This window comes from Photobacterium sp. S4TG1, assembly GCF_036040035.1.
GTDB lineage: Bacteria > Pseudomonadota > Gammaproteobacteria > Enterobacterales > Vibrionaceae > Photobacterium.
Window position 1 is genome coordinate 57,672 of sequence record NZ_JAYXUH010000003.1, and the last position, 57,671, is coordinate 115,342.

The window sequence follows — 57,671 nt, forward strand, 5'->3', positions numbered from 1 at the left end:
ATGATGTTAAAGAAGGGTAAGGATATGGATGTTAATCAACTCTTAGCGGCAATGACGCCTGATGTTTATCAGCGTATTTTAGCCGCAGTTGAAACAGGAAAATGGTTAGATGGCTCAATATTAACGCCACAATTACGTGATAGTGCAATGCAAGCTGTGATGCTCTATCAATCACGGCATAACATGAAAGCAGATCATATGACGGTTGCTGCGGGTGGTGAAATTAAATTTAAATCAAAAGCTGAATTTAAACGGGACTTTGCGGTTGATACAACAGCGGAGACCCGTGATACCGAAAATACGACCAATGAACATGATATTGCTCGCTTTGATCATGATCAACTGTGATTGTTATGTTGATGAGTGCGGTAAGATCATTGGTTCACAATAGAAATCTTGTAGTTGGTGATCTTCTTCTGCAATAAGATTCGCAATCCATGGTTCCTGTTCTATTCGTTGTAGATAAGCGTGTAACTGTGGATAGTGCGGCTGTAAACGTAATCCACTCATCCACCCGCTTCGAAAAATACTCCATAAACTAATTTCAGCCATTGAAAAATGATCACTGACATAGCCTTGCTGTGGAATTTGTTGATTAAGGTAGTGCAGTACATCAGGAAGGTGATGAGTTAAACATTGCTCAACGGCTTCTTGATCACAGCTTTTGTTTTGCATTTTTTGACGCAATATTTTTTGATAAAACAGTACTCCACCAATCAACGATGTGACACGGGTTGCCGCGTACGATTCAAGCCAACGTATTTGAGCGCGTTGTTGTGCATTGCCTGAATATAATGGCGGAATGGGGTAAACGTCATCTAAATAATGTGCAATTACCGTGGAATCAATAACGGTTAATGATCCATGCTCAAGTACTGGGACTTTGCCCATTGGGTGCCGCTTATGTGCAAGTTCCTTTTCAAGGTAAGGGTTAAGCGGTTGAAGCTCGTAACGTATACCTTTGTAATTGAGTGCTAACATTATTTTTCGTACAAAGGGGGATATCGAGGTGCCATGTAAAATCATAATGGTCACTTATTGCTTGGCTCAATGAGCGATAATATTGCAATAAGTGTAGTTTGCTTTGTTATTCTTAGCGGTAGAAATTATGATCAAAAAAAAGAGCCCGAGAGGCTCTTTTTTGTCAGCTGTAATCAAAAGATTAGTGGGTTAATTCACCACGTAAATCTTGTTGCATCAGACTGCGGATAGCTTCAGTAGTTAGGTCCTGACTTAATAAATAATGTAATTTAGCCAATGCTGCTTCTGGGGTCATGTCATAGCCACTTAATACGCCAGCTTCTGCAAGTGCACATCCTGTTGCGTAACCACCCATATTCACTTTACCTGATAGGCATTGAGTTAAGTTCATTACAATGACGCCACGATCCGTTGCTGCCTTGAGTTGCTCAAGCAATTCTTTATTTTGTGGTGCATTACCGACACCAAATGTCAGTAGTATCATTGCATTGACGGGTTGACGTAATGTGTTACGGATCACTTCAGGAGAAATGCCCGGATACATTGTGATAACCCCAATTGGCTGCGGTGTAATAGTATGGACTTGAAATGCACCGTCAGGTTTTTTATCTATTTGGGCAATATTATTAACAGTAATATTGATTCCCGCTTCTAATAGCGGTGGTAAGTTTGGCGAAATAAACGCACCAAAACCATCAGCATGTGCTTTAGTACTGCGATTACCACGAATCAATTGGTTATTGAAAAATACGGTGACTTCATTGATTGGGTAATTAGCCGCAATATGAAGAGCATTTAGCAAGTTACTTTGGCCATCAGAGCGTAATTCAACCAATGGAATTTGTGAGCCAGTCACAATCACAGGTTTGTCTAAATTTTCAAACATAAATGATAATGCTGATGCGGTGTAAGCCATGGTATCGGTACCATGTAAAATTACAAAACCATCATATTTATCATAATTAGCTTTAATATCATCTGCGATTCGCTGCCAATCCATTGGTGTCATATCAGATGAATCTATCAGTGGTTCATATTCATTGATCGTAAATTCTGGCATTTCTGAACGATGGAATTCAGGCATGCTTGCCAATTGCTGCTGCATAAAACCAGCAACAGGAACATAGCCATGATCCGACTTTTGCATCCCAATAGTACCGCCAGTGTAAGCGATGTAAATGTGTTTTCTTTCCATTTTTAAGCTCAGAATGAACGAATGAGTGCGCGTATTATACGCAAACTGTATGAAGATGCGAGGTTAGTTAGATTTGTAGCGTGATTGTATGAGTTAAAATGTGATCGTAGCGAAGTATGCTGATTTATTACACAGTGTCAGTGTAAATAACTATGAACTAATAACGAGCAGTGGTGTGTGGCGGTATTAAAAAACCCGGCCAATACTGACCGGGTTGAAGACTATTATGATGTTTAATTAACAGTGCTGCAATTTAAGCAGAAAGCATAACGGCCATTAGGATCGTTAAAGTTCGTCAGTGAAGTAAGATCTTTAGCAACTTTTGTTACTGGGGCTAACGAAGATGGCATGTCACCAAATACCATGGTTGCAATTTGCACTTTTACTTCGCCAGATAGCTCTTTAAAGAATTGTTGTACTGGTGATAGTGGTTGTTGCATCCACACTAATTGATAATCTTTTACTTTGGCTAACTCAACAGCTGCTGTAATGGCGGTGTCAAAGTCACCTAATTTATCAACTAAGCCGCGTTGCTGTGCATCTTTACCAGTCCATACTCGGCCTTGAGCAATTTTATCTGCTTGAGCCAATGTCATATGACGGTATTTACTGACTAAGCCAATAAAGCGTTGGTAGCCATTATCAACCCCAAGTTGGAATACTTTTGCTACACCATCGGGTAGTGCGCGAGTAACACCCACACCTGAGAACGGTGTAGTACCGACCCCATCACTGTAAACACCTAGCTTTTCTAAGCCTTTTTCAAAAGTGGTTAAGATTGCAAAGATACCAATAGAGCCGGTGATCGTTGTTGGTTGAGCAATGATCTCGTCGGCACTGGAGGAGATCCAATAACCGCCAGAGGCTGCAACGCTCGACATTGATACTACGACGGGTTTGCCTGCTCTTTTGAGTGCGTCAACGGCATTACGAATAACCTCTGAGGCGAAAGCACTACCTCCTGGGCTATCAACCCTTAGAATCACTGATTTCACTTGTTTATCAAAGCGTGCTTTGTTTAGTAGTGAGGCAATAGTGTCACCACCAGCAGAACCTTGGCTACTTTTACCATCAACAATCGCGCCGTTTACAATAACTACCGCGACTTTATTTGGTGATGGTTGTTGATCATCAACCAGTAATGGCAGGTAATCGTAATAGCTAATTTGTTTAAAGCTATGTTTGTCGTTAGCACCAAAAGTATCAATTAAATATTGGGTCATTTGATCACGAGTAACGAGCGAATCAACTAAACCTAATTTTTTACTCAATTGAGCAAAGTCGCCATTAACTGATTTTAATTGCGTAATAAACTCATCGATATTTGGCGTTAATGTCTGTGGTTTAATATGGCGGTTTTTGGCTACATCGTCGCTGAATGCTCCCCATAGTTGAGTTAACCAAACAGTATTAGCTTCTTTGGCTGCAGCTGACATGCCATCACGAATATAAGGTTCAACAAATGACTTATAGGTACCGACACGGAAAACATGAGTGGTGACATCTAACTTAGCCAGTAAGCTCTTATAGTACAGAGTGTAAGTGCCATAACCGGTTAGCATCACGCCACCATCTGGCGATAAAAAGACTTTATCTGCATAACTGGCTAGGTAGTACTGGCTTTGAGTGTAATTATCACTATAAGCATAAACAGCTTTACCTGATGCTTTAAATTCTTCAATGGCTTTTGCGATGTAACGCATTTTAGTCAGGCTTGTTTCAGACATGCCCTTAAGGTTAAGCACCAAACCTGTGATGTCTTTATCTGTTGCTGCTGCGCGAATGGCTTCAACAATATCAAATAATACATTTTGTTTTACATCGGGCTTACCTAACGCCTCACTCATTACACTATCAAGTGGATTGTCATAATTACTTTGTTCAACAATCGGACCGGAAAGGTTAAGGACTAATGCGGAGGGTTCAATATTATCGGTGGTTTTATCTTCATCGGTTAATGCAAAAATTATCGCGCCAATAATAAGAACGAACAAAAGGTTGAGGATAAATTTGCGAGTAAAGTTAATTAACTTCCCGATAGCGAGGAAGAATTTTCCAATCCTTGAGAATATGGCTTTCATGAAAATTCCTGATAATGGTGATAGCGATATCGTAGCGTAGTCACTGCTGAATTACAGTGTTTTTACGGTGTAATTGTTATTAATAGTAAAATAGACGTACGTGATTGATTATAAATAGTGAGGCGCATCATGTAAATGTTGCTTTTTTGTTAATTCTGGTTGATATTGCGGTCTAAGCTCAAATATACTGGTCTGACCATGGTGATTAGGAGCTGCTTATGAATGATAAACCGTTTCCTCATTTATTGACGTCGCTAGATCTGGGTTTTACTCAATTACGTAATCGAGTATTAATGGGTTCAATGCACACCGGATTAGAAGAAGAGCGGGGAGGCTTTCATAAGCTGGCAACGTTTTATGCCATTAGAGCAAAAGCTGGGGTTGGGCTTATTGTTACGGGTGGTTTTTCTCCTAACTTTCGTGGTCGATTACATCCGTTTAGTGCCGAATTTAGTAAAAATCGCCATGTGCGTAAACACCGCAATATTACCGCTGCAGTGCATCAGCAAGGGGGAAAGATTGCGTTACAATTATTACATGCTGGGCGTTATGCAATGTCACCATTTGCGGTAAGTGCCTCTGCTATTCGCTCTCCTATTTCTAAATTCACCCCAAGCAAAATGAGTCATCGCCAAATTAACAATACCATTAATGATTTTGCACACAGTGCCGAGTTAGCGCGTGAAGCGGGTTATGACGGGGTTGAGTTAATGGGCTCTGAAGGCTATCTCATCAACCAGTTTATTTGTCAGCGTTCAAATCAACGTTACGACGAATGGGGAGGCTGTTATGACAATAGAATCCGTTTTGCTGTTGAAATAGTTCGTGCAGTACGCGCGCGTGTTGGTGATGATTTTATTATTATCTTTCGATTATCAATGCTGGATTTAGTTGAACAAGGAAGCACTTACGATGAGGTGGTGCAGTTAGCGCTGGCATTAGAAGCGGTAGGCGTTACTCTTTTAAATACAGGTATTGGTTGGCACGAAGCCCGTATTCCAACTATAGCCACTCAAGTGCCACGAGCTGCATTTGCTTGGGTTACGGAAAAAATCAAACAGCAAATTTCGATTCCTATTGTGACCTGTAATCGCATTAATACACCACAAGTTGCTGAAAATATTTTAGCTCAAGGGCAAGCTGATATGGTGTCGATGGCGAGACCATTTTTAGCTGATCCTGAATTTGTCTTAAAAGCAGAGCAAAATCGAGCCAATGATATTAATACCTGTATTGGTTGTAATCAGGCATGTTTAGATCATGCTTTTGTTGGTCAACGCGCCAGTTGTTTAGTTAATCCTCAGGCATGTTATGAGACTGAACTGGTATTAACGACGGCCGCTAAGTCGCGAAAAGTCGCGGTTATTGGTGGTGGTCCGGCGGGAATGGCGTGTGCAGTTACTGCTGCAGAGCGTGGATTTAAGGTCGATTTATTTGAAAAAAATACCCATGTTGGTGGCCAATTTAATCTAGCGATGCAGATTCCTGGTAAAGAAGAATTTAAAGAAACCATCCGTTATTTTACTCGACGCTTAGAGCAAACAGGCGTTGTGGTGCGGTTAGGTGTTGAAGCTAAGGTCGAGCAGTTGCTTGATTATGACGAAGTTATTATTGCAACGGGAGTGCAACCTCGAATACCGCCAATTACGGGGATTGATCATTTGAAGGTGATTGATTACCAAACTTTAATTCGTCAGCAGAGAGTGTTGGGGGGAAAAGTAGCCATCATTGGTGCTGGTGGTATTGGGGTTGATGTTGCTACCATGCTAACAGAGCCGAGTGAGCATGATCTTGATAGCTGGTTGAGTGAATGGGATATTGATAAAAGTCTGTGCTATAGCGGCGGTTTATTACCTTCAGATGATTATATTAGCCCGCGCCAAGTATGGTTATTACAACGTCGACCAGGAAAAGTAGGCAAAGGCCCTGGGCGCACAACGGGTTGGATTCATCGCCGTACATTAGAAAAACGTGGCGTTAAATTATGGGCGGGAGTGGACTATCAAGCCATTGACGATCAAGGCTTGCATCTTATTATTGATGGTCAACCACAGACATTAGAGGTTGATCATATTGTTATTTGTACCGGCCAAACATCAGTTGATAATTTATCGCAACAGTTAATACAGCAAGGTGTGTCAGTGCATGTGATTGGTGGAGCGGAAGATGCAGGGGAAGTTGACGCGAAACGTGTTATTCGCCAAGGGGTTGAATTAGCCGCGAAGTTATAATTTTCATGGCTTGTGTTCTGCGCTTTACCTGCCTTATTATACGAGAAACAATAATTATTTTCATTTTGAGGTTGTTATGGACGCGCTATCATTGCTGCTTAATCGTCGCTCATTACCAAAATTAGTTGAGCCAGCACCTGCAGGAGAGGTTCTTGAGAATATCTTTCGTGCAGGATTACGTGCTCCTGATCATGGTGGCTTAACGCCGTGGCGTTTTATTGTTTCTCAAGGTGAAGGGTTAACTAAGTTAGCCGATATTTTAGTTGCTGCTGCGAAAGCGGATGATCTTGATGATTTTGTGATTGAAAAAGCCTCAAAAGCACCTTTTCGTGCACCAATGGTAATCACGGTTGTCAGTAAAGTGACCTCTGATCATAAAGTACCAGTTATAGAACAACACCTTTCTGCTGGCTGTGCCGCACAAGCAATGCAGATGGCAGCTGTGGCGCAAGGGTATTCTGGTTTTTGGCGTACAGGGTCTTGGGCATATCATCCCGTGGTTCGTGAGGCATTAGGTGTCACGGGTGAAGACATGATTGTTGGCTTCTTATACCTTGGTTCAATTGGTTGCCGTGAAGCGAAAGTTCATGAACGTGATCTGGCTCAATACGTTGAATATTTGTAATTACTGATATACAACAGATGTAACAATAACTCGTCTTTAACTCTTTATTGATGTGATTACAGAGTTAAAAAAGGAAGGTGATGGCTATTTTTGGGTGTTAAACCGTGAATAGCATCACCTTTTTTGTTTTTAATTGGTGACTATTACTGCCAATGTCGATTTGTTTTAATAGAAAATGACTGCTTTTGGGTTGGAAAGATGACAGTTGTCGAGGGCAGGAGTAGAATCGCTGGTTCTTTCTATATTTTGGAGCGTGTCATGGAAAATGTTCGCCTAACACAATACAGCCACGGTGCCGGATGTGGTTGTAAAATTTCTCCCCAAGTACTTGATACTATTCTTCGTACTCAATTAGCCCCTTTTGCTGATCCTAATTTACTGGTTGGTAATGAAAGTAAAGATGACGCTGCCGTTTATGATATCGGTAATGGTCAGGCAGTGATCAGTACCACTGACTTCTTTATGCCAATCGTTGATGATCCGTTTGATTTTGGTCGTATTGCAGCGACTAACGCGATCAGTGATATTTACGCTATGGGTGGCAAACCTATCATGGCGATTGCTATTTTAGGTTGGCCAGTAAATGTATTGTCACCTGAAATTGCGCAAAAAGTGATTGATGGTGGTCGTTCAGTGTGCCGTGAGGCTGGTATTTCTCTTGCTGGTGGTCACTCTATTGATGCTCCTGAGCCAATTTTCGGCCTTGCTGTAACAGGATTAGTAAGTACTGATCGTGTTAAACGTAATGACAGTGCAGAAGCAGGTTGTCATTTATACCTAACTAAACCATTAGGTATCGGCGTATTAACAACGGCAGAAAAACAATCTAAGTTGGCTGATGAGCATAAAGGTTTGGCACGCGATTGGATGTGTAAGCTTAATAAACCGGGTGCTGACTTTGCTGATGTTGAAGGCGTAAAAGCGTTAACAGATGTCACTGGTTTTGGTTTAATGGGCCACTTAACTGAGATTTGTGAAGGCAGTAACCTAAAAGCAAAACTTTGGTTTGATAAGATACCAACATTACCTGGTGTGTACGATTATATCGCTCAAGGTTGTGTCCCTGGTGGTACAGAGCGTAACTTTATGAGTTACGGCCACAAAGTGGGTAAAATGACGGATCAACAAAAATCATTATTATGTGATCCTCAAACATCAGGCGGCCTATTATTAGCTGTTGATCCAAGTAGCGATGCTGAAGTTCAAGCGATTGCTAAAAAACATAACATCTTGCTGGAAGCGATTGGTGAACTTGTGCCTATGGATGGCGATACCTTTATTGAGGTTTGCTAATGTCGCGTCCCAATTGCGAAGATTTCCGTCATCTGTTTGTGAACGATACGCCATTAATGGATATGCGTGCACCGATTGAATTTACTCAAGGTGCATTTCCAACCTCTCATAGCCGTCCGTTAATGATGGATGATGAGCGTGCAGCTGTTGGTACGTGTTATAAAAATAAAGGGCAAGATGCCGCGATTGATCTTGGCCATAAATTGGTTAATGGTGATGTTAAAGCAGAACGTGTAGCGCAATGGAAAGCATTTTGTGAAGCAAACCCTGATGGTTACCTTTATTGTTTCCGTGGTGGTTTACGCTCTCAAATTACTCAACAATGGCTTAAAGAAGCGGGTATAGACTATCCGTTCATCACTGGTGGCTATAAAGCATTACGCCGTTATTTAGTTGATACTATTGACGAAGTTGCAGCTAAACCAATGTCTATTGTTGCGGGTAATACGGGCAGCGGTAAGACTATTATGGTTAATGTTCTTGCTAATGGCCTTGATTTAGAAGGTGCAGCACACCACCGTGGTTCATCGTTTGGTCGTTATGTTACGCCACAGCGAACTCAAATTGCGTTTGAAAGTGATCTTGCCGTACAAATGGTTAAAAAATTAGACCGTGGCATTGAGCACTTTGTGTTTGAAGATGAAGGTAAAAACATTGGTTGTGTGACCGTGCCTTTATCGATCAATCGTGCAATGCAAGAAGCTGATATTGCGGTTATTGATGATCCAGTCGATGTCCGCCTAGCGCGCCTATTAGATGATTATGTTGTTAAAATGCAACGTGATTATGTGGCGCATTACGGTGAGGAACAAGGTTGGGTTTTATTTGCTGAGTATTTAGAAAAAGGTATGTTCAACATTCGTAAACGTTTAGGTTTAGAACGTTATGAAGTGATGTTGAAATCCCAGCAACATGCAGTGAAAATGATGCAATCTAACGGCTCATTAGCAGAACATGATGCTTGGTTAGCTCCTTTGCTAGAGCAGTATTATGATCCAATGTATACCTATCAATTAAGCAAAAAAGCGGATCGGATTGTATTTAGAGGTGATTACCACCAAGTACAAGATTGGTTAGCCACTCGATAGTTAATTGATATCTACCGATTTAATAAGAGCCAAATATATCTATTAATATGATGTATTTGGCTTTTTTATTGGGTGTTGATGTTAGTTATGATGATCTTGCAAGATCAATTGCAAAATGAATTCATAACCACTGGTTTAATATCCAGTGTTATGTTGCTGTTAGCACCCATTTTCGGTACAGTCTTACTATTACTCCTTTCAGATAAAGATCCCCATGAGTTGCTTATATATAGCTGAAAAACCAAGCTTAGGTCGAGCGATCGCTGCTGTATTACCTCGCCCGCATAAAAATAATACCGGCTATATTGAAGTGGGGAATGGCGATATTGTTACATGGTGTATTGGGCATCTGTTAGAACAAGTGGAGCCAGATGCTTATGATGCTCGTTATAAAAAGTGGCATTTAGAAGATTTACCGATTGTGCCACAGCAATGGCAATTAATTCCTCGAAAAGCCGCGAAGCAACAGCTAGCAGTTATTAAAAAATTAGCTAAAACCGCGACCGCAGTGGTGCATGCTGGTGATCCCGATCGTGAAGGACAGTTGCTGGTGGATGAAGTGATTGATTACGTCAAAATATCCAAAGCTAAAAAAGAAGCAGCACAGCGGTTGCTTATTTCTGATTTAAACCCCGCGGCGGTTAAAAAAGCCTTAGCTACTATGCGCAGTAACCGTGATTTTATTCCGTTATCCGTTTCAGCGCTGGCACGTTCACGAGCTGATTGGTTATATGGCATGAATATGACCCGTGCTTATACGCTACTTGGGCAAAAAGGGGGCTATCGTGGCGTGCTGTCAGTGGGACGAGTACAAACACCTATTTTAGGACTGGTTGTTCGACGTGATGATGAGATTGCTAATTTTGTCGCCAAACCGTTTTATGAAGTATTGGCATTAATCACTTATGGTGAACAAACGATTTATGCCAAGTGGCAGCCAAGTAAATCATGTGAACCTCACCAAGATTCAGAAGGGCGAGTGCTTAATCGTAAGTTATGTGAAAACGTGGTGGCACGGATTAAAGGCCAAGCCGCAGAAGTAACTGAATCTGAGCGTAAGCAAACTAAACAAGCGCCACCGTTACCATACTCATTATCCGCGTTACAGATTGATGCGGCGAAACGGTTTGGTATGAGTGCGACCGATGTATTATCAACTTGTCAGTCATTATATGAAAAACATAAAGTGATCACTTACCCTCGTTCTGATAGTCGTCATTTACCGTTAGATCATTTCAAACAAGCGAAGGATGTGTGTCGTGCGATTGCGACAACGGATAATCAGTTAGCTTCTGCAGTGGATAACGCTAATACATCATTAAAATCAAAAGCATGGAATGATAAAAAAGTGGATGCGCACCATGCAATTATTCCAACCCCTAAATCTTCATCAGTATTAACGGGCTATGAAGCTAAAATATACCAACTCATTGCACGTCAGTACTTAATGCAATTCTATCCAGCAGCAGAATATGCTGATGCTAAGTTAGTATTTACTATTACTAATGGGCTCTTTATTGCTAAAGGGCGTCAGTTAATGTCACCAGGTTGGCGAGCGCTATTAGGGCGTGATGATAAAAAAGAAGACAATGATTTAGCAGATAAAGTACCGCCATTAGATAAAGGTACGGTATTGGTGTGCCGCGATGGTGAGATTAAAGATAAAATGACGGAGCCACCAAAAGCATTTACCGAAGCAACGTTATTACAAGCGATGACGGGTATTGCTCGATTTGTATCTGATGCGTCATTAAAGAAAATATTGCGTGATACCGATGGTTTAGGCACAGAAGCAACGCGAGCTGGTATTTTAGAAATGCTGTTTAAGCGCCAGTTACTGCAACGCCAAGGTAAAGCTATTCATGCTTCAGAGGCGGGGAAAGGCTTAATTTACGCTTTACCTGATAGCTCAACTTATCCTGATATGACCGCGCATTGGGAGCATCAACTGCATGATATGGCAGATAGAAAATGTGCGTATCAACCATTTATGGCAGCGTTAGAACAACAAGTTACTGCCTTGATGGATCAGGTAAAAATCAGTGATGTACCACCAAGTTTACGTTCATTGACTTCACCTGAGTTTACCCCGCGAACGAAGAAGCGCAGTTATGCAAAGAAAGGGTCGGCAGCTAAAACAAAAGCTAAGTCAGCACCTAAGCGTAATAGCTAATTGATGATGCTGGCTTAGTTTTAATATGTATCAGTATTTATTGCATTATATTCATGCTGATAATTCAGGTAAAAGAACGCGGAAGCAGTCTTTACCTTCAGCTTTTGCTTGATAAAGTGCAGTATCAACATGTTTAAAAAAGTCATCATAAGTTGTCACTTGAGATGGAATGATCGTACTAACACCAATACTAATTGTCACAATGGCAGGGGTATTGTTATTTAATTCGATACTTGGAAATGGCAACGCGATCTTGTGGATTGCATTGAGTAAGCGTTGCGCATTATTGACCGCGGCTTGTTGGTCTTGTCCTGGTAACAACAGTACAAACTCTTCACCACCGTAACGGGCAAATAACGTTCCTGCTCGACGTTCAACTTTAGACAATACTGCTGCAATGGTTTTTAAGCATTGATCGCCAGCGGCATGGCCGAGTTTATCGTTATAGGTTTTGAAATTATCAATATCTAAGATAAGTAATGATAACGGTAATTCGAGCCGATTAGCTCGACGCCATTCTGTCATTACTGTTTCGTCAAAGACCCGTCTATTAGCGATATTAGTTAGTGCATCAATGCGTGATAATTTCTGCAGCTGTTCATTGGCTTTATTGAGTGCTTTGGTACGGCTTTGCACTCGTTGTTCAAGATCATGATTAAGCTTTATTAGATCATCAGCTGCACGTAGTCGTAAAATATGCTGTGAAACAATAAAACCATATTGTTTGAGCAGTTGATGATGATAATTATATAATGGTTGTCCGGTAATTAAATTATCACAAGCAATCCATCCAATAGGCGTATCTTCATCCCATAAAGCAATATAAGCACTCCATCCAAACCCTATTTGTTTTAGGTCGTGATATAAAGGGGTATTTTCTTGAAATGCAATATACTCTTTATCTTTTAATGTATTAGAGGCAAACCATTGATTAGGAATTTCTGAATGAAAATAAAATTCATCAACGGTATTTCCTTGAATATCAGTACCAAAAGTACCATGCATATTTTGTTGTTCATCAAATAGAAAAATAGCCATTCTATCGATATTAAGCCGCTTCTTTCCTTCATCAACAGCAATAAACAGCATATCTTTCATTATGTTGTTACGCCATAATTGAAAAGAAACCTCATGCATACCTTGAAGATGGTTTAATAGTGATTGCTGTTGTTCTTTACTTGAAAGTAATGCTTTTTCTGCATTAATACGGCTGAGGCTGTGGTGTTTAGTTGTTTGTTTTATTAATCCTGCTGTAATTTCGGCAGCAAGTAATGCCGTTAATATCGTTAGGTGTTTTGGTTGTAGTGTTGATGTTAATGGCGCTGCAATCGTTAAGTGGCCAATAATCTTTGAATGATATTTTAATGGAATTAATACGTAGCGATAGTTCTCTAATATATCAATAGATGCATTAGTTTTATTCGCATAGTAATGGATGTTTTTATAATAATATTCATTTGCTGTTGGTATTTCAGCTGGTGGAAAATAATATTTTATTCCTTTACTATTTAGTTCTACTAATAATTTCCATTCGTTATTATATTTAATAATTAGTTGCAAATGATTAATTGAAAAACTTTGAATAAGATTACGGCAGACTAATTCACAAATAGTTCTAAGGCTATGGGCATTACTACATTGTTTAGTAACTGTTTGATAGAAAGTTGCTATCTGCTCGTTCATTAATACTCTATTCCATGAGTCTGTTCGGGAGTGACAGGGTTATTGTTAACTATTATCTTTAAAATTAGCAGGATATATCCCACAAGTTAGGGATATATTCTTTTTTACACTGAAAAGTGAGAGCTAATTCATTCTTTTGTCACACTCATTCTTATTAATATTACAGCTAAATCCGTCATTATTATCTACTTTTAGGTCAATATAGGAAATAAAAATTTATATTCAACGTTTTTTCTTATTGAGGCTATTTGATACCATCATAAATAAAAGGGCATAAGATGAAACAACTATTATGGATAAGCATTATAAGTTTTAGTGTATTAAATGGTTGCAGTAGTCGCCATCAGCAATTAGCTGAGTTAGGATTTGAACGTGCTTATCTAGATGGTTATCAAGATGGCTGTTATAGCCGTGCCGTCGCGGGAAATACCTATCTTGATGGGTTTAGGCGGGATCCTGAGCGAATGGCTACAGTTGTAAAATACCGTAATGGTTGGCAGGATGGATTTGAACATTGCTATGCCGATAATCGCAGCGATTATTTGTAGTAAAAATCAGTGATTACAGCAAGAAAAAAAGCAGCTAGAAAGCTGCTTTTTTAGTGTTATGTAATGTTAATTATTCAGGTCGTTAGGAATATAAAATCGTTTTAACTCGTGCATAACTTGCATTAGTGTCGACAGTTTAGGTTTATCCTGATCCATTAACTGATATTTATCGTTATAAACTCGGTAGTTACCGTATTTATCAACGACAGTGGTGGTACCTTTCTGAATCACCACAATGTCATTACTATCACCGGCTAAGATCCAACGACGATCATTGTTATTATCAAACAGACTAATGCCTGAACTGTAATTTGATGGGTTAGACGCGACATTAAACAGCGACTCCATCAAGGTTGGCACTAAATCAAGGTTACTGGTTGGACGAGTAACAACTTGAGCTGGATGTTGTGGCCAGTGAATGATCATCGGCACTTTTATTTGGTACTGGCTGTAGTTGCTATCAGAGCCCCAAGTGTTATTACCAGTTTCGTTAAATTCAGTGCCATGGTTTGATGTCACAACCACGATGGTGTTATCCAGCATTGATCGTGCTTTTAACTGTGCAAACACTTTACTCAAAATTGTATCAATATGATAAGCCGCGTTTCGGTAGCTGTTTTTAAGTAATACACTAGAGTCTACTTTTTTATCGTGCAGTAAATTGCTGCCTAATGATGGCGTGAATTTAGTTTGATAATCACTACTTTCTTCATATTGATCAACGGATGTTAATTCAAGCAGACTAAACCACGGCTCATCCGCTTTTTGTTTCTCTAACCAATGGTGCCAGTCATTATAGGCTAAACGATCACTTGGCGTGCGTTTGCCATTATCAAGGTTATCAATCGTTGCTAGTTGTGTTTTAGAGAAAATAGCGTCACGATAGATTGGTTGTTCAAATCCTTCACCACTGAATAAGCCAAAGTGATAGCCCCGATTTTGTAGAGTATCAAGTAATAACGGCGATTTACCTTCAGCACGAATACTATTGGCATAGCCACTTGGTAAGCCGTAGAGTAAACCAAACACACCGCTATCGTTATTACTGGTACTGTAGTTATCAGTGTAATTAATATTCTTATCAGCAAAAGCCGTCAGGTTCGGCATCGTGGTCGTATTGACCATATCACTGCGCAAACTGTCTACCATAATAATCAGTAAGTTTTGTTTGGTACCCTTATCGATAAAATTCACTTTGTCGATTGGGTAACGCATCATTTCACTGTTATTAATGCCTTGTTGTGCTTGGCGTTTAACATATTCTTGGCGATCTAACAGCCCATGTTTTTCCATGAACGTTTTTGCTGTCATAGGGTATGACAATGGAAAATTTGAACGTTGCATCGTTACTGGACGGTAAAGGTTAGCATCCGCCCAGATATAAATAATGTGGCTACTTAGAAAGCATAGACCGAACACGATGGCGATTGGGCCTCCGACGTTTTTACGGGTTAGCTTTCTAAGTTTACGCCAGATCCATTCTGAGAATATCATCTCGATCAGGAATATGACTGGAACGACGATAAATAGATATTGCCAGCGCGTATTTAGCTCTGTTTTTTCACCGCTTAATAATAGATCCCATACCAGAGGACTTAAATGTAAGTCGACGCTTTGATAGGCATAGGTATCAAGTAGTAATGTGGTCAATCCTACCGTTGAAACTAATACCGCAAACACACGCATTAAACGCTGTGAGGGGATCAGAAAGCTGGCAGGAAAGAGGATCAGTATATAAATACCAAAGACAAGGAAACCAAAATGTCCGACCCAGCTTAATCCTAGATACAGTTGTCCGATTGTCGTCGTCGGCCATTCTGAATAAATAATATAACGCGTGCCCAATAGCATGGCAGCGATGATATTGAAAAAGCTAAACCAGTGTCCCCAACTAATTAGCTGGGAAACTTTGTCTTTGTATGTGCTGGCGACCATAAATGTCAATTCTTCTCAGTCTTCAATGCTATGTCTAACTATAAAGTAAGACTTAATCTTTTTTAATTGAGGCCTGTAGTGCTTTTGCAAATTTTTGTGCAAGAACTTCACGTTGTGCAACAGGGACGTTAGCATTGATAATGTTAGTGGCAATATCACCCACAACCATTAAGGCTAATTCTGGTGATGTTTTATGTTTTTCAAGAACATCGAACATGTCATCAATGATTTGTTCAACTTTTTTAGTGCTGTATTTTGAAGTAATTGGCATAAGAAATCTTGTTTAATGTTTAGGATAACGACTTATGATAACCTAGAGTTCAGTTTTCCTGAAAACCTTTTCCATTATGAGTCTTACACTTTCGAACGTCATTCTACATCAATTAGTAAAAAACGACCAAGATGATTTAGAAATTCATCTTAGAAATCAAACTCTTGATAATGATTCAGCAACGGAGGATCTTGTCGCTGAATTACATCGAATTTATAGCAGTAAAGGTACAAAAGGCTTTGCGCATTTTGCCGCTGATAGTGAGTTTGCTCATTGGTTGAAACAATTTCGTCAAGGAGAGTTAGATTTCCTGACATTTTCCAATCAATCCGTGCAACGTTTACAGGTTGAATTAGCTAAATATCCGTTTTCTGAAGCGGGTACTTTGGTGATGGCTGAATACCAGTCATTGGCAACAGACTATTTATTTATTGGTATGTTACCCACGTGCCATAGCATGAAAGTTACCGATCAATTAGGCATTAGTGCGACTGATTATCTTGATATTAACAAGATGGATATCGTTGCTCGTATTGATTTGTCATCATGGGAAACCAATCCAGAATCAACTCGTTACCTTACTTTTGCGAAAGGTCGTGTTGGGCGTAAGATCGCTGATTTCTTCCTTGATTTTATGCAAGCAGAAGTAGGATTAGACGTTAAAGTTCAAAACCAGGTCTTGATGCAAGCGGTTGAAGATTTTTGTGCGGATTCTCGTCTTGATAAAGAAGAAAAGCAGCAATATCGTAAGCAAGTTTACGATTACTGTAATGGTCAACTTCAAGCGGGCGATGAAGTGACAGTAAAAGAGCTGTCAGGAGAGTTACCTGCAGCGGATGACGGCACTAATTTTTATGATTTTACTTCAAAGCAAGGTTATGAATTAGAAGAAAGCTTTCCTGCTGATCGTACAGCGATGCGTAAATTGACTAAATTTGTTGGCTCTGGCGGTGGTATGACGCTTAACTTTGACAGTATGTTATTAGGGGAACGTATTTTTTATGATGCTGAAACTGATACATTAACCATCAAAGGCACGCCGCCTAATCTGAAAGATCAGTTGTTACGTCGTTTAAATAGCGATAATTAATAACGGCTGTTATGCAGTGTAATTAATAATAAATAAAGCCATTGTGAAGTATGCACTTACTAATTTTGCATATATCGCAGTGGTTTTTTGCTATTTAAAGTCCCGAAATTGAACCTCAATGGTGTTTTTTTATATTTGAACGTTGTTCGTAATTTATTCGAACAATGTATTAAAGTGCAATAAATAACCACAAGCTCGATTGGGGTTATGATTTTTGTCTATTAGGTTCTGATTTTCGCATAAATTTGATTTTTATCATTGGCACTGCGAGGGATGGATGGATAATGGCGCAACTATGATAGTTATAAACAATCATTCAGTTCGTTCGCAGCGTGAACTGAATACAGTGAAAGCGATGATTCGCCTATATTGTAAAACGTTGCACCGTGGAGCAGTAATGTGCTCTGAATGTGAAAGTCTTATCGAGTATGTTGAGGAGAGAGTAACAGGTTGTCGTCTTGGTGAAGAAAAGCCAAGTTGTATGCATTGTATTGGGCATTGCTATCAATCTGCCAAGCGTCTTCAGATGATCCACGTTTTACGTTGGAGTTATCCACATTATTTTTGGCGTCACCCATTTAGGGCTATACACTTTAAGTTAGACAATTTACGTAGTGTCCAAATGTCAGCCGCAAAAGCCGATATTATCGCAAAAACGAGTTAAATCCATATTGATTTTATTAAACCGATATTGATTTAACCTAACAACTGAAAAGATTGTACCTCTTTGTAAATCATGCCAATGTGGATTATTTACAAAGAAAAAAGGCTGCAGAAATGCAGCCTTTTTTGATTTTTTTATTGGTTATTGTTGCGCAATTTTCACAAGTACTTGCTGCAATAAGCGAATACGAGGCTCAATTGAAGCCAAATCTAACCATTCATCTGCACTGTGGAAACCTGCGCCAATTGGACCTAAACCATCTAAGGTTGGAATACCTAAGACTGCGGTTAGGTTGGCATCTGAACCACCACCAACTGCTTGCCATGTAATATCAATACCTAACTCCTTACCCACGGCTTCAACTTGTGCCATTAATACTTCCGTTTGTGGACTTGGCACCATTGATGGCTTGTGTGCTTCTCGCTCAACCTTAATCGTTACGCCATCAACAAATGGTGTTTCTGTTAATGTACGAATCTGAGCATCAACCGCCGCATATTCATCGTTATCCCAAAAGCGAACATCAACCACGACTTGTGCAAATTCAGGTACGATATTAGCGCCAGCACCACCGCTGACAACGCCAGCATTTAAGGTTGTGCCTGACTCAAAATTGGTCATAGTATTAATTGCTAGAATCCAATGTGCCATTTCAGTGATTGCACTGCGGCCATTTTGAGGCTCATTACCTGCGTGCGCTGCTTTACCGTGGAAACTTAAACGGTAACGAGCCATGCCTTTACGTGCTTTAACCAATGAGCCATCAGCACGTGCAGCTTCTGCAACTAAAACATGTTTAGCGTTAACAGCGACACTTTTTAGCCATGCTTCAGAGTGTAGTGAACCAATTTCTTCGTCTGGGTTCATGCACACACAAATTGATAATGTATCAAGTGCGCTAGGATCAAGATCGCGCAGGGCATAAACGACACTTAATAGTCCTGATTTCATGTCTGATACCCCAGGGCCATAAGCACGTTCATTATCATGTGTCATTGGGCGAGCTGCTGCAGTTCCTACTGGGAACACAGTATCCATATGACCAATTAACATCACATCAATATGATCAGCGTCAGGCTTATTACGTACTTCTAAGCCAGTACCTGCAATACCACAATCAATGCGTTTAACATGCCAACCTAAATCAAGGTATTTTTGTGCCATGATGGTTGCAACGACATCGATACCATCAACGGTTAAGGTGCCGCAATCAAGATTAATGAGTGGGCGTAGTTCTTCAAGGTAATTATTCAGAGAAAAAGACATATTAAAGACTCCGAGCCATTGATGGCTTATCGGTAACATAAAAAGAGAAAGCGCACAGGAAACAAGCCGAATCCAATGCGCTAAGCAATTACACTAATACGTTCATTACGAACATTGCAGCAAAGGCATTTAATACTGAAATAGCAATCATGATTGGAATGTAGCGACCTTCGGTACGAATTGGTCCCATAATTCGACCCATGTATTGCACCTGTGAGCCCATCAAATAAATAGCAGGAGCAAGAATGGCAATGTGTTCACCATTTAGAATACCTTGGTCAAACAGCGTAATAACTACACCTACCGCGCCACCCATTGACATCCATGCGCCGATCAACACTGCTGCAGCTTCACCTGGAAGGCCAAAAACAGCCATAATAGGTGAAAATAATGTTCCCATTACTTCTAGTGCGCCTGTGATCTGCAATGCTTTGATAATGACAAATGCCATTAATACGTTAGGTACGGTTGAGGTTGTTGCAATTACCCAACCTTTTTTAGCACCTTCAACAAAAATATCAGTAACCATAGGTTTTTTTGCCGTCGTCATTATGCGTTCTCCGTGCTTACTGTTGTTGGTTTAGTGTCTTTGTTGTCTTTGCCTTCAGTGATGTTTAAGTAGATACGGAAAATATTCGCACCCACAAATTTGAAGATAAACATAATAGCAACCGCAAGACCGATAGAAGAGGTTACTGCTGGTTCACCAGAGGCTGTGGTTAATGTAAACAGCACCGCACCTGATGAGAAGAAGTTTACAATCGCGGCACCGGCAGAAAACTGGAACATGGTAAATATATCTGTTTCTCGTTTGGTTAAGTGACCCTCATCCTGTAATTGACGAGTCATTGCCGCACCTGCATCAGTACTTTGTAGGGAGGCAATTAGCGCCAAACCTGAGTTACCCGGAATACCCATTAATGGACGTAGTAGAGGGGTTAATAATTTACGTGCGGCATCTAGCGCCCCGTAATGTTCAAGCACATTGATCATGCCTAAAGCAAACATCACTGTTGGAATTAACGTTAACGCAAAAATAAAGCCGTCACGAGCACCGCTACCGCCTTTACCACGAAATGAAGTTGAAGCAGCTTCCACACCTTCTGCAGTATCGTTAACAGAATAAACCACATTGCCAAATGAACCATTTAAGGTTGTAAAGTCAAATACGCCATACCACTGATTAGATTGTAATGCTCCTGAAAAGAAAATGACGGCAAAGGCGAGGGCAAGGTAGCTGCCAATGGTAACTTTACGGCCTTCTATTGCGTTGTTACTCATAGATATATCCTTATAAAACGTAAAATAAAAAATGGTTAACCAAATAAACACCGATAATTATTTTTATGGCTACGTTTTCAAATGTTGTATTTAGTGGTTAATTCGGTAATAGCGGTATTTTCATGAAAAACGAAGTTGGAATATTGACGAGGGTCAAGGTGTTGGATTGAAAAGTAAGTTTGATGAAATATGGATCTTATATTTGTGAACTGGCTCTATAAAGGCGCTGATAGTTGGGTCAATAAAGGGGAGTATTGCGACTGGGAGGAATAGGTGACAGATGGGGCTTTTAATAAATACCTTTTAGGTATCAAGTGGTTGGGCAGTGATTTGTTTGGCCGGAAAGTGTGATTTTTTATTTTTGTTTTAATAAAAAAACGCACCTCTTAGAAGTGCGTTTATCGTTTCTGTTGTAGATATGGCGTAATACAGTTTATGACGTTAAACGTTTCACTGTCATTAATTCATCTTCATCATCTTCAGCTAATTGTTCTGCGGTTGCTGGTGGGCAACGATCCACAAACCAACCCATGTAAGACGATACAATCGTTACGATAATACACACAAAGCTGAGCCACATGAATGGTGCGTAAGAGAAGGTAGCAACACCTAAGATACTCGCCATGTAGATACCATTATCACTCCAAGGCACCATGCCTGAGGTCAGCGTACCACCAAATTCGGCATTACGAGATAGGTTCTTACGTTGATAGCCTAAGCGGTCATAGTTCTTGGCACAAATCTTTGGCGTTAGAATGAGTGATACATACATTGCAGAACCAAAGACGTTACCTAAGAAAGCCGTTGCAATGGTTGATACAGCAAGACTGCCAGCTGAATTTACTTTACGTTCAAATAAACGGGCAATAGTTTGTAGTACGCCCACTTTATCAAGTAAGCCACCAAAACCTAAACCAAAGATAATAACAGCCACAGAACCAAGCATAGATGACATGCCACCACGGTTTAGGATTGCATCAATAAATTCAACCCCAGAACTGATAGAGAATGGTGCCCAAGCTGCATTAATCGCTTTGAGAGGATCCATGCCCTGAACCATCACAGCCCATGCAATACCTAGCAATGAACCAAATGAAATAACAGGGAAAGATGGTAAACGGAACGCTAACAGTACCAATACAATAATGACAGGAATAAAGGATAATGGTGAAATAACAAACTGTTTATCCATTGCGGCAATAACAGAATCTACTTGTGACATATCAACACTGCCAGCGTAGTGGAAACCTACAGCTGTAAATAGAATACCTGTAATAACATAACTGATAAGCGCAATTGGTAACATGCCTTTGATGTGCTCCATGATCTCAACGTTAGACATTGAAGAAGCAAGGATCACTGAGTCTGAGAGTGGTGACATTTTATCACCAAAATAACAGCCAGAAAGTACGGCACCTGCAGTCATCGGCGCGGGAATTCCCAAACCTTGACCAATACCCATCATTGCAATACCTGCGGTACCTGCTGCGCCCCAAGATGTACCTGTTGCTAATGCCGTTAATGAACAGATGATCATTGTGGCTAGCAAGAAAATGGAAGGGTGAATCGCTTCAAGTCCGTAATAGATGATGGTGGGTACAATACCGCCAGCAATCCAAGTACCTACTAATGAACCAACGGCTAATAAGATTAAGACCGCACCTAAACCGTTAGCGATACCTTTAGTCGCCGCTTTTTCTAACGATTTGTAATCGTGTCCAAGTTTAATACCTAATGCAATAATCACAAACCAACCGATATATAAAGCTAGTTGGATTGGCAAATTCAATTTTGAGGTAAAAGAGAATGCAAGGGCAAGGAAAATACCTAAGGCAATAATGACTTGCATTACTGACGGTAGTTTCACGATTGTCTGTTTTTCCATACTTCTAACCTTGTTTTATCGAGCTTGTTGAAATTGGGTCCAACCCAACCAATCAATACTATTTATCATTGGTTTTTAAATCGGATTGAAAAAGACGGCGCTTTGAACGGCGCTACTTTATCAAATTGATTTATCATCGCGATAAATAATGTTTCTTTCTGTGATCTAAGTCTTTTTGGTACCGATCTTTCGTAAAACACTGACTTTAGTTGTTCTTTTAGTGTTAATTGATGGTTCTTATGTTGTGTTTTATGTTTATTATAAAGTCGTAGTGTATCTATAAAAATCGCACAAAAAGCGATAGATAAAGTATAAAAAGCTATTAACTATAATGGTTGTGAACTATCTAGCTACTTAATCACAGCGGTGGAGATTATCAGGGAAAGGCATTTTTTTCAAAGATATGACAATGCTCGCTTTTTACTAAGTTGATTGCATAATCTAGAAATAAGCTCTTTAAATATACATAAAAGCTTGTTTTTTGGTATTTTATGGTTGGTTTTTGTGCGTTTTTTTGGTTTTTTATCGATGATAATAAAATCTGATGTGGTTAATAAGAAACTCAAATGATAAGGAAATCGTAAAATATGGTTATCTTAAATACAGATATTTTTTATTCATAATTGAAAATTATGCTTGTTTTTAATCTTGTAAATCTCTATAGATGGATAAAGATATTTCAATACAACAGGGAGTGTAGTTGCAAATGATGACAGTAGGTTTAGTGGGTTGGCGTGGCATGGTGGGCTCTGTATTAATGCAGCGCATGGTTGAAGAAGGTGATTTTGCTGTTATCGATCCGGTCTTCTTTACCACATCACAGGTGGGTTTAGCTGCGCCTAATTTTGGAAAAGATGCCGGTGTATTGCAAGATGCATTTGATCTTGAAGCGCTAAAACGACTTGATGTGGTTATTACCTGCCAAGGTGGTAGTTATACTGAGAAAGTGTACCCAGCATTACGTCAAGCCGGTTGGAAAGGTTATTGGATTGATGCTGCATCAACATTACGTATGCAGCCTGACTCAATTATTACATTAGATCCGGTTAACTTTGAGCAGATTCAGCAAGGTATTCATAGTGGTATTAATACTTATGTTGGCGGTAATTGTACCGTTAGTTTAATGCTCATGGCCGTTGGTGGCTTATATAAAGCAGGTTTGGTTGAGTGGATGACCTCTCAAACTTATCAAGCGGCATCAGGTGCTGGCGCTAAGAATATGCGCGAGTTAATCAGCCAAATGGGGGTGGTTAATGATTCTGTCGCTAGTGAGTTAGCCAACCCAGCGTCGTCAATTTTAGATATTGATCGTAAAGTTGCGCAAACATTGCGTGCAACAGATTTCCCTTCGCAACAATTTGGTGCGCCATTGGCTGGTTCATTGATTCCATGGATTGATGTTAAGCGTGATAATGGTCAAAGCAAGGAAGAGTGGAAAGCATCGGTTGAAACCAACAAAATTTTAGGTCTTCAAGATAGTCCAATTCCAATTGATGGTACGTGTGTGCGTATTGGTGCAATGCGTTGTCATAGCCAAGCATTAACATTAAAGCTTAAGAAAAATGTACCGCTTGATGAAGTGGAAGCGATTATTGCATCCCATAATGATTGGGTTAAAGTCATTCCAAATGAGCGTGATATTACGGTACAAGAATTAAGCCCGGCAAAAGTAACAGGAACATTATCAGTGCCTGTGGGACGTTTGCGTAAACTAGCAATGGGTGATGATTATTTAAATGCGTTTACTGTGGGTGATCAGTTGCTTTGGGGAGCCGCGGAACCATTACGACGTACATTACGGATTTTGTTAGCCGCTAAAGCTTAATTGTTATAACAGATTTAAATAATAAAAAACCCGCTTATTTTAAGCGGGTTTTTTGTCTTTGCATTACTGTAAATTAAGCGGCTAGATTTTTAGCAGCGAAATCCCAGTTAACTAATGCCCAGAACGCGTCCATGTAGCTTGGACGTAGATTACGGTAATCGATGTAGTAAGCATGTTCCCAAACATCAACAGTTAGAAGTGGTGTCATTTTCAGACCTTCTTCTGCAATAGGGCAACCTGCGTTTGACGTGTTAACGATTTCTAATGCGCCATCTTCAGTTTTAACTAACCATGTCCAGCCTGAACCAAAGTTGTTGATTGCTGAATCTGTGAATTTAGCTTTGAATTCTGCAAAAGAACCAAATGCTTTCACAATTGCATCTGCTAATTCGCCAGTTGGCTCGCCGCCGCCATTTGGACTTAGGCAATGCCAGTAGAATGTATGGTTCCATACTTGAGCTGCGTTGTTGAAAACACCACCAGTAGAAGTCTGTACGATTTCTTCAAGAGATTTTTCAGCAAGGTCAGTACCTTCTACAAGACCGTTTAGCTTAACAACGTAAGTATTGTGGTGTTTACCGTAGTGGTATTCTAGCGTTTCTTGAGAGATATGTGGCTCAAGAGCGTTGATTGCGTACGGTAGAGCGGGTAGTTCAAATGCCATTGCTCAATTCTCCATTTTAATTTTAGTTATTGGGCTTAATGCCCACGACATTACTTCTAGTAGACGTTGGCGCCTACTTATTATTTGAATCTGACCGTTTTATTTTAGCAAGTTTTTAGTTTATTAAAAGCATTATGCTTAAAAAAATACCCTATACCTCGTTATTGGTAAGGTCAATAACCACTTAATAGATATCAATATAACTAAGATTGCGCTTTATTGTTTAAAAGAGAACCTAAACATAATTTGAAAGTATTTTTATTGGTGACGATAACCAAGTAGAATGGTAGGGTTTATAATAAATGATTATTAAATTTGTACGAGGAAGCTATGGAAACTATCGATAAAATTAAGCAACAAATCGCAGATAACGCTATTTTGTTGTACATGAAAGGCTCTCCAAAATTACCAAGCTGTGGCTTCTCATCACAAGCATCACAAGCGTTAATGAATTGCGGTGAAAAATTTGCGTTTGTAGATATCCTTCAAAACCCGGATATTCGTGCTGAACTGCCTGTTTATGCACAGTGGCCAACATTCCCACAACTATGGATTGACGGTGAGCTAATTGGTGGTTGTGACATCATTTTAGAAATGTTCCAAAAAGGTGAGTTACAGACACTAATTAAAGAGTCTGCTGCACGCCGTGATGCACAAGCTGCTGAATAAATTTGTTTGCTTGTTAAGTGCGTAAGTTAGCGCTTATAAAAAAACCGCCACAATAGTTGGCGGTTTTTTGTATTTAATATTACGTGTTGGAATACTACAGTATCATTGATGCTATCCAACCAAAGGCGATCAATGGCAAGTTGTAGTGAATAAACGTTGGTACTACCGAATCCCAAATATGGTCATGCTGTCCATCTGCATTCAAACCCGATGTTGGACCTAATGTTGAATCAGAGGCTGGAGAGCCTGCATCACCTAGCGCTGCTGCTGTACCTACGATAGCAATTGTTGCCATTGGTGAGAAACCAAAAGATAAACATAATGGAACATAGATTGTCGCTAGAATTGGAATAGTAGAAAACGATGAGCCAATTCCCATTGTGACTAATAAACCAACCACAAGCATTAATAATGCCGCCAATGGTTTGTTATTGCCAATAACACCTTCCAGTGAGTTAACTAAGGTTTCAACGCCACCTGTCGCTTTCATAACTGCTGCAAAACCCGCCGCAGCAATCATAATAAAACCGATCATTGCCATCATATGCACACCTTTAGTGAACACATCGTGGGTTTCTTTCCACTTGATAACACCAGTAAAGGTAAACACCATAAAGCCAACTAAACCACCGACAATCATTGAGCCACTGTAAAGTTGTGCGCCTAATGCGGCAAAAATAGCACCTACAGCAACGTAAACATGGTGCATATCAATGGCTTTTTTCTCAGGTTCACTTGCAAGAATTTTTTCAACTGAGTATTCACGCGGCTTACGGTAGCTCACAAAAATAGCCGTTAATAAGCCAAAAATCATGCCACAGGCAGGTAAGATCATTGCAATAGGTACTTGGCTTGCTGCAACATCTAAACCGTTATCATGTAAATTTTTCAGTAGAATATTATTTAGAAAAATACCACCGAAACCAATAGGCAGCACCATATAAGGTGTGACTAAACCAAACGTTAAGACACAAGCAATTAAACGGCGATCAAGTTTAAGTTTGGCAAATACGTGTAACAGCGGTGGAATAACAATTGGAATAAAAGCGATATGGACAGGAATAACGTTCTGAGAAGAAATGGCAAGCAATACTAAAATGATAAGAACGCTATATTTAACACCTGTTGCAGCCGCAATGTTTTCATGGCCACTAATGTGTTTAATCACTTTTTGAGCAAGGACATCGGTAATGCCTGAACGCGAAATAGCGACGGCAAAAGCACCTAACATGGCATAGCTAAGAGCAGTTGTAGCTCCGCCACCTAAACCACCTTCAAAGGCAGAAATAGAATCGGTAAGGGATAACCCTCCGATGAGGCCACCAATAATGGCACTAAATGTAAGCGCAACCACGACATTGACACGCATTAAAGCGAGTACCAGCATGATGCATACGGCGATAATTACAGGGTTCATAAAACGTGAGTTCCATCCGTTGTTTGCATTATTACTTCGTTTGTTTGTCAGTGATAATCACTGCAACACGCGATTTAATTGTTATATATGAGACTTTGATCTCATATCTCACAGTGTGCTTGATTTTCAGCATTTGTCGAGCACTAATTTTATGTTGATATTTATATCTAACAACGGTCATATGAGAATATCATATTGTTTTATATGTAAAAAAAAAGCGAGTATTTAACTCGCTTTTTTTGTGGTCAGTTTTATTGAAATTAAATTTAAGGTATTGCCGTAATTACACTTTTATCGGTAATCGTGATGTTTTTACCCTTTGTATTTATAAATGATGCTATCTGCTGCTGCATTTCTTGTGTAACCGCAGGGCTTATTGTTGGATCTAGCAATGATGAATGGCTACCTTGGTTAAATAATATCGCACTACGAATTAACTGATCGGTAATAGATTGATTGGTTACAGTGAGATTAAGCTCGGCAATTAAAGGGGTTGTGCCTGTAAAAGGTGAATAGGGTTGTAAAATATCGGTACCCTCAACTGTAGCCCCTACAGGTGTCATATTTGGAATCGTCGCATCATCTTTTACCTGCGCTAAATATAATGCCGTATCTGAACTAACTTGTGGCGCATGGTTGGTGGGATCTATGGTATCTAATACGGTTTGCGCCGCATAAGCAAAGCGGTTAAAAGTGGCATAAATGGCGGTTAATGTGGCGAGGGATGCTGCATCACCTTGAGAAATTAGTTGTGTTTGGTAAGCATTAAAACACGCTGCCGCTGTTAATGATTGTTGCTCACAAAAGGTTTCAAATTCAGCATTACTACTGAGCATTAGATTACCTTTAACGAAATCACCAAAGCTGCCTGAATTTAGCAGTAGATAAGGAATTTCAGCACCAGGATTCGCCAATGCAAGCGCATTGATATCAAAATAAGCGGCATCTATTGGTGGTGTTCCAAGGGAGCGATTAGCAATATTAGCGACACTCACACCAGTAATTGCGCCTAATGAATGACCAATAAAGGTTACACCTTGGGTTGGATTTAAGGTTTTTAACTGCCCTAAATTATTGATGATTGTGTTATCACCCTCAGCAATCATCGCGAAGACCTTTCCAATGGTTGCTCGTAAGTTGATAACATCACTGCTGCTTTGACGTAAATTATCGCGGGCGACAGTCAGCGCTGATAAATTTAAATAATATTCAGGGTGACCATCACTGGCACTACCAGGGACACCATTTATGGTACGACTTCCATGTAAAGGGTGGTCAATTGCAAAAATCGCCTGACAATTATCATTAATAATATTATCTGCAAGTGCGACGACGGTGCTTCTTTGGCTAGTGATACCATGTAAGTAAATATTGGTACTGTTTTTTCCTATATCGTCACACTTGGTCGCGGTGGGTAAAATTAAAGTGTAATCAATATATTGTACTGATTTTAATTTGGGTAATGGACTAAAGCGGGTGATCAGTCGCTGAGGATCAAGTTGCTCACCATTTGCTAAAGTTAGTGTTGCTCCTGTTAATGCGACTAGCAGTTTATTTTGAACACTAGGATCTGCCGCCGCTGCAATATCTGCTGGAGTTATATTAAGTGCTGACAATTGCGCAATAATTGTTGCTTTATCTGCTTCACTACCGCTGGCGAGTACTGAGCTGATAATGGCGATGCTTGGCATACCGCTTTGCCAGGGGGTAGTGGCAAAGTTGTCGGCGCTATTATTTAAAAAATAGGGCAATGCAACGGTACCTGTGTAAATTTCCCCTTTGCCTGCAGGCGTTTGTGTTTTAGTGTCCGTGAGGTTAGAAAAGCTAAAGAGGTTACGTAAATCGGAGGTTGTCACGCTATCTTCAATAGCGCTGCCTTTCCATATTGTGTTTGCTCCTTGCTGAATGGCAAGTGCTGTCGCTGCTTTTACACTAAAGATCACATCGCCGACAGAAGCGGTGGTGAACCAACTGGAGAAAATAATACTGTCTTTATTGACGCCTATTTTTTCAAACTCGGCTTCTGTTTTGTGAGTGATTGTTTGAGCGGGAATTAAGGCCGGAGTGGGGGCTGTTGCTTGCGCTTTTAAGACCGCATAAGTATTACTCATGCCGACTTTATCACCATTACTGTCTTGCAGATCATCTGTGACAGCAAACATATAATTATGAGCGGGCTTTAATGGTTTTAATAACACGACGGTTAATGTGGTACCTGAGGCTGATAGAGTGAAGTCACCATTAGCTTGAGTGAGCTTCATTGGCGCTGTTGTATCACTATCATCGCTAGGATTATTAGATTCAATTAAATAAAAACCGTTATTTAAAGTGGTGGAATCAAGATCTTTCCCTACAAATTGCAACTGTATCGGTTGATTGGTGCTCCAGCCATCTGTTTGTCCCATTGCGACTAATGGATCACTAATATTATTAAGGTCGATGGCTGCAACCTCAGTATTTAAGGTGCCATCTCGGTTATCCATTAATAAATAAGTGGGTTGAACGAGGATAGGATTTTGTGGATCGCTGATTAAATCAAAGTTAATTTTAGTGGCTGCATTTATACTCTCGGTAATAGTGGGATCAAGAGTGGGGGCGCCTTCGGTTTTACTGTCGCCACCACAACCAATTAACCCTAAGCTTGTAGCTAATATCGTTAAAATATACTTATTCATATATTCCCTTATTAAATGTTGTTATTTATTGGGGCTAAAAGGCGTAGTTAAGTTGTGCAGCACCAATATAAGCAACGCTGCTGGCTGTAAAGCGGTCGTTGTTTTCTATAAAATCACTCTCTTTGCCATAGACGTAGCTAAAACCAACATCAATGCTTAGCTGAGAGTTATAGTGATACGTTGCGCCTGCTGAATACCAAAAACGGTCGGTATCAGGAATACTCAGTGTGGCTTTGCCGCCTTGTTCGTCATAGGCAAACCCTGCCCGTAACGTTACGTTGGGATGTAGAGTATAAGTCGTGCCAATCGCCCAGCGGAATGCATCATCATAATCTTCATCTTTTAATAAACACACTCCAGGCATTTGGCCACCAAAATTACATTGTGAGTTGGTGGCACGTAACTCTTTAAAGCTGCTCCATTGGGTCCAAAACAGGCTGTAATGAATGGCTATTTGATGGTTGAGTTGATGAAAGCCTGAGAACTCAGCTGTTGCGGGTAGCACGACGGGTAGTTTGCCTTTGATGGTGTTGCCTCTATTGCTACTGCCAAGCACAAGTCCAGAGTAGTCAGTAAAATCGCCTTTAAAATCAAGATCGACTTTAGAACGATAAGCAATACCAAAACGATTATTGTCGTCTACCTCATAAAATGCACCGATATTCCAGCCCCAACTCCAAGTATCACCTTCCATGTTGATTGTTTTATCACTGGGCTTAATTGCAGGATAAAAAGGCAACGCATTCTGACCATAGTGACGGTAGAGTTCAGCTGAGGCATAAACGGCATTGATTCCCACGCCAAGGCTTAATTGCTCGGTGACTTTATAAGCGACACTGGGGTTTAAATTAATGGCAACTAATGAGGTTTTTCCCGCTGAAGTGCCATCATAAAAATCGGCAGGATAATCGGTGGTTACGCCATAACCTGAAAATAAAGCGACACCCCAAGAGAGACGATCATTGATGGGCATCACAAAGTAACTGGCAGGCACGAAAGCCATTGGTGCAACATTTTTAGCGGTTTGGACACCATTGGGAGCGTCATGGGCGGTAATATCAATATCTGGTGCAACAATACTGCCGACGACTGAAACCGCGATTGTATCAAAGTGCGTCATTGCGGCTGGGTTTCGAGAAATAACAGCTGGATTATCGGCGATGGCGGCTTCTCCAGCAAAGGCTCGGCCTAAACCTGATGCTGATTGTTCTGATACTTGAAACCCCGCAGCAAAGGCGGAAGTGGCGGTAAGACTGCTACAAAGAGCAAGGGAAATATAACGTATATTTACGGACATTATTCTGCCTCTCAACGATCATTATTTCATTTTTTATTCATCCATGAGGAAAAACAAAACGCATTACAGATTGAGTATAAGAGTAATGTTGTATATTTGTTAAATTATGCGAGCTAATTATTAATTTTGATAATTATTTTCAATGAAAGGTGTGAAGGTAACTAGTGAAGGAGTGTTGCGGGCATAAAAAAACCCATACTAAGATGGGCTTAATAACGAGCAGGAGAATGAGATGTAATTATTCTTCTACAGGTGGCTCTTCTGCGGGGGTGCACAGTGGCCAACCACCTAATTGTTTCCATTTATTGACTATTTTACAAAATAATTCAGCAGTACGTTCAGTATCATATAGTGCTGAATGTGCTTCACGGTTATCAAATGGAATTTCTGCGGTTTGGCATGCTTTTGCCAGTACCGTTTGTCCGTATGCTAATCCACTTAATGCGGCAGTATCAAAAGTCGCAAAAGGATGGAATGGATTACGCTTTAGTTTTGCGCGCTCAGATGCCGCCATCACAAAACTGTGATCAAACGTCGCGTTATGTGCCACCATGATAGCGCGCGTACAATCGGTTTGTTTTTGTTCTTTTCTGATTTGTTTATAAATTTCTTTTAGTGCTACTTCTTCTGACACAGCACCACGTAATGGGCTAAATGGGTCGCGAATACCATTAAATTCTAATGCCTCTTTGTGTAAAATCGCGCCTTCAAAAGGAGCTACATGGAAGTGAAGGGTTGTTGCTGGTTTTAGCCAACCATCTTCATCCATTTGTAGAGTGACAGCACAAATTTCTAATAAGGCATCAGTTTTTGAATTAAAACCTGCAGTTTCAACGTCAATGACGACAGGAAAGTAGCCGCGAAAGCGACTTTTTAGGGTATTAAATTGGTTATCTTGGCTCATAGCACTGCTGTCAAAATAATAGAATCAGGTATTATGGCAGATTAATAGCTTAATTTCATTGCTGTTTGTTATGGTTCTCAAATTGAATGCTTTGATACTTCTATACAGTAAGACAAGGCTAAAGCTCACATCATCAGTGCCGATACAGAAGCATACTGTTGTCATTGTCGTTGTATTTTCTTCTTCTAATTTGGTTATAAAATGAATTTAATTGAATTATTAACACCTTGGCTACGAATTGGGCTAATTTTAAGTGGCTTTTTCTTAACGTCAGCAGCCATGGCTAAAAATTATTTAGCTTTACCGAACCAATCACAATGGCAAGTGATAGTTGATACACCTTTAGAGTGTCGTTTGAAGCACGATATTCCGGGTTACGGAAGTGCGCAGTTTTCAGCACGATCGAGTAAGCAAATGAACCTTCACTTTGAATTAAAGATGAATCGTCAATTGGGAGCTACCCGTAATGTTAAGCTAACCTCAATGCCACCATCATGGATGCCGGGCGATGCAGCTTATGCAATGACAAATTTAAAATTTTTTAAACAGTTTGATGGATATATTGGTGGTAATACCGCATGGCAAATGCTGGCTGAATTAGAAGATGGGCGAAATCCAACTTTTAGTTATAAAACATGGCCAGTACAGCAGCAACGACAACTAGAAGTTGGTTTGTCGGCAGTTAATTTTAATAAATCATATCAAGATTTTAGTCAGTGTTTGAGTAACTTAATGCCCTTTAGTTTTGATGATATTGCCTTTACGATTCTACATTATACAAGCAATAGTGATGAGCTAGATAATATGTCGCAAAAACGATTGGCACAAATTGCTGATTATGTTCGTTATTCTGATGATATCGATTTAGTGCTGGTGGCCGCTTATAGTGACTCCGCTCTTGGTACAGTTGAAGGGCAACGGTTATCTGAACAGCGTGCTGCAAAAATTGAAAGTTACTTTAAAGGGTTAGGTTTACCTGAAAACCGAATTCAAGTAGATGCGTATGGAAAAAGGCGTCCAATTGCTGATAATTCCACACCTGTCGGTCGTAATCAAAACCGTCGAGTGGTGATCTCATTAGGTAGAAGTGAAGCATAAAACGCCCTTGTGCAATGTTAATCTAGCGTTGACATTGTCTCTTTGAATATACTTTATGATAGTGGCGTTAATTATCATATAAGGACTTGGGTATGAAGAAGCGTCTACTCATTGGTATCGTGATTATTATTGCGGCCATTATTGGCATTAAAACATACACAACGAGCGTTGAAAAAACAGCGCCTGTGACGACTAAAGAAATAGCAACGCCTAAAGAAACAGAAAAAAAAGTTGTTAAGGCCAATTTAAAACCGGTTGCGGAAGCAATAAAAAATCAGCAATTATGTCAATCAGGTGCAGCCACGGAATTACAAGCGTTAGGTCATGAAGGGCCGCCGTTAGCGCGAAGCATGGCTTATATTGCACTAGCACAAGACAGTTATCTTCAAGGTGACAAGCAAAAAGCGGAAGTAGAATTACAACAATCGTTAGATTCGAGTGATAAAAAAATGTCACCTCAGCAGCGTGATAAGTTATTTGATACGCTTGATAAAGGGGCGGCAGAGTTAGCGGCTAAACGTAAACTAAATGGCTTTACTAAAGACTGTCAACCATTGTAATTAAACAATGATGAACAACAAAAAAGGAGCATATTGATGCTCCTTTTTTATAGCGTTATGATATTTAAATATTGACTTTTAAATGTCGATTTTATCTTTGTACTCACATAAGTCTTCAATAATACAGCTACCACAACGGGGTTTACGTGCAATACATGTATAGCGGCCATGTAAAATAAGCCAGTGGTGGACATCGACTTTAAATGCTGCGGGAACGACTTTTAGTAGCTTTTCTTCTACTTGTTCAACATTTTTTCCGATAGCGAATTTGGTACGATTACAAACACGGAAAATATGGGTATCTACTGCAATCGTTGGCCAGCCAAATGCAGTATTAAGTACAACATTTGCTGTTTTACGACCAACACCGGGTAAGGCTTCTAATGCTTCACGGTTTTCTGGAATTTCACCGTTATGTTTATCAAGTAAAATACGGCAGGTTTTAATAACATTCTCAGCTTTAGAATTAAATAAGCCAATGGTTTTTATATATTGTTTTACGCCATCAACGCCAAGATCAAAAATAGCTTGAGGTGTATTAGCAATAGGATAAAGCTTGTCTGTTGCTTTATTAACACTAACATCTGTTGCTTGTGCTGATAGTAAAACTGAAATTAACAGCTCAAACGGTGTCGTCCAATGCAGCTCTGTTTGTGGGTGTGGGTTTTCAGCTTGTAATCGTTCTAATATTTGAACCCGTTTTTGATTATTCATAGTCTTTCCTGACGCAATATAATGTCAATATCACCATGATTAGGGTGAGCACCTATAGGGATAGTTGGCATATTTGAGCATATTCACAGCAAGAGTAAAACTGGCTCGAAAGCCAGTTTTAGTACCGAAAAGTTATAAAAACGGTATTACTTAACATCCGTAATACGCGCACGTTCCACTTTTGGTTGCTGCTGTTCTTGGGTTGGTTGTTTTTTTTCTTTAAATTTATCAATAATATTCTTTAATGCAATCATGAAACCGACACCAATAAACGCGCCTGGTGGTAACATGGCAAGTAAAAAACTACTGTCAAAATGAAATATTTGAATATGCAGCACTGATGCCCAATCACCTAATAAGCGATTAGCACCATCAAATAATGAACCTTTACTTAATATTTCACGCATTGCACCAAGTAAAAATAGTGCCGAGGTCATACCTAGGCCCATCCATAAACCATCTAGTACTGCAGGTAATGGCTGATTTTTAGAAGCAAAGGCTTCCGCTCGACCGATAATGATACAGTTGGTGACGATCAACGGAATAAAAATACCGAGTGATTTGTATAAGCCATAGACATAGGCATTCATTAATAACTGCACACAGGTTACCAATGATGCAATGATCATTACAAAAACAGGGATTCGAATTTCTGATGGTACCCACTTACGAATAACGGAAATAGTGAAGTTAGACATCACCAAAACCATCGTTGTCGCAAGTCCTAATCCCAGAGCATTGGTTGCTGTTGATGATACCGCCAATAATGGACATAACCCTAATAACTGCACGACAGTTGGGTTGTTGTACCATAAGCCATTTTTCATCAACTCTTTATAAGATGTTGTCATAATTATTCACTCGGACAGTCTAATGGCTGGCTTAGAATCTGCTGTTGATTATTTTGCCAGTACAACGAGATATTTTTTACAGCTTTAACTACGGCGCGTGGAGTAATGGTTGCACCTGTAAACTGATCAAATTCACCGCCATCTTTGCGGACATGGAATTTAGGATCATTAGCACCATTGACTCGCTTACCAGTGAAACTATAGATCCAATCACTGATTGTCGTTTCAATTTTATCACCTAGCCCCGGTGTTTCATGCTGCTCTAAAATACGAACGCCAGTGATCGTTCCTTTAGTATCAAGACCTACAATTAATTTGATGGCGCCACTGTAACCATCAGGAGCAATACCTTCAATTGCAATTCCTGTAGGCTTACCTGCTTGAGTTGCAATATAAGCCGGCATTGGTGTCTTTGTGCCGATGTAACGTAGATCTTTAATTAAGGTACAGTTCTTATAAAGTAAGTTGTCATGGCTCGCGACAGGAATAACTTGGTTTAGCGTATTTAATAACTGTTGTTGCTGTTGTTCAAAAATACGATCAGCAGTCAAATAGTGAGTCAGAGAAACTAATGCTGTCGACAATAAGGCAAAAACAGCCAGAATCAGACCATTTTTTTTCATGGATTTAAACATGGGCATACTCATTATTAGTGTCCATAAGTGCGTGGACGAGTGTAGTAATCGATGATTGGCACACATAAATTGGCGAGTAGTACTGCAAAGGCGACCCCGTCAGGGAATCCACCCCAAGTACGGATGAGATAGATCATTATGCCAATAAAAGCACCAAAGATCAGCCGACCTTTTACGGTTGTTGAGGCTGTTACTGGATCAGTGGCAATGAAGAAGGCACCAAGCATTGTTGCGCCAGAGAACATATGCAATAGCGGTGACGCCGCAACACTTGGATCAAGCACATGCATAACGCTACTAATAACCAGTAGCGAGGTTAACATTGCAACGGGAATATGCCATTGAATAATGCGTAGTTTAAGTAGCAGTAAACCACCTAATAAGAAGCCAATATTAACCCATTCCCAACCAATACCAGCTAGTGTGCCGTATACCGGTTTTTTCATTGCTTCTGCAATCGTCATTCCAGTTTTTAGGGATGTTTTTAGGGTATCTAATGGGGTTGCCATTGTGTAGCCATCAATAGACATTTTGAGTTGTTGAATACTGAAACCGTCAGGTGTGTAGCCGGTAAATATGGCGGATAAGCTATCCATAAATGTCACAGGGTTAGCACTTAAAGACGCCGGTGGTAACCATGTAGTCATTTGAACTGGAAATGAGATTAACAGTACAACGTAAGCAACCATTGCGGGATTAAATAGGTTTTGTCCCATGCCACCATAGAGGTGTTTAGCGACAACAATCGCAAAGAATACGCCAATAACGGTGATCCACCACGGTGCAAGTGGTGGAATAGAAATACCAATGAGTACCCCAGTTAGTAGCGCCGTATTATCACGAAGATAAGGTGCTAATGGGCGCTGACGTAATTTAAGGACAATGGCTTCAAATGCAAGTGCACAAAGAGAGGCAAAAACAATTTGGATCAGTGTTCCTAAACCAAAAAAGTAGCATTGAGCAATAACACCAAAAATTGCACATAAAATAACGGTTCGCATGATGACACTAGTGCTGCGACGGTTATGTGCATGGGGTGAGCTGGCAATATTAAAAGCCACGATTATTCTTCCTCAATGTTAGGTTGTACTTTAGTTGCTTGTTGGGCCGCTTTGCGGGCTTTTGCACGCGCAACAGCAGCGGCAACCGCAGCTTTTTTAGGATCGACCGCAGCGTCAGTGTTTACTTCGGCTGTAGGCTCTGTATTCACAAGCGCTGAAGTCTCGATGCTAGCTTGTGCTTGTTGCGCCGCTTTGCGGGCTTTTGCACGTGCAACGGCAGCAGCAATGGCTGCTTTTTTAGGATCGATCGCAGCGTCAGTGTCTACTTTGGTAACAGACTCAGTATCAATAGCAGTTGGTGCTTGTTGGGCCGCTTTACGGGCTTTTGCACGTGCAACGGCAGCAGCAACAGCTGCTTTTTTAGGGTCGATCGCAGCGTCAGTGTCTACTTTGGTAACAGACTCAGTATCAATAGCCGTTGGTGCTTGTTGGGCCATTTTGCGGGCTTTTGCACGTGCAACGGCAGCAGCAATGGCTGCTTTTTTAGGATCGAGCGCAGCGTCAGTGTCTACTTTGGTAACAGACTCAGTATCAATAGCTGTTGGTGCTTGTTGGGCCGCTTTACGGGCTTTTGCACGTGCAACGGCAGCAGCAACAGCTGCTTTTTTAGGATCGATCGCAGCGTCAGTGTCTACTTTGGTAACAGACTCTGCGGCAATGGGCTCAGCATCAATAGCCGTTGGTGCTTGTTGGGCCACTTTGCGGGCTTTTGCACGTGCAACGGCAGCAGCAATGGCTGCTTTTTTAGGATCGATCGCAGCGTCTACTTTGGTAACAGACTCAGTATCAATAGCAGTTGGTGCTTGTTGGGCTGCTTTACGGGCTTTTGCACGTGCAACGGCAGCAGCAACAGCTGCTTTTTTAGGATCGATCGCAGCGTCAGTGTCTACTTTGGTAACAGACTCAGTATCAATAGCCGTTGGTGCTTGTTGCGCAGCTTTGCGGGCTTTTGCACGCGCAACAGCGGCAGCAACTGCATCTTTCTTATCTGTATTTTGTGCTGGTGATTGATCTGAGTCGGCTTGCTGTTGTTGTATTAATTCGGCATGTTTGGCTGCTTTTTGCTCGCGAGCTTGAAGCTTACGTTGTTTTCGCAAGACGGCCATTTCACTGTTATCAGACTCAGCATTCGTTTCTGATACTGAAGCGGCTTGCTTGGCTTTTGCTTTAGCAATAGCGGCTGCAACCGCTGGTTTAATGACTGGTGTTGTTGTTTCTGTTGCCGCAGCTGCTTGTTTCGCTTTCACTCGCGCAATAGCGGCTGCAACAGCATCATCACCACCAGATGCCGCCATATTTTGACGACGATCTGTTGCTGCTTTAGCAAAACGGTTTTCACGTTCAGCTTTATCGCGTTCCATACGCTGCTGTTTGGCTTCAAAACGTTGACGTGCACGTTCTGCACTCATTTCATCTTGTTTGCGTTCCCAAATTTCAGCTTTGGCTTGGCGATAATACTGTACTAATGGAATTTCACTTGGGCAAACATAAGCACAAGCACCGCATTCAATACAGTCGCTTAAATTATATTCTTCACATTTGTCGTAGTTTTTGTCTTTTGCATACCATTGTAACTGTTGTGGTAATAATGACGATGGGCAAACATCAGCACAAGCAGAACAACGAATACAGGCCATTTCGTAAGTATGTAGCGGTAACTCTTTACGCTTAGGCGTTAAAATACAGTTGGTAATTTTGGTAATTGGCACATTGGCATGTGGCAATGTAAAGCCCATCAGCGAGCCACCAATGATGACGCGAGGGTGTTTCTTATCGGCTTGATAACCAAATTTTTCAAGCAGGTAAGCGATTGGTGTTCCTAATAAGGCAAACACATTACCGCGTTGTTTAAAGGCTCCACCGGTTAAGGTCACTACGCGTTCAATTAATGGCTCACCGTTAACAATAGCGCGCTTAATTGCAAAAGCAGTACCTACGTTCTGCATAATAACCCCGATTGAGGTTGAACGGGCTTGGCTAGGAACTTCACGACCAGTTAGTAGTTTAACGAGTTGCTTTGAACTACCTGATGGGTATTTGGTTGGAATAACGCGAATAATAATATTATCGTCTTCACTAACACAGGCTTCTAATGCTTTGATTGCTTCAGGTTTGTTATCTTCGATACCAATTAAAGTTAATTTTGGCGCAATGATATGGCGTAAAATACGTACGCCTTCGATAACTTCATCCGCATAATCTTGCATGAGACGGTCATCGGTAGTGATATAAGGTTCACATTCAGCAGCATTGATGATCAGAATATCAACATTACCTAAACCACCTTGCAGTTTACGTGCGGTTGGAAAACCGGCGCCGCCTAAACCTGCAATACCCGCAAGACGAATTGCTTCAATTAGTTCAGCCGGATCGCGATCTTGATAATCAGGGTATTGTGTTGCATGACACCAAGTATCTTGGTTATCCGTTGCAATTACGATACATAAATCAGTTAAGCCAGAAGGGTGGGCGGTTGTTCGTTGCTCAATTGCCGTGATAGTGCCTGAACTTGGGGCATGAATAGGCACACACATCGCAATATCACCTTGCGTGAGTGGTTGGCCTTTGAGAACGTGATCGCCAATATTGACGATAATATCACCGCGAGAACCAATGTGTTGTTTTAATGGCAACACTAATTCGTTAGGAATGCCCGCAGCTTTAATTGGCTGCGTATTTGATAAGGCTTTATTTTCCGCAGGGTGAATACCACCGTGGAAATCCCACAATTTACCTTGTTTAATTTGTTCAATAATCGATAGCATGACTATGGCTTAACCTTTTCTGCATTCGCTGTCGCAGCAATATTAACAACCGGTATTTGGTTGAGTTGCCATTTCCAGTTATCGGGTGTTTCTTTAACTGGGATCATTTCAATACAGTCTGTAGGACAAGGAGAAACACAAAGGTCACAGCCTGTACATTCGTCTTTTATTACGGTGTGCATTGATTTAGTGCCACCAACAATCGCATCTACGGGGCATGCTTGAATACATTTGGTACAACCAATACACATATCCTCATGAATAAAGGCGACTTTTTTAATACTATTAGTCACTTCATTTGAAGCCTGAGGCACTTCGACACCCATTAGATCGGCAAGTTTTTCAATAGTAGCTTGGCCACCAGGTGGACATTTGTTAATGATTTCGCCATTTGCTATCGCTTCAGCATAGGGACGACACCCGGGGAAACCACATTGACCACATTGTGTTTGCGGTAAAATAGCATCAATTTGTTCAACAATGGGATCAGCTTCAACTTTAAACCGCACTGAAGCAAAACCTAAAATAAGGCCAAATATTGCAGCTAATACAGCAATTACAATGGCAGCAATTAATATCCCGCTCATTACAATTTCACCAATCCAGTAAAGCCCATAAAGGCAAGAGACATAAGGCCTGCCGTGATCATTGCAATCGAAGCGCCTTTAAAGGGAGCGGGTACATCTGCTGCGGCAATACGTTCACGCATAGAAGCGAACAATACTAATACCAATGAGAAACCCACTGCTGCACCAAAGCCATAAATAACAGATTGAATGAAGTTATGGTGCTCATTGGTATTGAGTAAAGCGACACCCAATACAGCACAGTTGGTGGTGATCAATGGTAAGAATATACCTAATAATCGATACAACGTTGGACTGGTTTTATGCACAACCATTTCAGTAAATTGCACCACAACGGCAATCACAAGTATAAAACTAAGCGTGCGTAAGTATTGGATACCCAATGGTTCCAAGATGTAAGTTTCAACAAGATACGCACACACAGAAGCGAGCGTTAGCACAAATGTTGTTGCTAAGCCCATACCTATAGCGGTTTCTAGTTTCTTAGATACGCCCATAAATGGACATAAACCTAAGAATTTAACGAGTACAAAGTTGTTAACCAACACTGTCCCGATCAGGAGTAAAAGGTATTCAGTCATACCGACTTCATTATCATTGCAAGAGATCCCAACATTATCTGATTTTGTGAGCGCTATAACAACTCCTCCAGGGTAGGGTTTTATCTATTAATGACCCTAAATTTGAGTAGTTGCTTGAAATATAAGTTTTTAGTGCAATAAATTTCTTGTTTTTAGTTGATTGCTTGCGATTAATTGTTAATGAAATATATTGTTTTTGGTTTTTAATTGTGCTTGCACTGTTTTTAAATGGTAAATCTTTTGCTAACCATTATGAAAAAATAGCTGTTTTTTATGAGTGTTTTCGTAAATTGTGATTGTGACGGTTGTAAAATTAGCTAATTCTGCGTTTGATGTAACTGAGTTTAATATAAATAGTGTTCGTGATTACACGTATAACGAATAAACATAAGCGATAGGATGGAACAATGGATATTTTATTACTCAGTAATGGTAAAGTTGCTGGTAACACGCATGTAATGGAATTTGCTGCTGATGCAATTGTTGAGCAAGTAAAGCGTACCGGAGCGAAGCATTTTGTCGTGATCCCTTACGCTGTTATTCGTTCAAGTCATGATGATCGCGTGGCATTAGTTCAAGCGACATTTGATAAGCTAGGTTTAGATTGTGTTGCAACGGGTTTACACCGTGCTGAAGATCCCGTTACAGCTATCGAACAAGCTGACGGTATTATTGTTAGTGGTGGTAATACTTGGGTGCTCAATAAAACGTTACATGATTTAGGTCTAGTTGGCCCAATTCGTAAAGCAGTACTAAAAAAAGGAACGGCTTATATTGGTTGGAGTGCGGGGACTAACATTGGTTGTCCAACTATCCGTACCACTAACGATATGCCTATCGTAACAGGTGCCATTCTATCTTCGTTAAATTTTGTGCCTTTCCAAATTAATCCTCATTACTTAGAAGCTTCTGTTGAAGGTCACATGGGTGAGACTCGTGATGAGCGAATTCAAGAGTTCCTTGAGATAAATAAGCATGAGCCTGTTATTGGTATTCCTGAAGGAACATGGTTAGCGGTTACAGATAATAAGATTAGTTATCATGCAGCTAACGGTAAGCCGCTAAAATACTTTAGCTATGGTAATGAACCTGTTTATTATCAACCAGGTGATGATGTGCAGTTTTTGATGGATCTTAATTACTAACGTTATGGCGCTTAGTGTAAAGAGATCAACTAAGAAGCTAACCATTTAGGTTAGCTTTTTTTATAGAGTGCAAAAAAGACTTGATTTTTAAGAAGTGCCTAATCACTTGGCTTTTTAACGGTTGTCCACAATTTCTGTGGATAACTATATTGATGTTAGGCAGTTATTTTGATTGATGTTGATAAGAGATGGAATAAGAAGATTAATCGTAACAACAATGATTATAAGGAATAACCTAAAACAACAAGTATAAAAATATTATAAATAATGAAGAAATATAACAATTATTATTTAGCGAATTGCAATCTAGAATGTTTGGAAAAGCTGTGGATGATATGCAAAGTTGAAGTGTCAGTCGTTATTCTGTATTTTGCATTGTTATAGAATTGATGAAAAATAAAGCATTTATTTAGTAATAATGTCAATGATATCCGTAAGATATAAATAATATAAAATAATTAAACGTCTTCTAGAGTAAAAAGACATAAATTTTGATGAATAATTTCTTTGGTTATCATAACTGCTGGTTTTAATTATAATTATCAATTGGTTTGTTTTTTATTTATTATTTTGAGACATTAAGTATTTCTATATTGATTATTGTTTTCCATCTTTCTATTTAAACGTTAGAAAGAGGTGAAATACTTAATTCAACAATGACTATATGTGTAAATATCTGTTTTTGTTTTTAATTCAACATTTGTTGATTTGCTTCAGTAATAAAACGTAAAGCCCAAAGGGGGCCAAGCATTAACGGGCATGTTAATAGTGAGGTTGCGGCTTTTGCAGTTAAAATTGAGTTTGGTGTTCAAATTTTAATGAGTTGTGTTTTATTACTGAAGCTATTTTTCCTTTCTTTAGCTAGCATCGCAACGTCTGAACTTTACTAAACCAGTATTGACATTATTGGGGAGGTGCTCACAATGATACTCAGTATTATTATTACGGGTAGATGTAATGAGTAAGCTGTTCAGTCTTGTATCTGATTATTCACCTGCGGGCGATCAACCCACGGCCATTGCACAATTAATGGATGGGCTTGATTCTGGTCTTGCGCAGCAAACGTTACTCGGGGTTACTGGCTCTGGTAAAACCTTTACGATTGCCAATGTGATTGCGCAAGCTAATCGTCCGACGCTTATTATGGCACCTAATAAAACCTTAGCAGCTCAGCTATATGGTGAAATGAGGGATTTCTTTCCTGATAATGCCGTAGAGTATTTTGTTTCTTATTACGATTATTATCAGCCAGAGGCTTATGTACCTACCACGGATACATTTATTGAAAAAGATGCTTCTGTAAACGCCCATATTGAACAAATGCGGCTATCAGCCACTAAAGCATTAATGGAACGTCGCGATGTTATTATTATTGCCTCAGTATCGGCTATTTATGGTTTAGGTGATCCGGAATCATATTTAAAAATGATGTTGCATGTACGCCGTGGTGATGTGCTTAATCAACGTGACATTCTTCGCCGTTTAGCTGAACTTCAATATAAACGTAATGATGCCGTTTTTGAGCGTGGTACGTTTCGTGTGCGAGGGGAAGTGATTGATATTTTTCCAGCAGAATCAGAAAAAGAAGCGATTCGATTAGAATTATTTGATGATGAAGTGGAAATTATTTCATCATTTGATCCTCTGACGGGAGCAATCATTCAGCGTAATTTAGCGCGTACTACGATTTATCCCAAAACGCACTATGTAACCCCAAGAGAGAAAATATTAGAAGCCATCGAGGGGATTAAAGTTGAGTTAACTCAGCGTAAGCAACAATTGCTAGATAATAATAAATTGGTTGAAGAACAGCGTATTTCGCAGCGAACGCAATTTGATATCGAAATGATGAATGAACTCGGTTTTTGTTCGGGTATCGAAAACTATTCACGCTACCTGAGTGGTCGTGCAGAGGGTGAGCCGCCACCCACATTATTTGATTATCTTCCTGCGGATGGTTTATTAATTATTGATGAATCTCATGTGACGGTTTCTCAAATTGGCGCGATGTTCCGTGGTGATCGATCACGTAAAGAAAATCTCGTGGAATATGGATTCCGACTTCCTTCAGCCCTTGATAATCGACCAATGAAGTTTGAGGAGTTTGAATCTTTAGCCCCGCAAACTATATATGTTTCGGCCACACCTGGTGCTTATGAAATTGAAAAGTCAGGGGGTGATATTGCTGAACAAGTGGTACGTCCGACAGGGTTACTTGATCCTGAAATTGAGGTGAGACCTGTAGCAACACAAGTTGATGATTTATTGTCTGAAATTCGAATACGCTCTGCGAAACAAGAGCGAGTATTAGTGACGACATTAACCAAGCGGATGTCAGAAGATCTTACCGAATATTTAACGGAACACGGTGTAAAAGTACGTTATCTTCACTCTGATATTGATACCGTTGAACGGGTCGAAATTATTCGTGATTTGCGGTTAGGCAAATTTGATGTGCTAGTGGGGATTAACTTACTTCGAGAAGGACTTGATATTCCAGAAGTGTCATTGGTCGCTATTTTGGATGCCGATAAAGAGGGCTTTTTACGGTCAGAACGATCTTTAATTCAAACTATGGGACGTGCTGCGCGTAATATTGAAGGTAAGGCGATTTTATATGGTGATCGTATTACGGGGTCAATGGAACGGGCTATTAATGAGACCCAACGCCGCCGTGAAAAACAGGTTATATATAATTTAGAACATAATATTGTTCCTCAAAAGTTGAATAAGAAAATTGGTGATTTACTCGAACTTGGCGCACCGAGTGGACGGGCTAAGTCTCGAAATAAAGCGGCTGAATTACATAAAGTTGCGGAATCAAAAGGAACTTATTCGGTATTAACACCACAGCAATTAGAACTTGAAATTCAGCGTTTAGAAAAACAAATGTATGACTTTGCGCAAAACCTAGAGTTTGAGCAAGCAGCAGAAACACGAGATAAAATTCACCAATTAAGGCAGCAATTTATTGCTAATAGTTGATTAAGCATATTTACTAGAATGTGCAGGTAAAAAAAAAGCCAGCCGAGAAAAAGGTTCGGTTGGCTTCATTGTTAAGTGAAAGAATCCATAACAACGTCAGTTGGCTAGGTTGACCCCTAAGATAAGAGTCGTGTTTATAGTTGCATACCCCATGCCAACTTTTTTTATGCTGCATATAGGCTTTTTTTGTCCGTTTCTCTGCGTTAAGTGTCTTTATTTGTCATTTGTCTCACGCATAAAAAGAATGCTTTTTGCAAAATGCGAATCATTATGCAATTGAATCTGGCATAATATAAAAAAAGTAAATTAGGAGCCCACTTTCTGTTGTATTGATTACAATTAGATCAAGGAGTTCGTTTTTGGAGGAGCAATGGAAAGCATTACACGACAACGCCAAGTATTAATGGTTGAAGATACCGCGTCAGTGGCTGCCTTATATAAATCTTACTTAAATCCTCTCGGACTCAATGTAAGTATTGTGGGTACAGGTAAAGAAGCACTGCACTTCATCAAAGAAACCATTCCAGATTTAATTTTATTAGATCTTCGCTTACCTGATATGACTGGTATGGAAGTTTTGCAATTAGTTCGACAAGATCATGGCAGTATTCCCGTTGTTATAATGACTGCTCATGGATCAATTGACATTGCAGTTGATGCGATTCGGCAAGGTGCTCAAGACTTTCTCATTAAGCCTTGTGAGGCAGATCGGTTACGGATAACTGTAAATAATGTCTTTAAAGGTAATGCTAAGTCATCATCTGATAGCCCTTCTAAACAATCTGATGGCGCACAATATCAAGGCTTTATTGGTAATAGTTTACCCATGCAAGCGGTGTATCGTGTCATCGAATCTGCGGCGTCAAGTAAAGCAACGGTATTTATAACTGGTGAGAGCGGAACAGGTAAGGAAGTTTGTGCTGAAGCTATTCATGCCGCAAGTCCTCGCCATGATAAACCTTTTATTGCTTTAAACTGTGCCGCAATCCCTAAAGAACTGATTGAAAGTGAATTATTTGGTCATGTAAAAGGTGCCTTTACTGGTGCTTCAACTGAACGGCAAGGTGCTGTCGAGATGGCACACAATGGCACCTTAATGTTAGATGAGCTTTGTGAGATGGATTTGGATTTACAAAGCAAATTATTACGCTTTATTCAAACGGGAACGTATCAAAAAGTTGGATCATCTAAAACATGTCATGTTGATGTTCGTTTTGTTTGTGCAACCAATAGAAACCCTTGGCAAGAAGTACAAGAAGGCCGCTTTCGAGAGGACCTTTATTATCGACTACATGTAATTCCTATTACCTTACCACCATTACGTGATCGTGGTGATGATGTCATTGAAATCGCTCATGCATTATTAGGATTAATGTCATTAGAAGAAGGTAAAAACTTTAGCCGTTTTTCAATAGAAGTATTGCAGTTATTTGAATCTTATTCTTGGCCTGGTAACGTCCGTGAATTACAAAATATTATTCGTAATATTGTTGTGCTAAATACGGCTGAAGAAGTAACAAAAGAAATGGTTCCCCCACCAATAAATGCTATTTTTGGTGCGGAAATTGCATCTCCTATGTCAATATATCCACAATTAAATACGTTAACATCTACGGTGAATGAATCGTTGGTTGATGAAATCCAAAAAGATAAAATTGAGCCACTTTGGATAGTAGAAAAACGCGCTATTCAATGGGCGATTGACGCTTGTGACGGAAATATTCCTCGTGCTGCAGGATTATTGGAAGTGAGCCCATCAACAATTTATCGTAAATTACAAACTTGGCAAGAGACTGCGAGTAGTCGGGAGATTGATTAATGGCAATTAATATAAATGCAGAAACATTAAAAAAATTGGCTGATGAAGTTGGTGCTGACACAGTTGCTATCTTGCTAAATGTCTTTAGTGATGAGCTTGAGCAATATTGTCAAAAGCTATCAAGCCAACCATCAATAAATCAAATTGGTGATATTAGTCACGCAATTAAAAGCAGTGCTGCAAGTTTTGGTGCTGATGACTTAGCATTAATGGCACAAGAATGTGAGTACCGTGTTAGACAAGGCCAAGATGATTGGATGATTGACCATTTACCTCAATTTAGGCAAATGGTCGCAGGAATGGCGGTTGAGTATAAACAATTAGCGGGAAGCAATGAGTCTATCAACCGCATGTTTTAATTTATTACGATCATGACGCCATTCATGATTATTTGATGCTAAATCCAGCACCATCTGTTGATATTTAGGATCGAGTAGTGGTTGATGAACATCAGTGATGATAGTGTCAATTTTTCTTCCCGCCATGGCTCGCTCACACCAATGTAGCATCGTTTCAAGGCTCATCTCTCCTGCTGGGCCTTTTTCTTTATCTATATTAGTAATAAAAGCAATTTTAGCGGTGCTGACTTTCAGTGCCTGCTCAATATCTCGTAAGAGTAATACTGGCATAATACTGGTTAGAAAGCTGCCGGGGCCTAATAGAATAATATCTGCTTCCATAATGGCATTAACCGCTTCTTTTGTTGCTGGTACTGCTGGTTCAAGGTACAAGCGTTTGGGAATCTCCGCTAATTCATCAACACTGGTTTCACCATTAATAATTTTACCGTCATAAGTGATAGCGGCTAAATCAGAAGGGTGCTCAGACATTGGAATGATAAAAGGCTTAACTTTTAGCATGTCACGAATTAAATTAATCGCATCTAACGGACGAATACTAAGGTTATCTAATGCTGTTAGCATCAAGTTACCCAGATTATGTCCATTAAGTTCGCCATTACCACGGAATCGATATTCAAAAATCATTGAGCCAATAGACGGCTCGGTAATTAATTGATTAATACAATTACGCATATCACCCCACGCAATACCACCTTGGCATGCACGAATACGGCCAGTAGAGCCTCCGTTATCCGTTGTTGTGACGACGCCAGTGACTTGTGAGCCATAATCAGACAGTGACGATAAGACTCGACCTAGTCCATGACCGCCGCCAATGGCAACAATACGCGTTATTGCTGTACTCTTTGTAGACATAAAATTCGTTCTAATTATTATATTATGCGTATATTTTAACAAAGGATATGCGTTTGTGCATATGTTGGTTTATCTTGAGTTCGACATGGATCATAGTATGTGAAGATTAATGATGTGTTTGAATCATACTCATAAGGTAATCACAAGCATAGAGACAATCAGGACGATTGAGTAGGGTTTGTTTTTCTTGTGTTGGTACTGGAAGAATTTCAAGCCAACGTTGACATAACCAGCTTAGATTCTGGAATTCCTGTTGATGATGTAACTTATCCAGATCGGGATGTTTATTAAACATTAGCTGCAATCGAGTTGATAATAATTGTTGCTCAACGGTGAGTTCTCGTTGAGGCCAGCGTGGTAATTGTTGACAGTCTCCCCATATAATATCACTTTTACCTTGCTCTATTTTTGCTATTTTGAATAGATCATGACCATAAATATTTAATTTAATCAGTTGATTATTTGGTTCATGAGTAAAGTCTTCAACGGTAACTCGTGTTCCTATATGGCATAAACGTTGTTGTGATTTTTTATCACTAAACATACAAATACCGATGCCTGTTGCTGACGACAATATGATTTTTAGTGTTGGCGCATCAGTAATAGTCGATAAATAAAGCTGCATTCGTCCTGTTGGTAGGATATGACGTTTTTGAAATAATAGCGGTATATGTAGCGTTGCCATGATTACACCATGAGTGAGATGTCTTCTTTTATAGGCAAGCAAGTCTGATGCCGACGTTGTAAAAACAAGCATCAGTGAATTAACGTTTTGATTATAAAAATAAAAAAATCATCACGTGTTTGTTACAATACACAGCTGACTCGGTTTTGGTTTTATTGAGAAGCAAAATAAAAACCATTGTGCTAGTCGTGATTTATTTTGTTTGATCGATCCATGATTGAACACTGTCGGTCGGTAGTAACTCTAAATGGCCAAATTCATCAAAGTACCATCCTTTTATTAGACCTTTATTGCGCATTTCAATAAAATTACCTAATACTTGCTGTGCTGCTGCACGAGCAGAATCTGAATCAAGGCTTTCTTCTCGTTGCAGATAAAGTGCAATATCATCCAGTGTTGCTGATTCTATTATATTGAACATAAATCCTCCACAATTGACATGATTTTAGCGTTAAATACCTAACTAGTATTGTCGTGTTTCTGCTCGAAAGGTAGAATGTCAGCCTGTTTTTTTCAGTTATTTGTCAATTTTCGAAAAACTCTGATACTTTTAAATAAGAAATGCCGTTGTGTGACATTAATAGTTAATCAACGACTGATGTGCACAACTGCCATAACTCCGAGCTTTTTTCACTAAGTTGCTACGTGCTGTTTGATTGATCCATAGGGAAGCAATCAATAGTCAATAAGTGATTAACGCCAGTGACATAATGTCACCAGGGTTGGTTTAGAAATGAACTGGCCTCCCGTATTTGGAAAGGTGTTCCGTGGCTAAACAATTAGAAGATAGTTTTCATCGTAAATTTTATTATTTACGACTCTCGGTTACAGATGTATGTAACTTCAAATGTACCTATTGCTTACCAGATGGCTACCAGCCTAAGGATCAGAAGAAACCTTCTTTTTTGACGCTGGATGAAATTCATCGAGTGACAGCAGCTTTTGCTGATTGTGGTACGACTAAAGTACGTATCACTGGCGGTGAGCCGAGTTTACGTCGTGACTTTACCGACATTATTCGCACTGTTGCGAGTCAACCCGGTATTACAAAGGTGGCAACCACCACCAATGGCTATCGCATGGCAAAGCATGTTCATGAATGGCGTGAAGCGGGATTAACCCATATTAACGTGAGTGTTGATAGCTTAGATCCTAAGATGTTCTACCAAATTACCGGTGAAAATATGTTTCATCAGGTAATGGAAGGCATTGATGCCGCTTTTGATGCTGGTTTTGAACAGGTTAAAATTAATACGGTACTACTTAAAGATCTTAATTCTCAAGAACTACCAAAGTTTTTAGAGTGGATCAAAACTCGCCCAATTCAATTACGTTTTATCGAGTTGATGCAAACCGGTGAAATGGACAGTCTTTTTAGTAAACATCATGTTTCTGGTGTGAGTATTCGTAATCACCTTATTGCTAATGGGTGGTTATTAAAAGTAAAAGACAATAATGATGGCCCTGCACAAGTTTTTTATCACCCTGACTATATTGGTGAAATTGGCCTTATCATGCCGTATGAAAAGAATTTTTGTGAAAGCTGTAATCGTCTTCGTATCTCAGCTAAAGGTAAATTACACCTATGTCTCTTTGGTGAAGATGGTGTGGAATTACGCGATTTGTTAGCTGATGATAGTCAGCAACCACAACTTATTGAGCGTATTCAAGCCAGTTTAAACACAAAAGCGGTGAGTCATTTCCTTGATGAGGGGAAAACGGGCATGACACCAAATTTGGCGTCAATTGGCGGCTAGATAGCACGAAGAATGATTATAAATAATAAATAAGCAATCGGCATTATAGGCTTGATTGAGTTTACATTATTGCTTTTATTGGGAATATAGAATGAATCAGTTTACCCATATTAATGCTTCAGGCGAAGCTAACATGGTCGATGTTTCGGCAAAAGCTGAAACAGTACGAGAAGCGCGTGCAGAAGCGTTTGTACACATGGCACCTGAAACACTAGCATTGATAGTTTCAGGCCAGCATCATAAAGGTGATGTATTTGCAACAGCGCGTATTGCCGGCATTCAAGCGGCAAAGAAAACATGGGATTTAATTCCATTATGTCACCCATTATTACTGACGAAAGTTGAAGTCCAATTGCAAGCAATACCGACTGAAAATAAAGTTCGTATTGAGTCTTGTTGTAAACTTGCCGGTAAAACTGGTGTAGAAATGGAAGCATTAACGGCGGCATCTGTTGCGGCATTAACCATTTATGATATGTGTAAAGCTGTTCAAAAAGACATGGTTATTAGTCAGGTCCGTTTACTTGAAAAAACGGGCGGTAAATCGGGTCACTTTAAGGCAGAAGCATGATTAATGTATTGTTTTTCGCTCAAATTAAAGAGTTAGTTGGTGTTGATAAGATTGAAGTTGCTGCAGAATTTGCAACGGCAGATGATTTACGTCAAGCCTTGCTAAGTCGCGGTGATAAGTGGCAGTTAGCATTAGAGTCAGGCAAATTATTAGTTGCAGTTAATCAAACTATTTGTCGATTAGATACTGTTATTAAAGACGGTGATGAAGTTGCCTTTTTTCCTCCCGTTACAGGGGGTTAATATGATTTCAGTACAACATGATGATTTTTCTGTTGCCGAAGAATACGCGAAACTTGCTGAAGGTAATGAAGCGGGTGCTGTTGTTACGTTTATTGGTAAAGTACGTGATTTTAACCAAGGCGATGCGGTTACTGGGTTATCTCTAGAGCATTATCCTGGTATGACAGAAAAAGCACTGCAAGAAATTATTGTGCAAGCACGTAGTCGTTGGCCATTATTACAAACACGTGTGATTCACCGTGTGGGTGATCTTGATTTAGGTGATCAAATTGTTTTTGTTGGGGTTACAAGTGCTCACCGTGGTGCAGCATTTGAGGCTTGTGAATTCATTATGGATTACTTGAAAACCAAAGCGCCATTTTGGAAAAAAGAGCAAACACCATCAGAAAATCGTTGGGTTGATGCTCGAGAAACAGACAATTCAGCGGCTGATAGATGGTAGCTGTAATATTTTGATTTATATAAAAAAGGAGCTAATTGTAGCTCCTTTTTTTATAGGTAAGTGTTAACGATAAAGATTATTTTTTATTTTTATTCTTATCTCGATTTGCGGTGGTCGTTGGAACATAACTCGTACGAAAACGGGATGGACTTGGTCGTGAAATGCAGCCTGTAGGTCTCATAATTTTACTCTTATTCTCACTGTATGAAATGACAGAGGTATTACTAAGAAATTGACGTTAGAACAGGATATATTTCTTAGTGGTTAAATTGTAGCGAGCTTATTAGCTAAATTATAGGATCCTTACCAGCTTATGATATTGTTTATTAAAATAATCTATCTGTTACTTTTTTAAGATCTTTTTGTTATTAATAAGCGACGATTTGGTAAATGACGCGGTGAAGTTGTTATTTATGTGCCATATTTAAATGGTGGAAATGAAGGAAAACACTATTTAGCTGGTGTAAGGCCAAACAGTTGAAGAAGTAGTAACGGTCTACTAGCATCATTTAACAGCGGAGAGGTTAATAATGCATAAACGTATACCTTGTAAACGAATCAAGCAAATGATGGCTGATATTGGAATAAATGATAACAACCATGATAGTGAAGAGCAGCTATTACTCGAACAAAAAGAGCAGGCGGTAAGCCAAGATAAGCAGCTAATTGAATTAGATAGCGAAAGTAAGTAAGCATTATGCGTCATTATTATGGAAAGGCATTACTCAGGTAGTGCCTTTTTTTATGCTTCTTTTTGTATCTAGTTTGTAATGCTAGTGTTTATTTTATGCTCGGTAATGCTGGGTTTAAGTGGTTTTTTATTCTGATTCTGAATTGATGTACAAATTATAACCTTAAAAAAGGCCAAATGAGCCATTTTTACTAATATTAATAGCTTTAACCTTAATGATTATAGGTGTAATTAACTATAAATGTGAGATTGATCTAGTTAATGTTGGTGGTTGTTAACCAAATGTGCAGTATGAAATGTGTTTTATTTGTCTGTTTGTGGCAAATTAATATAACTCCTGTTAATGTTTTAGACAATTCTTCGGTTTGATAGTTGTTCTCTAGGATTGAGAATAACTATTTTGTCAGTAATCAATATGACCGGCTGAAAATGTCATGGACGTTATAAATTGATGTATTGGAGTTAATGCATGTATAAGAATAAAATTACTCAAGCTTTGTTACTTGGTGCTGGTCTCGCTGTTGCCCTTCCTTCTTTTTCAATTTTTGCAGCACAAGTTCCCGCTGATGTTAAATTAGCTAACACACAAGAGCTCGTTCGTGCCAATGGTACTGAACCTGAATCTCTTGACCCTCAAAAAGTATCAGGTGTCCCTGAATCAAATGTTATTCGTGATTTACTTGAAGGCTTAGTTAATCAAGATGCGGATGGCAATCTAGTGGCTGGCGTCGCAAAATCATGGCAGACAACGGATAATAAAACGTGGATTTTTGAACTACGTGACGATGCAAAATGGTCAAATGGTGATCCTGTTACTGCGGATGATTTTGTCTATACATGGCGTCGTCTCGCCGATCCTAAAACAGCATCACCTTATGCGTCATACCTTGATATGACTACCATGGCTAATGCGACAGATATTATTGCAGGTAAGAAATCACCAGCAACATTAGGTGTCGAAGCTGTTGATGCTCATACATTAAAAGTGACATTAGAAAAACCACTGTCCTATTTTGCCGCGATGTTGGTGCATACCTCAATGAAGCCTGTTAATAAAAAGGCGGTTGAAAAGTTTGGTGATCAATGGACTAAAGTAGGCAATTACGTTTCAAATGGTGCTTACCAGTTAGATCAGTGGGTTGTAAACGAGCGTATTGTATTAACCCGCAATACTAATTATTGGAATAATAAAGAGACGGTAATTAACCAAGTTACATTTTTACCGATTGAAAACCAAGTTGCTGCAATGAACCGTTTCCTTGCCGGTGAAGTAGATATGACTTACGAAATGCCCAATGAGCATTTCAAACGGTTAACTAAAGAGTATCCGCAAGATGTAAAAGTAACACCTTACTTATGTTCTTATTACTATGAGTTTAATACTGCACGTAAGCCATTTAATAATGGTGATGTACGTAAAGCTTTATCTTATGCTATTGATCGTGATGTGTTAGCGAAATTTATTGTTGGTAAAGGCGAAACACCTGCGTATAACTTCACGCCGTTAGCGACGAATGGCCTTGATGTTGATATGCCAGACTACGCTAAATTAAATCAAAAACAGCGTCTAGAAAAAGCAAAAGCATTATTAGCTGCAGCAGGTTATGACCAAAATAATCCACTGACATTTAAGGTGCTATATAACACCTCTGAGAACCACAAAAAAATTGCAGTTGCGATTGCATCAATGTGGAAAAAAGGCTTAGGTGTTGAAGCGCAACTTGAAAATCAAGAGTGGAAAAGTTATTTAGACAGTAAGCGTCAAGGTAACTTTGATGTTTCGCGAGCAGGTTGGTGTGGTGATTATAACGAAGCATCGACCTTCTTAGCGATTATGCGTACTGGTCACTCACAGAACTACCCTAAGTATGCCAGTGTTGATTATGACAAAGCGATTGATGATGCAATCCTTGCTCCAACAGCCGCTGAACGTGCTGCTGATTACAAGCGCGCAGAAGCAAGTTTAGCGCAAGATATGCCAATTATGCCTATTTATCACTACGTCAATGCGCGATTAGTGAACCCACAATTAGGCGGTTATCCAATGAAGAATGCAGAAGATAATATCTACTCTAAAGATCTGTATTTCATCGCTAAATAATTTTGTCATCATAATAATTAGCTGCCTTTGATAATAAAGGCAGCCCTCGCTTGCACAACTAATACGGTAGCTTTATATGATTAAATTCATTGCTAAAAGGATTTTTGAAGCGATACCGACACTGTTGGTATTGATCACTATCTCATTTTTTTTAATGCGCTTCGCTCCCGGTAACCCATTTACTTCAGATCGCCCTTTACCGCCGGAAGTTCTCGCTAATATCGAAGCAAAATATGGTCTAGATAAACCCGTATTTGAGCAATATACGACGTATTTAGGCAATATTGTTCAAGGGGATTTTGGCCCATCATTTAAATATAAAGATTTTACAGTTAACGAATTAGTGTCTAAAGCGTTACCTGTATCAGCAAAAATAGGTTGTTTTGCTTTTATTTTTGCGCTCGTAATGGGGGTTTCCGTTGGTACTCTCGCTGCGTTAAAACAGAATACGTGGCTTGATTATACCATTATGTCTACAGCGATGGCTGGGGTAGTGATGCCCTCCTTTATCCTCGCACCCGTTTTGATTTATATCTTTGCGATTAATTTACAATGGCTTCCTGCTGGTGGTTGGCAAGATGGATCGCTCAAGTTTGTTATTCTGCCAATGCTAGGAATGGCATTATTATATGTTGCGACATTTGCTCGTATTACGCGTGGCAGTATGATTGAGACATTAAACAGTAACTTTATTCGTACAGCACGAGCGAAGGGATTAAGTTACCGCCATATTATTTTAAAACACGCATTGCGACCTGCATTGTTACCTGTGGTGTCATACATGGGACCTGCTTTTGTCGGCATTATTACAGGTTCTGTTGTGATTGAAACAATTTTTGGTCTGCCAGGTATTGGTAAGTTGTTTGTTAATGCTGCCTTTAATCGTGATTACTCATTAGTGCTTGGTGTTACGATTTTGATTGGTTCGTTAACGATTATCTTCAATGCTATTGTCGATATTGTATTAGCGATGATTGATCCTAAAATTCGTTATTAAGAGGCTGATAATTATGATTTTAACAAAAAAAGATAATGTCGAGGCTCTTGAGAAATTCTCCGAAAACCTTGAAATAGAAGGCCGTAGTTTATGGCAAGATGCCCGTTCACGTTTCTTTCGTAATAAAGCGGCAATGGTCTCGCTAGTGATTTTAGGATTAATTACACTGGCGGTAATATTTGGCCCAATGATGAGCCAGTATGCATTTGATGATACTGATTGGTATGCGTTGCATGCCGCGCCATCATTAGGTGCTGAAGGACACTTTTTTGGAACTGACAGTCTGGGACGCGATCTTTATACACGTACCTTAATTGGTGGCCGTATTTCACTGATGGTGGGATTATTAGGTGCTTTAGTTGCAGTGATTATTGGTACGCTTTATGGTGCCGCATCAGGGTTTATTGGTGGAAAAACCGATCGAGTCATGATGCGTATATTGGAAATATTGTACTCCATTCCGTTTATGTTTTTTGTGATTGTATTAGTGACCTTTTTTGGTCGTAATATCATGCTGATCTTTATCGCCATTGGTGCTATTTCTTGGCTGGATATGGCACGTATTGTTCGTGGACAAACCTTGTCATTGCGGGGTAAAGAGTTCATAGAAGCGGCGCATGTTTGTGGTGTTAGTCGCTGGCGGATTATTACTCGTCATATTGTGCCAAACGTACTCGGTATTGTGGCTGTTTATTCAACATTATTAGTCCCAGCCATGATCTTAACTGAATCATTCCTAAGTTTCCTCGGATTAGGGGTGCAAGAACCGATGACGAGTTGGGGAGCATTATTAAATGAAGGCTCACAAACAATGGAAGTCGCTATTTGGCAGCTCTTATTCCCCGCGGGATTTATGGTAATCACCTTGTTCTGTTTTAACTATGTTGGTGATGGTTTACGTGACGCGTTAGATCCTAAAGATAGATAAAAATAGGTATCGCCAATATCATTTACTTGATAATAAATAATAACCAAAGTGAATGTACGGCGCTTATTGTTGATAACAAGGAAGTAGTATGAGTTTGTTAGAAATTAAAGACTTACGAGTTGAATTTACCACGCCTGATGGCAATGTTACTGCTGTTAATGATCTCAATTTTTCGTTAGAGCAGGGGCAAACTTTAGGTATTGTAGGTGAGTCCGGTTCAGGCAAAAGCCAAACTGTATTTGCAATCATGGGGTTATTGGCTAAAAACGGCATTATTAGTGGTAGTGCTAAATTTGAAGGTCGTGAGATTTTAAATTTATCCGAAAAAGAATTAAACCGTATTCGTGCAGAACAAATAGCGATGATTTTCCAAGATCCAATGACGTCACTCAACCCTTATATGAAGGTTAGCGAGCAGTTAATGGAAGTACTAATGCTGCATAAAGGCATGAGTAGATCTCAAGCGTTTGAAGAATCCGTAAGAATGTTGGATGCAGTTAAAATTCCAGAAGCACGTCAACGTATCACTATGTATCCTCATGAGTTTTCTGGTGGTATGCGTCAACGGGTTATGATTGCAATGGCGTTATTATGTCGTCCTAAGTTGTTGATTGCTGATGAACCGACAACAGCACTTGATGTAACCGTTCAAGCTCAGATTATGACATTATTAAATGATCTTAAGTCCGACTTTAATACCTCGATCATTATGATCACCCATGATCTTGGTGTGGTTGCGGGCAGCTGTGACAAAGTATTAGTGATGTACGCTGGAAGGACCATGGAATATGGTGATATTAATGATATTTTTTATCGTCCGAGCCATCCATATACCGAAGGGTTGTTACGCGCCATTCCTCGCTTGGATACCGAAGGTGACGATTTACCAACGATTCCAGGAAATCCACCCAACCTATTATCTCTGCCTGTTGGGTGTCCATATCAAGAGCGTTGTCATCGCGTATTGTCGCGTTGTAAGCAAGAATCACCAATATTAATGCCATTTGCACAAGATAGATTACGTGCTTGTTTTGCTGATATGGGAGCATAGTAATGACGACGGAAAAGAAAGTATTATTGAATATTACTAATCTAAAAGTTCATTTTAGTATTGCGTCTAAATCGGCATGGCCTTGGAGTCAACCAACAAAATTAAAAGCCGTTGATGGCATTAATGTCAGTGTTTATGAAGGTGAAACGTTAGGTGTTGTTGGCGAATCAGGTTGTGGTAAATCAACATTTGCTCGCGCTATTATTGGTTTGGTCGAAGCGACGGATGGCCAAGTGGTGTGGTTAGGACAAGATCTCACAAAGTTAAATCACAGTGCTTTACGGGAAAAACGAAAACAGATTCAAATGATTTTTCAAGACCCATTAGCATCACTTAATCCTCGTATGACGGTTGGTGAAATTATTGCTGAGCCGTTAAAAGCATTTTATAGCCAATTAAGTGCCGATGAAGTAAAGCAACAAGTGCAAGCAATGATGACTAAGGTAG

52 protein-coding genes and 1 riboswitch (1 of these 53 only partly in view) are annotated in these 57,671 nt (G+C 39.8%); of the genes, 27 read left to right on the forward strand and 25 right to left on the reverse strand.

The genetic code is table 11. The annotated features are described in order from the left end of the window. Positions 1–24 precede the first annotated feature (24 nt). Positions 25–348 (forward strand): YeaC family protein, encoded by a 324-nt coding sequence (locus tag VXS03_RS05925; protein ID WP_327762554.1) that lies wholly within the window; start codon positions 25–27, stop codon positions 346–348. Positions 349–351: 3 nt separating this feature from the next. Here the strand turns inward: VXS03_RS05925 and VXS03_RS05930 are convergent, their stop codons facing one another. The 3 genes from VXS03_RS05930 to sppA form a co-directional block, all read right to left on the reverse strand. Then, positions 352–1,026: a glutathione S-transferase family protein gene (locus tag VXS03_RS05930; protein WP_327762555.1), complete on the reverse strand. Its 675-nt coding sequence runs from the start codon at positions 1,024–1,026 to the stop codon at positions 352–354. Positions 1,027–1,162: 136 nt separating this feature from the next. Then, positions 1,163–2,176 carry an asparaginase gene (gene ansA / locus VXS03_RS05935; RefSeq protein ID WP_327762557.1) on the reverse strand — a complete coding sequence of 338 codons (1,014 nt, stop codon included), beginning with the start codon at positions 2,174–2,176 and terminating at the stop codon, positions 1,163–1,165. 233 nt (positions 2,177–2,409) lie between these two features. Further along, positions 2,410–4,257: a signal peptide peptidase SppA gene (sppA, locus tag VXS03_RS05940; RefSeq protein ID WP_327762558.1), complete on the reverse strand. Its 1,848-nt coding sequence runs from the start codon at positions 4,255–4,257 to the stop codon at positions 2,410–2,412. Positions 4,258–4,475: 218 nt separating this feature from the next. Here sppA and VXS03_RS05945 point away from each other — a divergent pair, with 218 nt between their 5' ends. The 5 genes from VXS03_RS05945 (at position 4,476) to VXS03_RS05965 (ending at position 11,667) form a co-directional block, all read left to right on the forward strand. After that, positions 4,476–6,488: an oxidoreductase gene (locus VXS03_RS05945; RefSeq protein WP_327762560.1), complete on the forward strand. Its 2,013-nt coding sequence runs from the start codon at positions 4,476–4,478 to the stop codon at positions 6,486–6,488. A gap of 76 nt (positions 6,489–6,564) precedes the next feature. Beyond that, positions 6,565–7,113, forward strand: coding sequence for an NAD(P)H nitroreductase (locus tag VXS03_RS05950; RefSeq protein ID WP_327762561.1), 549 nt, complete (start codon positions 6,565–6,567; stop codon positions 7,111–7,113). A gap of 258 nt (positions 7,114–7,371) precedes the next feature. Next, a complete protein-coding gene (selD, locus tag VXS03_RS05955) occupies positions 7,372–8,406 on the forward strand; it encodes a selenide, water dikinase SelD (protein WP_327762562.1) in 1,035 nt (344 codons plus the stop codon). Continuing rightward, the gene (gene mnmH, locus VXS03_RS05960; protein WP_327762563.1) at positions 8,406–9,494 is read left to right on the forward strand and encodes a tRNA 2-selenouridine(34) synthase MnmH; all 1,089 of its coding nucleotides are present in this window, start codon (positions 8,406–8,408) and stop codon (positions 9,492–9,494) included. Before selD ends, mnmH begins: the two co-directional genes overlap by 1 nt. 214 nt (positions 9,495–9,708) lie before the next feature. Further along, a complete protein-coding gene (locus VXS03_RS05965) occupies positions 9,709–11,667 on the forward strand; it encodes a DNA topoisomerase III (protein WP_327762564.1) in 1,959 nt (652 codons plus the stop codon). Between the two features lie 51 nt (positions 11,668–11,718). Here the strand turns inward: VXS03_RS05965 and VXS03_RS05970 are convergent, their stop codons facing one another. Continuing rightward, positions 11,719–13,350 (reverse strand): GGDEF domain-containing protein, encoded by a 1,632-nt coding sequence (locus VXS03_RS05970; RefSeq protein ID WP_327762565.1) that lies wholly within the window; start codon positions 13,348–13,350, stop codon positions 11,719–11,721. Between the two features lie 278 nt (positions 13,351–13,628). Here VXS03_RS05970 and VXS03_RS05975 point away from each other — a divergent pair, with 278 nt between their 5' ends. Further along, the gene (locus VXS03_RS05975) at positions 13,629–13,898 is read left to right on the forward strand and encodes a hypothetical protein (RefSeq protein WP_327762567.1); all 270 of its coding nucleotides are present in this window, start codon (positions 13,629–13,631) and stop codon (positions 13,896–13,898) included. Positions 13,899–13,964: 66 nt separating this feature from the next. Here VXS03_RS05975 and VXS03_RS05980 read toward each other — a convergent pair whose 3' ends face one another. Both VXS03_RS05980 and VXS03_RS05985 read right to left on the reverse strand, forming a co-directional pair. Continuing rightward, positions 13,965–15,833: a DUF3413 domain-containing protein gene (locus VXS03_RS05980; protein ID WP_327762568.1), complete on the reverse strand. Its 1,869-nt coding sequence runs from the start codon at positions 15,831–15,833 to the stop codon at positions 13,965–13,967. Positions 15,834–15,885: 52 nt separating this feature from the next. Beyond that, positions 15,886–16,104: a YejL family protein gene (locus VXS03_RS05985; RefSeq protein WP_327762570.1), complete on the reverse strand. Its 219-nt coding sequence runs from the start codon at positions 16,102–16,104 to the stop codon at positions 15,886–15,888. A 76-nt stretch (positions 16,105–16,180) separates the two neighbouring features. On the opposite strand from VXS03_RS05985, the gene yejK reads away from it, so the two are divergent. Further along, positions 16,181–17,194, forward strand: coding sequence for a nucleoid-associated protein YejK (yejK, locus tag VXS03_RS05990; protein ID WP_080157942.1), 1,014 nt, complete (start codon positions 16,181–16,183; stop codon positions 17,192–17,194). A 295-nt stretch (positions 17,195–17,489) separates the two neighbouring features. Further along, on the forward strand, positions 17,490–17,858 hold the full coding sequence (locus tag VXS03_RS05995) for a nitrous oxide-stimulated promoter family protein (RefSeq protein ID WP_080158162.1): 369 nt from the start codon (positions 17,490–17,492) through the stop codon (positions 17,856–17,858). 141 nt (positions 17,859–17,999) lie between these two features. Here the strand turns inward: VXS03_RS05995 and VXS03_RS06000 are convergent, their stop codons facing one another. The 4 genes from VXS03_RS06000 to nhaC form a co-directional block, all read right to left on the reverse strand. After that, entirely contained in the window at positions 18,000–19,124 is a 1,125-nt protein-coding gene (locus VXS03_RS06000; protein WP_327762572.1) for a M20 family metallopeptidase, read from the reverse strand. An 88-nt stretch (positions 19,125–19,212) separates the two neighbouring features. Beyond that, the gene (locus VXS03_RS06005) at positions 19,213–19,674 is read right to left on the reverse strand and encodes a YjiG family protein (protein ID WP_327762574.1); all 462 of its coding nucleotides are present in this window, start codon (positions 19,672–19,674) and stop codon (positions 19,213–19,215) included. Further along, positions 19,674–20,405 carry a nucleoside recognition domain-containing protein gene (locus VXS03_RS06010; RefSeq protein ID WP_327762575.1) on the reverse strand — a complete coding sequence of 244 codons (732 nt, stop codon included), beginning with the start codon at positions 20,403–20,405 and terminating at the stop codon, positions 19,674–19,676. The genes VXS03_RS06005 and VXS03_RS06010 overlap by 1 nt, the downstream gene beginning before the upstream one ends. A 433-nt stretch (positions 20,406–20,838) precedes the next feature. Beyond that, complete coding sequence (gene nhaC, locus VXS03_RS06015) at positions 20,839–22,290, reverse strand: Na+/H+ antiporter NhaC (RefSeq protein WP_327762577.1); 1,452 nt, start codon at positions 22,288–22,290, stop codon at positions 20,839–20,841. 709 nt (positions 22,291–22,999) lie between these two features. Between nhaC and asd the strand changes: the two genes are divergently transcribed. Further along, a complete protein-coding gene (gene asd, locus VXS03_RS06020; RefSeq protein ID WP_327762795.1) occupies positions 23,000–24,115 on the forward strand; it encodes an aspartate-semialdehyde dehydrogenase in 1,116 nt (371 codons plus the stop codon). 73 nt (positions 24,116–24,188) lie between these two features. Here asd and sodB read toward each other — a convergent pair whose 3' ends face one another. After that, the gene (gene sodB / locus VXS03_RS06025; RefSeq protein ID WP_080157936.1) at positions 24,189–24,779 is read right to left on the reverse strand and encodes a superoxide dismutase [Fe]; all 591 of its coding nucleotides are present in this window, start codon (positions 24,777–24,779) and stop codon (positions 24,189–24,191) included. 330 nt (positions 24,780–25,109) lie between these two features. On the opposite strand from sodB, the gene VXS03_RS06030 reads away from it, so the two are divergent. Then, positions 25,110–25,448 (forward strand): Grx4 family monothiol glutaredoxin, encoded by a 339-nt coding sequence (locus VXS03_RS06030; RefSeq protein ID WP_080157935.1) that lies wholly within the window; start codon positions 25,110–25,112, stop codon positions 25,446–25,448. A 94-nt stretch (positions 25,449–25,542) separates the two neighbouring features. Here the strand turns inward: VXS03_RS06030 and VXS03_RS06035 are convergent, their stop codons facing one another. The 4 genes from VXS03_RS06035 to rnt all read right to left on the reverse strand — a co-directional run bounded on the left by VXS03_RS06035 (position 25,543) and on the right by rnt (position 31,741). Continuing rightward, the gene (locus VXS03_RS06035) at positions 25,543–26,865 is read right to left on the reverse strand and encodes a Na+/H+ antiporter family protein (protein WP_327762581.1); all 1,323 of its coding nucleotides are present in this window, start codon (positions 26,863–26,865) and stop codon (positions 25,543–25,545) included. Positions 26,866–27,131: 266 nt separating this feature from the next. Then, positions 27,132–29,540: a VolA/Pla-1 family phospholipase gene (locus tag VXS03_RS06040; RefSeq protein WP_327762582.1), complete on the reverse strand. Its 2,409-nt coding sequence runs from the start codon at positions 29,538–29,540 to the stop codon at positions 27,132–27,134. A gap of 34 nt (positions 29,541–29,574) precedes the next feature. Beyond that, positions 29,575–30,837, reverse strand: coding sequence for an outer membrane protein transport protein (locus tag VXS03_RS06045; protein WP_327762583.1), 1,263 nt, complete (start codon positions 30,835–30,837; stop codon positions 29,575–29,577). A 238-nt stretch (positions 30,838–31,075) separates the two neighbouring features. Beyond that, positions 31,076–31,741 carry a ribonuclease T gene (rnt, locus tag VXS03_RS06050; protein WP_327762584.1) on the reverse strand — a complete coding sequence of 222 codons (666 nt, stop codon included), beginning with the start codon at positions 31,739–31,741 and terminating at the stop codon, positions 31,076–31,078. A gap of 201 nt (positions 31,742–31,942) precedes the next feature. Between rnt and motY the strand changes: the two genes are divergently transcribed. Both motY and VXS03_RS06060 read left to right on the forward strand, forming a co-directional pair. Next, positions 31,943–32,839 carry a flagellar protein MotY gene (gene motY / locus VXS03_RS06055; protein WP_442957425.1) on the forward strand — a complete coding sequence of 299 codons (897 nt, stop codon included), beginning with the start codon at positions 31,943–31,945 and terminating at the stop codon, positions 32,837–32,839. A 92-nt stretch (positions 32,840–32,931) separates the two neighbouring features. Further along, positions 32,932–33,399: a hypothetical protein gene (locus tag VXS03_RS06060; protein WP_327762585.1), complete on the forward strand. Its 468-nt coding sequence runs from the start codon at positions 32,932–32,934 to the stop codon at positions 33,397–33,399. Between the two features lie 78 nt (positions 33,400–33,477). On the opposite strand, the gene nth is transcribed toward VXS03_RS06060, so the two are convergent. The 7 genes from nth to rsxA form a co-directional block, all read right to left on the reverse strand. Then, on the reverse strand, positions 33,478–34,113 hold the full coding sequence (gene nth / locus VXS03_RS06065; RefSeq protein WP_327762586.1) for an endonuclease III: 636 nt from the start codon (positions 34,111–34,113) through the stop codon (positions 33,478–33,480). Positions 34,114–34,259: 146 nt separating this feature from the next. Further along, complete coding sequence (locus VXS03_RS06070; RefSeq protein ID WP_327762587.1) at positions 34,260–34,964, reverse strand: electron transport complex subunit E; 705 nt, start codon at positions 34,962–34,964, stop codon at positions 34,260–34,262. A 2-nt stretch (positions 34,965–34,966) separates the two neighbouring features. After that, positions 34,967–35,599: an electron transport complex subunit RsxG gene (gene rsxG, locus VXS03_RS06075; protein ID WP_327762588.1), complete on the reverse strand. Its 633-nt coding sequence runs from the start codon at positions 35,597–35,599 to the stop codon at positions 34,967–34,969. A 14-nt stretch (positions 35,600–35,613) separates the two neighbouring features. Beyond that, complete coding sequence (gene rsxD, locus VXS03_RS06080; protein WP_327762589.1) at positions 35,614–36,660, reverse strand: electron transport complex subunit RsxD; 1,047 nt, start codon at positions 36,658–36,660, stop codon at positions 35,614–35,616. A 2-nt stretch (positions 36,661–36,662) separates the two neighbouring features. After that, complete coding sequence (gene rsxC / locus VXS03_RS06085) at positions 36,663–39,425, reverse strand: electron transport complex subunit RsxC (protein WP_327762590.1); 2,763 nt, start codon at positions 39,423–39,425, stop codon at positions 36,663–36,665. A gap of 2 nt (positions 39,426–39,427) precedes the next feature. After that, the gene (rsxB, locus tag VXS03_RS06090; RefSeq protein ID WP_327762591.1) at positions 39,428–40,012 is read right to left on the reverse strand and encodes an electron transport complex subunit RsxB; all 585 of its coding nucleotides are present in this window, start codon (positions 40,010–40,012) and stop codon (positions 39,428–39,430) included. After that, positions 40,012–40,593 carry an electron transport complex subunit RsxA gene (gene rsxA, locus VXS03_RS06095; protein WP_080157923.1) on the reverse strand — a complete coding sequence of 194 codons (582 nt, stop codon included), beginning with the start codon at positions 40,591–40,593 and terminating at the stop codon, positions 40,012–40,014. Before rsxA ends, rsxB begins: the two co-directional genes overlap by 1 nt. Before the next feature lie 407 nt (positions 40,594–41,000). Here rsxA and pepE point away from each other — a divergent pair, with 407 nt between their 5' ends. From pepE to VXS03_RS06115, 4 genes are all read left to right on the forward strand, one after another. Next, on the forward strand, positions 41,001–41,738 hold the full coding sequence (gene pepE / locus VXS03_RS06100; RefSeq protein WP_327762592.1) for a dipeptidase PepE: 738 nt from the start codon (positions 41,001–41,003) through the stop codon (positions 41,736–41,738). A gap of 957 nt (positions 41,739–42,695) precedes the next feature. Further along, positions 42,696–44,723: an excinuclease ABC subunit UvrB gene (uvrB, locus tag VXS03_RS06105; RefSeq protein ID WP_327762593.1), complete on the forward strand. Its 2,028-nt coding sequence runs from the start codon at positions 42,696–42,698 to the stop codon at positions 44,721–44,723. A 370-nt stretch (positions 44,724–45,093) separates the two neighbouring features. Continuing rightward, positions 45,094–46,542 carry a quorum-sensing sigma-54 dependent transcriptional regulator LuxO gene (luxO, locus tag VXS03_RS06110; protein ID WP_327762595.1) on the forward strand — a complete coding sequence of 483 codons (1,449 nt, stop codon included), beginning with the start codon at positions 45,094–45,096 and terminating at the stop codon, positions 46,540–46,542. Further along, positions 46,542–46,901: an Hpt domain-containing protein gene (locus VXS03_RS06115; protein ID WP_327762597.1), complete on the forward strand. Its 360-nt coding sequence runs from the start codon at positions 46,542–46,544 to the stop codon at positions 46,899–46,901. The genes luxO and VXS03_RS06115 overlap by 1 nt, the downstream gene beginning before the upstream one ends. On the opposite strand, the gene yvcK is transcribed toward VXS03_RS06115, so the two are convergent. The 3 genes from yvcK to VXS03_RS06130 form a co-directional block, all read right to left on the reverse strand. After that, on the reverse strand, positions 46,863–47,759 hold the full coding sequence (gene yvcK / locus VXS03_RS06120) for a uridine diphosphate-N-acetylglucosamine-binding protein YvcK (protein WP_327762598.1): 897 nt from the start codon (positions 47,757–47,759) through the stop codon (positions 46,863–46,865). The genes VXS03_RS06115 and yvcK overlap by 39 nt on opposite strands. Positions 47,760–47,865: 106 nt before the next feature. Next, positions 47,866–48,444: an LON peptidase substrate-binding domain-containing protein gene (locus VXS03_RS06125; RefSeq protein ID WP_327762599.1), complete on the reverse strand. Its 579-nt coding sequence runs from the start codon at positions 48,442–48,444 to the stop codon at positions 47,866–47,868. 193 nt (positions 48,445–48,637) lie between these two features. Next, the gene (locus VXS03_RS06130) at positions 48,638–48,865 is read right to left on the reverse strand and encodes a hypothetical protein (protein ID WP_327762600.1); all 228 of its coding nucleotides are present in this window, start codon (positions 48,863–48,865) and stop codon (positions 48,638–48,640) included. Between the two features lie 184 nt (positions 48,866–49,049). Continuing rightward, positions 49,050–49,223: riboswitch (molybdenum cofactor riboswitch) on the forward strand. Here VXS03_RS06130 and moaA point away from each other — a divergent pair. From moaA to oppF, 10 genes are all read left to right on the forward strand, one after another. Beyond that, positions 49,212–50,201, forward strand: a complete 990-nt coding sequence (gene moaA, locus VXS03_RS06135; RefSeq protein WP_327762601.1) for a GTP 3',8-cyclase MoaA — start codon at positions 49,212–49,214, stop codon at positions 50,199–50,201. (Overlaps the previous riboswitch by 12 nt.) A gap of 91 nt (positions 50,202–50,292) precedes the next feature. Continuing rightward, the gene (gene moaC, locus VXS03_RS06140) at positions 50,293–50,772 is read left to right on the forward strand and encodes a cyclic pyranopterin monophosphate synthase MoaC (protein WP_327762602.1); all 480 of its coding nucleotides are present in this window, start codon (positions 50,293–50,295) and stop codon (positions 50,770–50,772) included. Then, positions 50,769–51,014, forward strand: coding sequence for a molybdopterin synthase sulfur carrier subunit (gene moaD, locus VXS03_RS06145; protein WP_327762604.1), 246 nt, complete (start codon positions 50,769–50,771; stop codon positions 51,012–51,014). Before moaC ends, moaD begins: the two co-directional genes overlap by 4 nt. 1 nt (position 51,015) lies before the next feature. Then, a complete protein-coding gene (gene moaE, locus VXS03_RS06150; protein ID WP_327762606.1) occupies positions 51,016–51,456 on the forward strand; it encodes a molybdopterin synthase catalytic subunit MoaE in 441 nt (146 codons plus the stop codon). Positions 51,457–51,986: 530 nt separating this feature from the next. Next, positions 51,987–52,148 (forward strand): hypothetical protein, encoded by a 162-nt coding sequence (locus tag VXS03_RS06155; protein WP_327762608.1) that lies wholly within the window; start codon positions 51,987–51,989, stop codon positions 52,146–52,148. 468 nt (positions 52,149–52,616) lie between these two features. After that, positions 52,617–54,248, forward strand: coding sequence for an ABC transporter substrate-binding protein (locus VXS03_RS06160; RefSeq protein WP_327762610.1), 1,632 nt, complete (start codon positions 52,617–52,619; stop codon positions 54,246–54,248). Between the two features lie 76 nt (positions 54,249–54,324). Beyond that, positions 54,325–55,245 (forward strand): oligopeptide ABC transporter permease OppB, encoded by a 921-nt coding sequence (gene oppB, locus VXS03_RS06165; RefSeq protein ID WP_327762611.1) that lies wholly within the window; start codon positions 54,325–54,327, stop codon positions 55,243–55,245. A 16-nt stretch (positions 55,246–55,261) separates the two neighbouring features. Further along, the gene (gene oppC / locus VXS03_RS06170) at positions 55,262–56,173 is read left to right on the forward strand and encodes an oligopeptide ABC transporter permease OppC (RefSeq protein ID WP_327762797.1); all 912 of its coding nucleotides are present in this window, start codon (positions 55,262–55,264) and stop codon (positions 56,171–56,173) included. Between the two features lie 88 nt (positions 56,174–56,261). Next, the gene (locus tag VXS03_RS06175; protein ID WP_327762612.1) at positions 56,262–57,224 is read left to right on the forward strand and encodes an ABC transporter ATP-binding protein; all 963 of its coding nucleotides are present in this window, start codon (positions 56,262–56,264) and stop codon (positions 57,222–57,224) included. A 2-nt stretch (positions 57,225–57,226) separates the two neighbouring features. Then, on the forward strand, positions 57,227–57,671 hold the 5' end (the start) of the coding sequence (gene oppF / locus VXS03_RS06180; RefSeq protein WP_327762613.1) for a murein tripeptide/oligopeptide ABC transporter ATP binding protein OppF. Its footprint extends 542 nt past the window's final position; 445 of the gene's 987 nt are visible here — the first part of the coding sequence; the start codon lies at positions 57,227–57,229; the stop codon falls past the right edge of the window.

Bases quoted from the DNA above. Each gene is read 5' to 3' on its own strand.
- VXS03_RS06005 (WP_327762574.1), bottom strand. From the start codon at position 19,674: ATGACGACGGCAAAAAAACCTATGGTTACTGATATTTTTGTTGAAGGT.
- VXS03_RS05975 (WP_327762567.1), top strand. From the start codon at position 13,629: ATGAAACAACTATTATGGATAAGCATTATAAGTTTTAGTGTATTAAAT.
- oppB (WP_327762611.1), top strand. From the start codon at position 54,325: ATGATTAAATTCATTGCTAAAAGGATTTTTGAAGCGATACCGACACTG.
- rsxA (WP_080157923.1), bottom strand. From the start codon at position 40,593: ATGACTGAATACCTTTTACTCCTGATCGGGACAGTGTTGGTTAACAAC.
- luxO (WP_327762595.1), top strand. From the start codon at position 45,094: ATGGAAAGCATTACACGACAACGCCAAGTATTAATGGTTGAAGATACC.
- asd (WP_327762795.1), top strand. From the start codon at position 23,000: ATGACAGTAGGTTTAGTGGGTTGGCGTGGCATGGTGGGCTCTGTATTA.
- VXS03_RS06045 (WP_327762583.1), bottom strand. From the start codon at position 30,837: ATGTCCGTAAATATACGTTATATTTCCCTTGCTCTTTGTAGCAGTCTT.
- rsxG (WP_327762588.1), bottom strand. From the start codon at position 35,599: ATGTTTAAATCCATGAAAAAAAATGGTCTGATTCTGGCTGTTTTTGCC.
- VXS03_RS06160 (WP_327762610.1), top strand. From the start codon at position 52,617: ATGTATAAGAATAAAATTACTCAAGCTTTGTTACTTGGTGCTGGTCTC.
- rsxC (WP_327762590.1), bottom strand. From the start codon at position 39,425: ATGCTATCGATTATTGAACAAATTAAACAAGGTAAATTGTGGGATTTC.
- VXS03_RS06130 (WP_327762600.1), bottom strand. From the start codon at position 48,865: ATGTTCAATATAATAGAATCAGCAACACTGGATGATATTGCACTTTAT.
- VXS03_RS06000 (WP_327762572.1), bottom strand. From the start codon at position 19,124: ATGTCTTTTTCTCTGAATAATTACCTTGAAGAACTACGCCCACTCATT.
- VXS03_RS06060 (WP_327762585.1), top strand. From the start codon at position 32,932: ATGAAGAAGCGTCTACTCATTGGTATCGTGATTATTATTGCGGCCATT.
- yvcK (WP_327762598.1), bottom strand. From the start codon at position 47,759: ATGTCTACAAAGAGTACAGCAATAACGCGTATTGTTGCCATTGGCGGC.
- VXS03_RS05980 (WP_327762568.1), bottom strand. From the start codon at position 15,833: ATGGTCGCCAGCACATACAAAGACAAAGTTTCCCAGCTAATTAGTTGG.
- VXS03_RS05985 (WP_327762570.1), bottom strand. From the start codon at position 16,104: ATGCCAATTACTTCAAAATACAGCACTAAAAAAGTTGAACAAATCATT.
- VXS03_RS06040 (WP_327762582.1), bottom strand. From the start codon at position 29,540: ATGAATAAGTATATTTTAACGATATTAGCTACAAGCTTAGGGTTAATT.
- VXS03_RS06125 (WP_327762599.1), bottom strand. From the start codon at position 48,444: ATGGCAACGCTACATATACCGCTATTATTTCAAAAACGTCATATCCTA.
- VXS03_RS06115 (WP_327762597.1), top strand. From the start codon at position 46,542: ATGGCAATTAATATAAATGCAGAAACATTAAAAAAATTGGCTGATGAA.
- motY (WP_442957425.1), top strand. From the start codon at position 31,943: ATGAATTTAATTGAATTATTAACACCTTGGCTACGAATTGGGCTAATT.
- moaC (WP_327762602.1), top strand. From the start codon at position 50,293: ATGAATCAGTTTACCCATATTAATGCTTCAGGCGAAGCTAACATGGTC.
- VXS03_RS06070 (WP_327762587.1), bottom strand. From the start codon at position 34,964: ATGACAACATCTTATAAAGAGTTGATGAAAAATGGCTTATGGTACAAC.
- selD (WP_327762562.1), top strand. From the start codon at position 7,372: ATGGAAAATGTTCGCCTAACACAATACAGCCACGGTGCCGGATGTGGT.
- VXS03_RS05950 (WP_327762561.1), top strand. From the start codon at position 6,565: ATGGACGCGCTATCATTGCTGCTTAATCGTCGCTCATTACCAAAATTA.
- VXS03_RS05925 (WP_327762554.1), top strand. From the start codon at position 25: ATGGATGTTAATCAACTCTTAGCGGCAATGACGCCTGATGTTTATCAG.
- sodB (WP_080157936.1), bottom strand. From the start codon at position 24,779: ATGGCATTTGAACTACCCGCTCTACCGTACGCAATCAACGCTCTTGAG.
- VXS03_RS05945 (WP_327762560.1), top strand. From the start codon at position 4,476: ATGAATGATAAACCGTTTCCTCATTTATTGACGTCGCTAGATCTGGGT.
- ansA (WP_327762557.1), bottom strand. From the start codon at position 2,176: ATGGAAAGAAAACACATTTACATCGCTTACACTGGCGGTACTATTGGG.
- VXS03_RS06035 (WP_327762581.1), bottom strand. From the start codon at position 26,865: ATGAACCCTGTAATTATCGCCGTATGCATCATGCTGGTACTCGCTTTA.
- VXS03_RS05965 (WP_327762564.1), top strand. From the start codon at position 9,709: ATGAGTTGCTTATATATAGCTGAAAAACCAAGCTTAGGTCGAGCGATC.
- moaE (WP_327762606.1), top strand. From the start codon at position 51,016: ATGATTTCAGTACAACATGATGATTTTTCTGTTGCCGAAGAATACGCG.
- uvrB (WP_327762593.1), top strand. From the start codon at position 42,696: ATGAGTAAGCTGTTCAGTCTTGTATCTGATTATTCACCTGCGGGCGAT.
- rsxB (WP_327762591.1), bottom strand. From the start codon at position 40,012: ATGAGCGGGATATTAATTGCTGCCATTGTAATTGCTGTATTAGCTGCA.
- mnmH (WP_327762563.1), top strand. From the start codon at position 8,406: ATGTCGCGTCCCAATTGCGAAGATTTCCGTCATCTGTTTGTGAACGAT.
- moaD (WP_327762604.1), top strand. From the start codon at position 50,769: ATGATTAATGTATTGTTTTTCGCTCAAATTAAAGAGTTAGTTGGTGTT.
- VXS03_RS06010 (WP_327762575.1), bottom strand. From the start codon at position 20,405: ATGAGTAACAACGCAATAGAAGGCCGTAAAGTTACCATTGGCAGCTAC.
- VXS03_RS06155 (WP_327762608.1), top strand. From the start codon at position 51,987: ATGCATAAACGTATACCTTGTAAACGAATCAAGCAAATGATGGCTGAT.
- VXS03_RS05995 (WP_080158162.1), top strand. From the start codon at position 17,490: ATGATAGTTATAAACAATCATTCAGTTCGTTCGCAGCGTGAACTGAAT.
- rnt (WP_327762584.1), bottom strand. From the start codon at position 31,741: ATGAGCCAAGATAACCAATTTAATACCCTAAAAAGTCGCTTTCGCGGC.
- VXS03_RS05930 (WP_327762555.1), bottom strand. From the start codon at position 1,026: ATGATTTTACATGGCACCTCGATATCCCCCTTTGTACGAAAAATAATG.
- VXS03_RS05970 (WP_327762565.1), bottom strand. From the start codon at position 13,350: ATGAACGAGCAGATAGCAACTTTCTATCAAACAGTTACTAAACAATGT.
- yejK (WP_080157942.1), top strand. From the start codon at position 16,181: ATGAGTCTTACACTTTCGAACGTCATTCTACATCAATTAGTAAAAAAC.
- VXS03_RS06175 (WP_327762612.1), top strand. From the start codon at position 56,262: ATGAGTTTGTTAGAAATTAAAGACTTACGAGTTGAATTTACCACGCCT.
- sppA (WP_327762558.1), bottom strand. From the start codon at position 4,257: ATGAAAGCCATATTCTCAAGGATTGGAAAATTCTTCCTCGCTATCGGG.
- VXS03_RS06030 (WP_080157935.1), top strand. From the start codon at position 25,110: ATGGAAACTATCGATAAAATTAAGCAACAAATCGCAGATAACGCTATT.
- nhaC (WP_327762577.1), bottom strand. From the start codon at position 22,290: ATGGAAAAACAGACAATCGTGAAACTACCGTCAGTAATGCAAGTCATT.
- pepE (WP_327762592.1), top strand. From the start codon at position 41,001: ATGGATATTTTATTACTCAGTAATGGTAAAGTTGCTGGTAACACGCAT.
- nth (WP_327762586.1), bottom strand. From the start codon at position 34,113: ATGAATAATCAAAAACGGGTTCAAATATTAGAACGATTACAAGCTGAA.